The 55684-nt window shown below is 73.2% G+C and carries 53 protein-coding genes (2 of these 53 only partly in view); 27 read left to right on the forward strand and 26 right to left on the reverse strand.

Translation table 11 applies throughout. From position 1 onward, the window contains the following. Nucleotides 1-452 carry the end of an aminotransferase-like domain-containing protein gene (locus tag ACFVHK_RS00840; protein WP_376927153.1) on the forward strand. Its footprint begins 946 nt before the window's first position, so only the last 452 of its 1398 coding nucleotides appear in the window; the start codon falls outside the window, past its left edge; it ends in the stop codon at nucleotides 450-452. Between the two features lie 28 nt (nucleotides 453-480). Here the strand turns inward: ACFVHK_RS00840 and ACFVHK_RS00845 are convergent, their stop codons facing one another. From ACFVHK_RS00845 to ACFVHK_RS00855, 3 genes are all read right to left on the reverse strand, one after another. After that, nucleotides 481-2541, reverse strand: a complete 2061-nt coding sequence (locus tag ACFVHK_RS00845; protein WP_376927154.1) for an elongation factor G — start codon at nucleotides 2539-2541, stop codon at nucleotides 481-483. Nucleotides 2542-2651: 110 nt separating this feature from the next. Then, entirely contained in the window at nucleotides 2652-3521 is an 870-nt protein-coding gene (locus tag ACFVHK_RS00850; protein WP_376927155.1) for an LLM class flavin-dependent oxidoreductase, read from the reverse strand. 9 nt (nucleotides 3522-3530) lie between these two features. Continuing rightward, nucleotides 3531-4178 carry a phosphoribosyltransferase gene (locus ACFVHK_RS00855; protein ID WP_376927156.1) on the reverse strand — a complete coding sequence of 216 codons (648 nt, stop codon included), beginning with the start codon at nucleotides 4176-4178 and terminating at the stop codon, nucleotides 3531-3533. Between the two features lie 181 nt (nucleotides 4179-4359). On the opposite strand from ACFVHK_RS00855, the gene ACFVHK_RS00860 reads away from it, so the two are divergent. After that, nucleotides 4360-5349, forward strand: a complete 990-nt coding sequence (locus tag ACFVHK_RS00860; protein WP_376927157.1) for a zinc-dependent alcohol dehydrogenase family protein — start codon at nucleotides 4360-4362, stop codon at nucleotides 5347-5349. Between the two features lie 29 nt (nucleotides 5350-5378). Beyond that, nucleotides 5379-6443, forward strand: a complete 1065-nt coding sequence (gene cofD / locus ACFVHK_RS00865) for a 2-phospho-L-lactate transferase (RefSeq protein WP_376927158.1) — start codon at nucleotides 5379-5381, stop codon at nucleotides 6441-6443. Between the two features lies 1 nt (nucleotide 6444). Here the strand turns inward: cofD and ACFVHK_RS00870 are convergent, their stop codons facing one another. Beyond that, the gene (locus ACFVHK_RS00870; RefSeq protein ID WP_376927159.1) at nucleotides 6445-6918 is read right to left on the reverse strand and encodes a hypothetical protein; all 474 of its coding nucleotides are present in this window, start codon (nucleotides 6916-6918) and stop codon (nucleotides 6445-6447) included. A gap of 296 nt (nucleotides 6919-7214) precedes the next feature. On the opposite strand from ACFVHK_RS00870, the gene ACFVHK_RS00875 reads away from it, so the two are divergent. The 5 genes from ACFVHK_RS00875 to ACFVHK_RS00895 all read left to right on the forward strand — a co-directional run bounded on the left by ACFVHK_RS00875 (nucleotide 7215) and on the right by ACFVHK_RS00895 (nucleotide 11696). Next, on the forward strand, nucleotides 7215-8225 hold the full coding sequence (locus ACFVHK_RS00875; protein ID WP_376927160.1) for a putative F420-0 ABC transporter substrate-binding protein: 1011 nt from the start codon (nucleotides 7215-7217) through the stop codon (nucleotides 8223-8225). Nucleotides 8226-8230: 5 nt separating this feature from the next. Further along, nucleotides 8231-9340 carry a putative F420-0 ABC transporter permease subunit gene (locus ACFVHK_RS00880; RefSeq protein WP_376927643.1) on the forward strand — a complete coding sequence of 370 codons (1110 nt, stop codon included), beginning with the start codon at nucleotides 8231-8233 and terminating at the stop codon, nucleotides 9338-9340. Then, a complete protein-coding gene (locus ACFVHK_RS00885) occupies nucleotides 9337-10215 on the forward strand; it encodes an ATP-binding cassette domain-containing protein (RefSeq protein WP_376927161.1) in 879 nt (292 codons plus the stop codon). Before ACFVHK_RS00880 ends, ACFVHK_RS00885 begins: the two co-directional genes overlap by 4 nt. Nucleotides 10216-10549: 334 nt before the next feature. Continuing rightward, the gene (locus tag ACFVHK_RS00890; RefSeq protein ID WP_376927162.1) at nucleotides 10550-11035 is read left to right on the forward strand and encodes a hypothetical protein; all 486 of its coding nucleotides are present in this window, start codon (nucleotides 10550-10552) and stop codon (nucleotides 11033-11035) included. 34 nt (nucleotides 11036-11069) lie between these two features. Further along, complete coding sequence (locus ACFVHK_RS00895; protein ID WP_376927163.1) at nucleotides 11070-11696, forward strand: MSMEG_1061 family FMN-dependent PPOX-type flavoprotein; 627 nt, start codon at nucleotides 11070-11072, stop codon at nucleotides 11694-11696. Between the two features lie 34 nt (nucleotides 11697-11730). Here the strand turns inward: ACFVHK_RS00895 and ACFVHK_RS00900 are convergent, their stop codons facing one another. The 7 genes from ACFVHK_RS00900 to cofE form a co-directional block, all read right to left on the reverse strand. Then, a complete protein-coding gene (locus tag ACFVHK_RS00900; protein ID WP_376927164.1) occupies nucleotides 11731-12651 on the reverse strand; it encodes an ABC transporter permease in 921 nt (306 codons plus the stop codon). Next, a complete protein-coding gene (locus ACFVHK_RS00905; protein WP_376927165.1) occupies nucleotides 12638-13672 on the reverse strand; it encodes an ABC transporter ATP-binding protein in 1035 nt (344 codons plus the stop codon). The genes ACFVHK_RS00900 and ACFVHK_RS00905 overlap by 14 nt, the downstream gene beginning before the upstream one ends. A gap of 10 nt (nucleotides 13673-13682) precedes the next feature. Further along, nucleotides 13683-14984 carry a LolA family protein gene (locus ACFVHK_RS00910; RefSeq protein ID WP_376927166.1) on the reverse strand — a complete coding sequence of 434 codons (1302 nt, stop codon included), beginning with the start codon at nucleotides 14982-14984 and terminating at the stop codon, nucleotides 13683-13685. Nucleotides 14985-15193: 209 nt separating this feature from the next. Next, nucleotides 15194-16228, reverse strand: coding sequence for a glucose-6-phosphate dehydrogenase (coenzyme-F420) (fgd, locus tag ACFVHK_RS00915; protein ID WP_376927167.1), 1035 nt, complete (start codon nucleotides 16226-16228; stop codon nucleotides 15194-15196). Beyond that, nucleotides 16225-17073, reverse strand: coding sequence for a 2-phospho-L-lactate guanylyltransferase (cofC, locus tag ACFVHK_RS00920; protein ID WP_376927168.1), 849 nt, complete (start codon nucleotides 17071-17073; stop codon nucleotides 16225-16227). Before cofC ends, fgd begins: the two co-directional genes overlap by 4 nt. Further along, the gene (locus ACFVHK_RS00925; RefSeq protein WP_376927169.1) at nucleotides 17070-18068 is read right to left on the reverse strand and encodes a TIGR03557 family F420-dependent LLM class oxidoreductase; all 999 of its coding nucleotides are present in this window, start codon (nucleotides 18066-18068) and stop codon (nucleotides 17070-17072) included. Before ACFVHK_RS00925 ends, cofC begins: the two co-directional genes overlap by 4 nt. 53 nt (nucleotides 18069-18121) lie before the next feature. Continuing rightward, nucleotides 18122-18904, reverse strand: a complete 783-nt coding sequence (gene cofE, locus ACFVHK_RS00930) for a coenzyme F420-0:L-glutamate ligase (RefSeq protein ID WP_376927170.1) — start codon at nucleotides 18902-18904, stop codon at nucleotides 18122-18124. Between the two features lie 121 nt (nucleotides 18905-19025). On the opposite strand from cofE, the gene ACFVHK_RS00935 reads away from it, so the two are divergent. From ACFVHK_RS00935 to ACFVHK_RS00955, 5 genes are all read left to right on the forward strand, one after another. Next, complete coding sequence (locus ACFVHK_RS00935) at nucleotides 19026-19391, forward strand: hypothetical protein (RefSeq protein ID WP_376927171.1); 366 nt, start codon at nucleotides 19026-19028, stop codon at nucleotides 19389-19391. A gap of 9 nt (nucleotides 19392-19400) precedes the next feature. Further along, the gene (locus tag ACFVHK_RS00940; protein WP_376927172.1) at nucleotides 19401-19910 is read left to right on the forward strand and encodes a DUF6328 family protein; all 510 of its coding nucleotides are present in this window, start codon (nucleotides 19401-19403) and stop codon (nucleotides 19908-19910) included. Nucleotides 19911-19962: 52 nt separating this feature from the next. Beyond that, nucleotides 19963-20808, forward strand: a complete 846-nt coding sequence (locus tag ACFVHK_RS00945) for an exodeoxyribonuclease III (RefSeq protein WP_376927173.1) — start codon at nucleotides 19963-19965, stop codon at nucleotides 20806-20808. 64 nt (nucleotides 20809-20872) lie between these two features. Beyond that, the gene (locus ACFVHK_RS00950; protein WP_376927174.1) at nucleotides 20873-22132 is read left to right on the forward strand and encodes a serine/threonine-protein kinase; all 1260 of its coding nucleotides are present in this window, start codon (nucleotides 20873-20875) and stop codon (nucleotides 22130-22132) included. Further along, entirely contained in the window at nucleotides 22129-22614 is a 486-nt protein-coding gene (locus tag ACFVHK_RS00955) for a hypothetical protein (RefSeq protein ID WP_376927175.1), read from the forward strand. The genes ACFVHK_RS00950 and ACFVHK_RS00955 overlap by 4 nt, the downstream gene beginning before the upstream one ends. 6 nt (nucleotides 22615-22620) lie before the next feature. Here the strand turns inward: ACFVHK_RS00955 and ACFVHK_RS00960 are convergent, their stop codons facing one another. Beyond that, nucleotides 22621-23457 (reverse strand): SDR family NAD(P)-dependent oxidoreductase, encoded by an 837-nt coding sequence (locus ACFVHK_RS00960; RefSeq protein ID WP_376927176.1) that lies wholly within the window; start codon nucleotides 23455-23457, stop codon nucleotides 22621-22623. A 69-nt stretch (nucleotides 23458-23526) separates the two neighbouring features. Here ACFVHK_RS00960 and ACFVHK_RS00965 point away from each other — a divergent pair, with 69 nt between their 5' ends. From ACFVHK_RS00965 to ACFVHK_RS00980, 4 genes are all read left to right on the forward strand, one after another. After that, nucleotides 23527-23997 carry a GNAT family N-acetyltransferase gene (locus ACFVHK_RS00965; protein WP_376927177.1) on the forward strand — a complete coding sequence of 157 codons (471 nt, stop codon included), beginning with the start codon at nucleotides 23527-23529 and terminating at the stop codon, nucleotides 23995-23997. A 129-nt stretch (nucleotides 23998-24126) separates the two neighbouring features. Then, nucleotides 24127-25005: an ABC transporter ATP-binding protein gene (locus tag ACFVHK_RS00970; RefSeq protein WP_376927178.1), complete on the forward strand. Its 879-nt coding sequence runs from the start codon at nucleotides 24127-24129 to the stop codon at nucleotides 25003-25005. Between the two features lie 70 nt (nucleotides 25006-25075). After that, nucleotides 25076-26101, forward strand: a complete 1026-nt coding sequence (locus ACFVHK_RS00975; RefSeq protein ID WP_376927179.1) for an aliphatic sulfonate ABC transporter substrate-binding protein — start codon at nucleotides 25076-25078, stop codon at nucleotides 26099-26101. Nucleotides 26102-26127: 26 nt separating this feature from the next. Further along, nucleotides 26128-27141 (forward strand): ABC transporter permease, encoded by a 1014-nt coding sequence (locus tag ACFVHK_RS00980; RefSeq protein ID WP_376927180.1) that lies wholly within the window; start codon nucleotides 26128-26130, stop codon nucleotides 27139-27141. Nucleotides 27142-27170: 29 nt separating this feature from the next. Here ACFVHK_RS00980 and ACFVHK_RS00985 read toward each other — a convergent pair whose 3' ends face one another. The 4 genes from ACFVHK_RS00985 to ACFVHK_RS01000 form a co-directional block, all read right to left on the reverse strand. Beyond that, nucleotides 27171-28832 carry a DUF5671 domain-containing protein gene (locus ACFVHK_RS00985; protein ID WP_376927181.1) on the reverse strand — a complete coding sequence of 554 codons (1662 nt, stop codon included), beginning with the start codon at nucleotides 28830-28832 and terminating at the stop codon, nucleotides 27171-27173. Next, nucleotides 28829-29293 carry a hypothetical protein gene (locus ACFVHK_RS00990; protein ID WP_376927182.1) on the reverse strand — a complete coding sequence of 155 codons (465 nt, stop codon included), beginning with the start codon at nucleotides 29291-29293 and terminating at the stop codon, nucleotides 28829-28831. Before ACFVHK_RS00990 ends, ACFVHK_RS00985 begins: the two co-directional genes overlap by 4 nt. Nucleotides 29294-29453: 160 nt before the next feature. After that, nucleotides 29454-31022 (reverse strand): polysaccharide deacetylase family protein, encoded by a 1569-nt coding sequence (locus tag ACFVHK_RS00995; protein WP_376927183.1) that lies wholly within the window; start codon nucleotides 31020-31022, stop codon nucleotides 29454-29456. A 125-nt stretch (nucleotides 31023-31147) separates the two neighbouring features. Further along, nucleotides 31148-31660, reverse strand: a complete 513-nt coding sequence (locus ACFVHK_RS01000; protein ID WP_376927184.1) for a hypothetical protein — start codon at nucleotides 31658-31660, stop codon at nucleotides 31148-31150. A 346-nt stretch (nucleotides 31661-32006) separates the two neighbouring features. On the opposite strand from ACFVHK_RS01000, the gene ACFVHK_RS01005 reads away from it, so the two are divergent. Together ACFVHK_RS01005 and ACFVHK_RS01010 are read left to right on the forward strand one after the other, a co-directional pair. Then, the gene (locus ACFVHK_RS01005) at nucleotides 32007-33470 is read left to right on the forward strand and encodes a DUF6421 family protein (protein WP_376927185.1); all 1464 of its coding nucleotides are present in this window, start codon (nucleotides 32007-32009) and stop codon (nucleotides 33468-33470) included. A gap of 106 nt (nucleotides 33471-33576) precedes the next feature. Continuing rightward, nucleotides 33577-34236, forward strand: a complete 660-nt coding sequence (locus ACFVHK_RS01010; RefSeq protein WP_376927186.1) for an SDR family NAD(P)-dependent oxidoreductase — start codon at nucleotides 33577-33579, stop codon at nucleotides 34234-34236. On the opposite strand, the gene ACFVHK_RS01015 is transcribed toward ACFVHK_RS01010, so the two are convergent. Further along, a complete protein-coding gene (locus tag ACFVHK_RS01015; RefSeq protein ID WP_376927187.1) occupies nucleotides 34205-34672 on the reverse strand; it encodes a hypothetical protein in 468 nt (155 codons plus the stop codon). The genes ACFVHK_RS01010 and ACFVHK_RS01015 overlap by 32 nt on opposite strands. A 197-nt stretch (nucleotides 34673-34869) precedes the next feature. Between ACFVHK_RS01015 and ACFVHK_RS01020 the strand changes: the two genes are divergently transcribed. Next, on the forward strand, nucleotides 34870-35691 hold the full coding sequence (locus ACFVHK_RS01020; protein ID WP_376927188.1) for an alpha/beta fold hydrolase: 822 nt from the start codon (nucleotides 34870-34872) through the stop codon (nucleotides 35689-35691). 24 nt (nucleotides 35692-35715) lie between these two features. Here the strand turns inward: ACFVHK_RS01020 and ACFVHK_RS01025 are convergent, their stop codons facing one another. Together ACFVHK_RS01025 and ACFVHK_RS01030 are read right to left on the reverse strand one after the other, a co-directional pair. Beyond that, complete coding sequence (locus ACFVHK_RS01025; protein ID WP_376927189.1) at nucleotides 35716-37116, reverse strand: FAD-binding oxidoreductase; 1401 nt, start codon at nucleotides 37114-37116, stop codon at nucleotides 35716-35718. A 44-nt stretch (nucleotides 37117-37160) separates the two neighbouring features. Further along, nucleotides 37161-38471: an MFS transporter gene (locus tag ACFVHK_RS01030; RefSeq protein ID WP_376927644.1), complete on the reverse strand. Its 1311-nt coding sequence runs from the start codon at nucleotides 38469-38471 to the stop codon at nucleotides 37161-37163. Nucleotides 38472-38838: 367 nt separating this feature from the next. Here ACFVHK_RS01030 and ACFVHK_RS01035 point away from each other — a divergent pair, with 367 nt between their 5' ends. From ACFVHK_RS01035 to ACFVHK_RS01045, 3 genes are all read left to right on the forward strand, one after another. Then, nucleotides 38839-39981, forward strand: a complete 1143-nt coding sequence (locus ACFVHK_RS01035) for a sugar phosphate isomerase/epimerase family protein (protein ID WP_376927190.1) — start codon at nucleotides 38839-38841, stop codon at nucleotides 39979-39981. Nucleotides 39982-40143: 162 nt separating this feature from the next. Then, entirely contained in the window at nucleotides 40144-42906 is a 2763-nt protein-coding gene (locus ACFVHK_RS01040) for a PQQ-dependent sugar dehydrogenase (protein ID WP_376927191.1), read from the forward strand. A gap of 194 nt (nucleotides 42907-43100) precedes the next feature. Continuing rightward, nucleotides 43101-43493 (forward strand): phage holin family protein, encoded by a 393-nt coding sequence (locus tag ACFVHK_RS01045; protein WP_376927192.1) that lies wholly within the window; start codon nucleotides 43101-43103, stop codon nucleotides 43491-43493. 65 nt (nucleotides 43494-43558) lie between these two features. On the opposite strand, the gene ACFVHK_RS01050 is transcribed toward ACFVHK_RS01045, so the two are convergent. From ACFVHK_RS01050 to ACFVHK_RS01060, 3 genes are all read right to left on the reverse strand, one after another. Continuing rightward, nucleotides 43559-44698, reverse strand: coding sequence for an ABC transporter ATP-binding protein (locus tag ACFVHK_RS01050; protein WP_376927193.1), 1140 nt, complete (start codon nucleotides 44696-44698; stop codon nucleotides 43559-43561). After that, nucleotides 44695-46257 carry an ABC transporter permease gene (locus tag ACFVHK_RS01055; RefSeq protein WP_376927194.1) on the reverse strand — a complete coding sequence of 521 codons (1563 nt, stop codon included), beginning with the start codon at nucleotides 46255-46257 and terminating at the stop codon, nucleotides 44695-44697. The genes ACFVHK_RS01050 and ACFVHK_RS01055 overlap by 4 nt, the downstream gene beginning before the upstream one ends. Nucleotides 46258-46332: 75 nt before the next feature. Then, nucleotides 46333-47352 carry an extracellular solute-binding protein gene (locus ACFVHK_RS01060; protein WP_376927195.1) on the reverse strand — a complete coding sequence of 340 codons (1020 nt, stop codon included), beginning with the start codon at nucleotides 47350-47352 and terminating at the stop codon, nucleotides 46333-46335. Between the two features lie 181 nt (nucleotides 47353-47533). Here ACFVHK_RS01060 and ACFVHK_RS01065 point away from each other — a divergent pair, with 181 nt between their 5' ends. Then, nucleotides 47534-47872: an ArsR/SmtB family transcription factor gene (locus ACFVHK_RS01065; RefSeq protein ID WP_376927196.1), complete on the forward strand. Its 339-nt coding sequence runs from the start codon at nucleotides 47534-47536 to the stop codon at nucleotides 47870-47872. Beyond that, complete coding sequence (locus tag ACFVHK_RS01070; RefSeq protein ID WP_376927197.1) at nucleotides 47869-48330, forward strand: SRPBCC family protein; 462 nt, start codon at nucleotides 47869-47871, stop codon at nucleotides 48328-48330. The genes ACFVHK_RS01065 and ACFVHK_RS01070 overlap by 4 nt, the downstream gene beginning before the upstream one ends. 32 nt (nucleotides 48331-48362) lie before the next feature. Here the strand turns inward: ACFVHK_RS01070 and ACFVHK_RS01075 are convergent, their stop codons facing one another. Then, nucleotides 48363-49757 (reverse strand): MFS transporter, encoded by a 1395-nt coding sequence (locus ACFVHK_RS01075; RefSeq protein WP_376927645.1) that lies wholly within the window; start codon nucleotides 49755-49757, stop codon nucleotides 48363-48365. 181 nt (nucleotides 49758-49938) lie between these two features. Between ACFVHK_RS01075 and ACFVHK_RS01080 the strand changes: the two genes are divergently transcribed. Together ACFVHK_RS01080 and ACFVHK_RS01085 are read left to right on the forward strand one after the other, a co-directional pair. After that, nucleotides 49939-51030 carry a threonine aldolase family protein gene (locus ACFVHK_RS01080; protein WP_376927198.1) on the forward strand — a complete coding sequence of 364 codons (1092 nt, stop codon included), beginning with the start codon at nucleotides 49939-49941 and terminating at the stop codon, nucleotides 51028-51030. 135 nt (nucleotides 51031-51165) lie between these two features. After that, entirely contained in the window at nucleotides 51166-51753 is a 588-nt protein-coding gene (locus ACFVHK_RS01085) for a nitroreductase family protein (RefSeq protein ID WP_376927199.1), read from the forward strand. 206 nt (nucleotides 51754-51959) lie between these two features. Here the strand turns inward: ACFVHK_RS01085 and ACFVHK_RS01090 are convergent, their stop codons facing one another. The 3 genes in view from ACFVHK_RS01090 to ACFVHK_RS01100 are tightly spaced (at most 55 nt apart) and all read right to left on the reverse strand, a layout consistent with a single transcriptional unit that may run on beyond the window. Continuing rightward, on the reverse strand, nucleotides 51960-52208 hold the full coding sequence (locus ACFVHK_RS01090) for a hypothetical protein (protein ID WP_376927200.1): 249 nt from the start codon (nucleotides 52206-52208) through the stop codon (nucleotides 51960-51962). A 55-nt stretch (nucleotides 52209-52263) separates the two neighbouring features. Next, entirely contained in the window at nucleotides 52264-53820 is a 1557-nt protein-coding gene (locus ACFVHK_RS01095; protein WP_376927201.1) for a carboxylesterase/lipase family protein, read from the reverse strand. A gap of 55 nt (nucleotides 53821-53875) precedes the next feature. Beyond that, nucleotides 53876-55684, reverse strand: the 3' portion of a protein-coding gene (locus ACFVHK_RS01100; RefSeq protein WP_376927202.1) for an ATP-dependent Clp protease ATP-binding subunit. It continues 411 nt past the right edge of the window; the window shows 1809 of its 2220 coding nt (coding positions 412-2220); its start codon lies beyond the right edge, outside the window; the stop codon is at nucleotides 53876-53878.

Genomic DNA, 55684 nt, shown 5'->3' on the forward strand with positions numbered 1-55684 from the left:
GCGACCTCATCGGCCGGATCATGGCGCGCCGCATGCTCGGCCCGGGGTGGACGAGCCGGATGCTCCAGTCGATCCTGCTCGACCTGCTGACCGACGGCGCGGCGATCGACGCCGTCGCCGAGGCGCGCCGGGCCTACTACACGCGCCAGCGCGCACTCGGGGACGCCCTGCGGTCGCGCGGCATCCCCGTGATGCACGCCGACGGAATCAACCTGTGGATGCCCGTGCTCTCGGAGCGGTCGACGCTCGTGCAGCTCGCGGCCGCCGGCATCCGGGTCGCGGGCGGGACGCCGTTCCTCGCGGCGGCGAACGGATCGCCCGTCGCCGGCGCGCAGCGCGCCGACCGCCACGAGTTCGTGCGCGTCACCGTGGGCGCCGTGCGCGAGGACGCCGCGGCGGTCGCGGATGCGCTGGCCGTCGCGGGGCAGCACCTGGCGGCGGGCGGGTACTAGCCCGCGTCGGGTCCAGGCCCCGGCGGGTTCAGGCCCGAGCCGCGCTCGGCGCCTTCGCGTAGTGGTCGGGCGTGATGGTGAGCTCGGCCTGCCCCGCGGTGATCGAACGCAGGTCGAGCACGTACCGCGTCAGCTCGGCCTCGGGAACGTGCGCGACGACCCGAGCGCGACCGTCGCTCGCCGCCTCGGTGGCGCTCACCCGGCCGCGACGTCCCGAGAGGTCGGTGAGCACGGCGCCCTGCAGGTCGCTCGGCACCGTCACGGTCACGCTCGAGACCGGCTCGAGCAGCACCGTCCCGGCCTCGGCGAGCGCCGCCTTCACCCCGATCGACGCGGCCGTGCGGAACGCCATGTCCGACGAGTCGACCGAGTGCGACTTGCCGTCCGTGAGCTCGACCCTGACGTCGACGACCGGGTGCCCCTGCGGACCGCCCGAGGCGAGCGCGTCGCGGGCGCCCTTCTCCACCGCGCTGATGTACTGCCGCGGCACCGCACCGCCCGTGACCGAGTCGACGAACTCGAACCCCTCGCCAGGCGGAAGCGGCGAGACGTTCAACTGCACGACCGCGAACTGGCCGTGCCCGCCCGACTGCTTCTTGAGCTTGCCCTCGACCGAGGCCGACCCCGCGATCGTCTCCCGGAACGCCACCGGTGCCGGCGCGGTCTCGACGTGCACGCCGAACACGCGCGCGAGCCGCTCGACCGCGACCGCGACGTGCGTGTCGCCGAGCCCGCGCAGCACCGTGTACTCGCCCGCCCGGTCGACCACGAGCGTCGGATCCTCCGCGGTGAGCCGCGCGAGCGCGACGGGCAGCTTCTCGTCGTCCGACTGCGACGCCGGCTCGAGTGCGACGGCGTAGACGGGCGGGCGGGGCGGCGTCGCCGCCGGGCGGGCCGTGCCCGACGCCCGCGACCAGAGCAGCGAGCCCGACGGCGAGCCCGTGAGCTTCGCGACCGCGCCGACCTCGCCCGCGGCGAGCGTCCCGGCGGTCACGTGCTCCGCCCCCCGGAGCCGGAACAGGCCGTGGATCCGCTCATCGGCGCCCGTGGTCGCGTTCCGCAGCTTGTCGCCGGTCCGGAGCGTGCCGGAGAGCACCTTGAGCATCGACACCTGGCCGACGAACGGGTCGGCCACCGTCCGGAAGACGTGCACCAGCGTGTCCCCGGACTCGTTCGGCGCGACCTTCAGCTCCGACCCGCCCGACCCCTCCCCGACGAGGATGCGCCCGTCGCGTTCGGTCGCGGCGGGCGTCAGTTCGCTGACGAGGTCCGCGACCCGGTCGACGCCCGTCCCGGTCGCCCCCGAGCACACGAGCACGGGCACGGCCTCGCCGGCGGCGACCTCGCGCGCGAACGTCCGCTCGAGCTCCGCAGCCGATGGCTCGTCGCCCTCGAGGTAGGCCTCGAGCTGCGCGTCGTCGTGCGAGACGATGTCCTCGGTCACCTCGACGTGCATCGCGTGCTCCTCGGCCTCCGCCTCGGGCGGCAGCGGCTCGTCGTGGTGCGTCCCGTCGCCGTCGTAGACGTGGGCCTCCTCGCTCAGAACGTCCGCGATCGCCCGGAACGCCGCCTCCTCGCCGATCGGCAGCTCCAGCGCCCACAGGTGCTCGCCGAACTCCGACCGGAGCTGCGCGAGCACGCCGCGGAAGTCCGCCCGCGCCTTGTCCTCCTGGGTGACCACCACGACGCGCGGCACGCCGACGGCCTCGGCGGCGTCCCACGCGGCGCGCGTCCCGGCGACGACGCCGTCCACAGCGCTGACCGCGATGAGCGCGACGTCCGCCACCGACAGGGCCGCGTCGACTGCGCCCACGAAGTCCGGGTGCCCGGGGGTGTCGGCCACGGTCACCGCGTACGCGGTCCCGTCCGGCCCCGTCCAGTCGAAGTAGGCGAGCGAGAGCCCGAGGCTCGTGTGGCGGGCGATCTCCTCGGGCTCGTGGTCGCAGACGGTGTTCCCCTGTTCGACGGATCCCGTCCGTGGGATCGCGCCGGCGCGATGCAGGAGCGCCTCCGCGAGGGTGGTCTTCCCCGAGCCCGAAGCGCCCACGAGGGCGATGGTCCGGTGGGTCTGGGGCGATGCCGAGTTCATGGGGCCTCCCGCGCCGGTGCGGTTCCGTGCGTCCATCGTCGCGCGCCGAGGCCGCGAGGTCCAGAGGGCGGAGGTCCCGATCGTCGCGGATACCGGATTCCGCGCACGGTTCAGCCCGCCGCGGCCCGCCGTTCGGCGACGATCGCCCGCGTCTCCGGCGCGATCCGCGCGCCCAGCTCCTCGATCAGCGCCTCGTCGTCGCCGACCACGACGAAGGTGTCGACGCCGTGCCGGGTCGCCAGGTCGGCGAGCGTCTCCGGGTCGGTGCTGCGCGGCCCGACGTTGAGCAGGCGACGGATGCTCCGGGGCTCGCGCCCCGCTGCGCGCGCCGCCGCGTCGATGATCTCGTGCCCCGCGTCGAGGGAGTCCGGGCCGTCCTCGAGGCGTCCGAGCGACGGAAGCCATCCGTCGGCCGCGCTCCCGAGGAGCCGGAGCCCCTTGGGCCGGAGCACGCCGAGCCAGATCGGCATGGGCCGCTGCACGGGCGCTGGCCCGCGCTTGGCGCCGCGGATCGGGTAGTGCGCGTTGTGCAGGAACACGCCGCCCGGGGCTTCCGTGTCCTGCAGTTCGCGGATGACGGTGATCGCCTCGCCCAGCGCGCCGACCTGCTCGGCGGGCGTGCGGCTCGGCGCGCCCATCGCGACGGCGGCAGGTGCGAACCCGCCCGCGCCGAGGCCGAGCACGACGCGACCGCCCGTGAGCAGGTCGAGGGATGCCGCGGCGCGGGCGAGCACAGCCGGGGGCCTGAGCAGCAGGTTGTGCACGTTCGCGGAGATGCGGATGCGACTCGTCCGTGCGCCGACCCAGCTCATGAGCGTCCAGGTGTCGAGGAACCGCGGCTGGTACGGGTGGTCCTGGAAGGTGACGAACTCGAGCCCGGCCCGCTCGCTCGCGAGCGCGAGCTCGACCGTGCGTTCGGGCTCCAGTGCCGAGGGCGTGATGAACGTTCCGAACTCGATCGGGCGGCCGTAGTCGGGCATGCGGCCACGCTACGCGAGACCGGAGCGACGCGCCCGCGCGGCTTCGAGGAGCGCGAGGACCTCCTCGTCGGTCGTCTGGCGGAAGTCGGCGTACGCCTGTCCGACCGCCATGAACCAGTCCGGGACCTCGACCGCGACGAGCGCGTCCGCCGACGGCACGCGGGACGCGGCATCCTTCGGCGCCACCGGGACCGCGAGCACGACGCGACTGGCGCCGCGGGCGCGGGCCACCTCGCATGCGGCCTCCGCGGTCGCACCGGTGGCGAGGCCGTCGTCGACGACGAGCGCCGTGCGGCCGGCGAGCGGCTCGGGGTCGCGGCCGCCCCGCAACTGCGCGACCCGGCGGTCGAGGGTCTGCTGCTCCTGCCGCTCGACGTCGGCGAACCGCCGCTCCGAGACGCGCGCGCGCCGCACGATCCCGTCGTCGACGACCCGCACGCCGCCCTCGCCGATGGCCCCCATCGCCACCTCGGACTGCCCGGGGATGCCGAGCTTGCGGACGACGATGACGTCGAGCGGTGCGTCGAGACCCTCGGCGACCGCGGCGGCGACCGGCACGCCCCCGCGCGGGAGCCCGAGGACCACGACGTCCTCGTCGCGGAACGCCTCGAGCCGCTCCAGCAGGGCGGCCGCCGCGTCGGCGCGGTCACGGAACATGCCTCCAGCATGCGCGCGGGCCGCCGCGGGCGCGAGGCCGTTGGTCCCCACGGTCGGGCGGGAGAGCGGATGCCGCGGCATGACCTTCGTCCTCCGCGCACGGCGCTTCCCGGCGCACGCTGGCAGTCGAGGCGACCGGCGACGACCCGCCCGCCGCCCGAGCCGGGAGGGAGACCGGGATATGGACGCCTGGACGACGGTCGGCGACGGGCGACTGACGCCCTCGACGCCCCCCGAGCCCGACCCCGCCGCGGACGAGCTCGTCGTCGAGGTCGCCGCGTGCGGGGTGTGCCGCACCGACCTGCACGTGATCGACGGCGAGCTCGAACGGCACCGGAGCCCGGTCGTCCCGGGTCACCAGGTCGTCGGCCTCGTGGTCGCGACCGGACCCGGCGTGCGCCGCACCGCGGTCGGCGACCTCGTCGGGATCGCATGGCTGCGCGGGACCTGCGGTGCGTGCCGGTGGTGCCGGTCGGGTCGCGAGAACCTCTGCCCCGACGCGCAGTTCACGGGGTGGGACGCCGACGGCGGGTATGCGCGGTACGCCACGGTGCCCGAGGCGTTCGCGTACGCGCTGCCGTCCGACGCCGACCCCGTCGCCGTCGCCCCGCTGCTCTGCGCGGGCATCATCGGCTACCGCGCGCTCCGCCGCGCGAACCTGCCGCCGGGCGGTCGGCTCGGCCTCTACGGCTTCGGATCGAGCGCGCACCTGACCGCGCGGCTGGCCATGGCCGCGGGCGCCTCGGTGGTCGCGCTCACGCGCGGCGAAGCGAATCGACGGCTCGCGCGCGAGCTGGGCCTCGACTTCGTGGGCGACGAGCGGGATGCTCCGCCCGAACCGCTCGACGCGGCGATCGTGTTCGCGCCGGCGGGCGGCCTGGTCCCGGTCGCCCTCGAGGCGACGACGCGCGGCGGCACGGTGGTGCTCGCCGGCATCCACATGACCGACGTCCCGTCGATGACCTACGCCGACCACCTCTTCCTCGAGCGCGACCTGCGGACGGTCACCGCGAACACGCGGGCCGACGGCGACGAGTTCCTGCGGCTCGCGCTGCGCCTCGGCATCGGGCCCACGGCGACGCCGTACGGGTTCGAGCGGGCGGATGCCGCGGTCGACGACCTCCGTTCCGGGCGCGCGTCGGGCTCGCTGGTGCTCGTGCGCGACGCCTGAGCCGCGCCCGCCGGCGCTAGCGTGGAACGGTGAAGATCACGGTGCTCGCGGGCGGGGTCGGTGGAGCGCGGTTCGTCCGCGGGGTTCGCGAGGAGTGCGCACGACGGTGGCCGGCGGAGGCCGGCGCCGAACCCGCCGCCGCCGACGGCACCGCGGCGACCTCGGCCGACGTCACCGTCGTGGTGAACACCGGCGACGACCTGTGGCTCTCGGGCGTGCGCCTCATGCCCGACTTCGACTCGCTGCTCTACGCGCTCGCGGGCGTCAACGACGCCGAACGGGGCTGGGGTCGCGCGGGCGAGTCCGAGCGGGTCGCCGCGGAGCTGCGCGAATGGGGCGTCGGCTGGCCGTGGTTCACCCTCGGCGACCTCGACCTCGGCACGCACCTCGCGCGCACGTCGTGGCTGCGGGACGGGCTCACCCCATCGCAGGTCGCCGAACGCCTGCAGCGACGCTGGCGACTCGGCGTCCGGCTGGTCCCCGCGACCGACGCCGAGGTCGACACGCACGTGCGCATCGACCCCGGCCACCCCGATGCCGGCGGCCGCGCCGAACTCCACTTCCAGGAGTGGTGGACGCGCTACCGCGCCGCCATCCCGGCGCTCGGCTTCCGGCAGCGCGACCTCGTCGACGCCCGGCCCGCACCCGGCGTCGAGGCCGCGATCGCCGACGCCGACGTCGTGCTCCTCGCCCCGTCGAACCCGGTCGTCTCGATCGGCACGATCCTCGCGGTCCCGGGCGTCCGCGAGGCGCTCGCCGCGACGCGCGCGCCCGTCGTCGGCGTCTCCCCCATCATCGGCGGACGCGTCGTGCGCGGCATGGCCGACGCCTGCCTGTCGGCGATCGGCGTCGAGACGGATGCCGCGGCCGTCGCGCGGCACTACGGGACTCGCACGGCGGGCGGCGTGCTCGACGCGTGGCTCGTCGACGAGGCGGATGCCGCGGCGGTGCCGGGCCTCGTCGCCGACGGGTTCGCCGCGGCATCCGCCCCGCTCTGGATGCGCGACACGGACACCTCGGCCGCGCTCGCGGGTGCGGCGCTCGACCTGGCCGTGGAGGCCGCGGCCGGCGCCGCACCCGAGCGTCGCGGCTGACTCAGCCGCCGTTCCGCGGCAGCGGGATCACCGGGCACTCGAAGTACCGGAGCACCCCGCCCACGGCGAGGTCGCCCGCGCCGGCCGCCGCCCACAGCTCCTCGTCGGAGTCGAGCACGCCGTCGCCGTCGAGGTCGCCGGAGGCGAGCGCCGCCGGATAGCCGTTCGGCAGCAGCACCTCGGTGACGACCCAGCGTCCGCCGCGGTACCCGGGGTCGCCCGGCGCGGCCGTGGCGACGTTGGTCTGCGTCCCCTCCGGGAAGGCGTAGATCGGCTGGAACGATCCGGCGGGCGCGCCGGTTCCCGAGAAGTCGGTCGGCGTGCCGACCGTGCGGTACTGGGCGCCGTCGACCCAGAACGACGCCCCGCCCACGCCCGCGGCGTTCGCGGCCGGGGCCGCGGCCAGGACTCCTCCGACGGTGAGGGCGGCAGCGGCCGCCGCACCGAGCAGCTGGCGGATCCGAGTGGTGTGCATGAGGTTCCCCTTCCGTTCGACCGCCGGTTCCGACGGCCTTCCAGCAGTCAATGCCCGAGCGGTCGCGGCGGCGACGGGGGAGCGGTGACGGTGCGCTTACCGTCCGCTTACGCGGGGATTACGGCGATCGCCGGCGTTCGCCCACGGGGAACACCGTCGCGTGCGGGACGTCCCGACGGCTGCGTAGACTGGTCGATGACCGCCGGTTCGGATTGACCGGTCGGGCCGGCCCGGGATTGGGCCGCGAGTCGCCGACGTCTCGTCGGATCACGCACGCACACCGTCCCGGAGGCCCCATGCCCGTGTTCCCCCAGCTTCGTCCGCTTCGCGCCGGTGCGCTCGTCGCGTCCGCGGCATCCGTCGCCCTGCTCGCAGGCTGCGCGACGTCCGCAGCCGACGGCGCGTACGTCCCGCTCGACGAGGCGACGGAGGCGTCCGGCTTCCCCGTCACCGTCGACAACTGCGGCACCGAGGTCACCTTCGAGACCGCGCCCGAACGCGTGATCACGGTCAAGTCCTCGACGCTCGAGCTCCTCCTCGCGCTCGGCCTCGAGGACCGCGTCGTCGGCGCCGCGTTCACCGACGGCCCCGTCCCGGACGAGTACGCCGATGCGGCCGCGGGCATCGAGATCCTCTCCGACAAGGTGCCGTCGCAGGAGGCGACGCTCGCCGCCGAGCCCGACCTCGTCTTCGCCGGCTGGGAGTCGAACCTCACCGCCGAGGGTGCGGGCGACCGCGGCACGCTCGAGCAGCTCGGCGTGCACACCTACGTCGCGCCCGCCGCCTGCAAGGAGGAGGGCTACATGCCCGACCCGCTGACCTTCGACGGCGTGTTCGCCGACTTCGAGGAGGCCGGCGCGATCTTCGGTGCGACGGATGCCGCCGCCGACCTCGTCGCGGAGCAGCGCGCGGCGCTCGAGGCGATCGAGCCGAACGCAGAGGGCCTCACCGCGCTCTGGTACTCCTCCGGCGACGACCAGCCGTTCGTCGGCGCCGGCATCGGTGCGCCGCAGATGATCATGGATGCCGCGGGGCTGACGAACGTCGTCGCCGACGTGCACGACACCTGGACCTCCCTCTCCTGGGAGGCGGTCGTCGACGAGAACCCCGACGTGATCGTGCTCGTGGATGCCGCATGGAACACCGCCGAGTCGAAGATCGAGCGGCTCGAGGCCAACCCCGCGACGGCCGCGATGCCCGCGGTGCAGGCCGGTCGGTACGTGATCGTGGACTTCCCCTCCACCGAGGCGGGCGTCCGCAACGTCGACGCGGTCGCCGCGATCGTGGAGCAGCTCGGAGCGCGCTGATGGCGATGCAGGTGGGCAGGTCGACGGATGCCGCGGTGCGGCCGTCCGGCGACCCCGCCCGCCGGTCGCCGGCTCCTTCGGGCCGGTCGTCGGCCCCGCGGCGCGCCGGGACGGCGACCGCGTTCGGCGTCGGGGTCGCCCTGGTCGCGCTGCTCGCGGCATCCGTCGTGCTCGCCGTGACCATCGGGCCGGCCGGCCTGGCCCCCGCCGACGTGCTCGCCTCGATCGCCGCGCATCTCGGGCTCGGCGAACCGACGCTGACGCCGCTCCGCGACGCGATCGTGTGGGAACTGCGCATGCCGCGCGTGCTCACCGCTGCGGCCGTCGGCGCCGGGCTCGCGATCTGCGGCGTCGTCATGCAGGCGCTCACGCGCAATCCGCTCGCCGACCCGTACCTGCTCGGCCTCTCCTCGGGTGCGTCCGTCGGCGCGGTCGTCGTCCTCGTGCTCGGCATGGCCGTCGCCCTGCCCGTCGCCGCCTTCGCCGGCGCCCTGGCGGCCCTCGCGGCGACGCTCGGCCTCGCCCGCGCCGCAGGCGGGCTCAGCCCGACCACGACCGTGCTCGCCGGGCTCGCGGTCTCGGCGGTCTTCGGAGCCGTGACGAGCCTCGTCATCTTCTGGAGCGCCACGACCGACAGCTACCGCGAGATCCTCAACTGGCTGCTCGGATCCCTCTCCGGAGCGGACTGGCCCGCCGCAGTACTCGCAGGCGCCGCGATCGCCGTCGTCGGACTGCCGCTGCTCACGACCGGGCGCACGCTCGACGCGTTCGCGTTCGGCGACACCGCGGCATCCGCCCTCGGGGTGCACGTGACGCGCACGCGCGCGCTGCTGCTCGTCGCGACCGCGCTGCTCACGGGCGCGCTCGTCGCCGTGAGCGGGGCGATCGGGTTCGTCGGGCTGATCCTGCCGCACGCCGTGCGGCTCGTCGTCGGCTCCCGTCATCGGGCGCTGCTTCCCCTCTCGGCGCTCGCGGGTGCGGTCTTCCTGGTCTGGGTGGACACGGGCGCACGGACGCTGTTCGACCCGCGCGAGCTGCCGGTCGGGATCCTCACGGCGCTCGTGGGCGGCCCGGTGTTCGCCGCGCTGCTGCTGCGCGCCCGGAGGGCATCGTGAACGCCGGGCGGGGGCCCGGTGCGGGCCGGGCGGGCGACGGGCTCGAGGGCTCGCGCGTCTCGTTCGCGCGCGGATCACGGCTCGTGGTCGACGGCGTCGACATCACCGTTCCGCGCGGCGCCGTCGGCGCACTCCTCGGACCCAACGGTGCCGGCAAGTCGACCCTCCTGCAGCTCGTCGCGGGCGTCGAGCAGCCCGAGGTCGCGGCGCTCACCCTCGACGGCGACGACCTCGTCTCGCTGCGGCGGCGCGAACGGGCGCGGCGCATGGCCCTCGTCGAACAGGACGCGCAGGCGCCCGACGGCCTCGACGTCGAGCACGTCGTCGGCCTCGGCCGCATCCCGCACCAGTCGGCGTGGGGCGGCGACTCGGACCGCGACCGCGAAGTCGTGGCACGTGCGCTCGCCGCCGCCGACGCGGCCGCGTTCGTCGGCCGGCGGTACGACGAGCTGTCGGGCGGCGAGCGCCAGCGCGTGAACCTGGCGCGGGCGCTCGCGCAGGAGCCCGAACTGCTGCTGCTCGACGAGCCCACGAACCACCTCGACATCCGGTCCCAGCTCGCGACGCTCGGGCTGCTCCGCCGGCTGGCCGACGACGGGCTCAGCGTGCTCGCCGCCCTGCACGACCTCTCGCTCGCGGCATCCTACGCCGACCACGTCGTCGTGCTCGCGAACGGCGTCGTCGTCGCGGCCGGCGAACCGTCCGACGTGCTCACCCCGCCCCTCATCCGCGCGGTCTGGGGCGTCGAGGCGAGCGTGCTGCGCCATCCGTCGACCGGGCGGCCCCTGCTCGCGTTCGCGCCGGCCGGCGCGGATGCGCCCCCAGGGGCGAGCGAGCCGGCCCGACCCCTCGGTTCGGCCCCCGCTCCCGCCTGATCGAGCCCTCCGCCCGGGCTACCCGACCACCCCGGTGCCTTCACCCGCCCCCCGACCGCCCCGGCTACCCCGGACTCACCCGCCCGTTCACGCTCCGGCCCGCCCGGCTCCCGCCCGCCCGCCCGCCCGCCCGCCACCTCACCTCTGGTTCGGGAGGAACTTCTTCACCGTGCCCGGCGTGTCGCGGTCGGACACGCCGCCGAGTGTTCGGAAGTTCCTCCCGAAGCGAAGGTGGAACCGATCGGCCACGAGGCGAGGCGGCGCGGCCGAGGGTTGGCCGGCCGGCGGGCGCGACGGATGCCACGGGCGCGCGCATCGGCGTAGCGTGTCCGCCATGGCACAGGTGACGGAGGACCGCCGGGCGCTGCTCGAGTCGGTCGCGGAGGAGTTCCTGCACAACTCGTGGCGCGGGAGGCGCCTCGTGGCGGTCGAGGGCGCCTCGGAGGCGCAGGCCGCTCGATTCGCCGACGACCTCGCCGCGACCCTCGTCGAGCGCGGGCAGCCCGCCGCGCGGGTCTCGGTCGGCGACATCGACGAGGCGACGCTCCGCTCCGCGACCGTCGAGCCGTTCCGGGCCGGCACGCTCGCGGGCGCCGAGGACGACGACGCCGTCCTCGTCATCGACGGCCGGCGACTCCTCAACGACGCCGTCCGCGGCATCTGGCACTTCACGGTGTGGACCCTCGCGGGCGACGAACTCCCCCATGCCGCGACGAACGTCATCATCGACCTCACCGACGAGGCGGCGCCCACCCGGTACTTCTACGACCTCTGCAGGCTCCCGCCGAGCATCGGCGAGCGCCGGGCCGAGGCCCGCTGAGGGGCCCGGCAGCGCCGGGTGCAGGATGGGACCCATGAGCGAACGCGGCATCCCCGTGACCAGCGCCGACGAGCTCGAGGAGATCCTCGGCGCCCCGACGACGGCAGCGGTCGGGAAGACCCGCGACCGGCTGGACGAGATCGATCGCGAGTGGCTCGCCGCGGCATCCCTCGCCTTCGTCGCGACGAGCGACGAGCACGGAGACCTCGACGTCTCGCCGAAGGGCGACCCGGCCGGGTTCGTGCACGTGCTCGACGACACGAGCATCGCGATCCCCGAGCGGCCGGGCAACCGGCGCGCCGACGGGTTCCGTAACGTGCTGCGGAACCCGCACGTCGGGCTCGTCCTCATCGTGCCGGGACGCGGCGACACGCTCCGGATCAACGGGCGCGCCACGATCGTGCGCGACGCGCCGTTCCTCGACGGCATGGTCGTGAAGGGCCACCGCCCCGCGCTCGCGCTCGTCGTCGACATCGACGAGGTGTTCTTCCACTGCTCGAAGGCCTTCCTGCGGTCGCAGGCCTGGAAGCCCGAGACCTGGACGCCCGACGCCGTCCGTCGGCGCGCGCTCATCGCCAAGGCCCTCGAACGACCCGAGGCGGATGTCGCCGAGCTCGACGAGTACTACGGTCCGTCGTACGCCGCGCGCATCTACGGGTAGCGCGCGGGCGCGCCATCCGTCGCCCCGACCAGCGCTACGACAGGATGTCGCGGGTCGCGAACCGCCAGGCGGCGAGCCCGCCGAACACCGCGATCCATCCGGCCTGCAGCAGCGCGTTGTCGGCGAAGGACTCCCACGACGGGGGCGATCGCAGCAGGTCGGCGAAGTCGAACCAGCGGTCGGAGAACAGGAAGGGATGCACCGACTCCAGTTGGGGGATCGCGCCCACGATCTGGGCGACGACCGCGAGGATCGCCGTCGCGGCCATCGCGCCGACCGGCACGACGGTGAGCGTCGACGCGAGCAGTCCGATCGCCGAGAGGCCGAGCATCGAGACCGCGACGTACGCGCCGATCGCGAGCAGACGGAGGAGCCCCTCGCCGACCGGGATCTGTCCGCCGGAGAGGAGCGTCACGGGACCGACCGGGAACAGCGCCCAGCCGATCAGGGTGCCGACGACGATCACGGTGAGCGCCGCGGCGACGCAGAACACGGCGGCGACCGCGTACTTGACCGCGAGCAGTCGCAGTCGGCCCGCCGGGGCGATGAGCAGGTAGCGCAGCGTCCCGTGGCTCGCCTCGCCGGCGATGGCGTCGCCCGAGACGACCGCGATCGTGAGCGGGAGGAACAGCGGGGTGGCGACCACCAGCGCGGTCATCCCCACGAACAGGCCGTTGCCGGCGACCTGGTCGAGGAACGCCGGACCGCGGCCGGGGCCGGACGGGCCGGCGATGCGGATCGCGATCGCGATGAGGATCGGGATCAGCCCCAGCGCCGCCAGCATCGCCCACGTCCGCCAGCGGCGGAAGAGCGTCGCCGTCTCCGACGCGAAGAGCGACGCCAGGCCGCCTCGTCGCTGCCGCCGAGCCGCTCGCAGGGGCGCGGGCGCGGGCGCTGCGGCGTCGCCGGCATCCGAGGACGTGCCGACGGTCGCGGATGCCTCAGCCGACGACATCGAAGCCCTCCCCCGTGAGCTCGACGAAGCGCTGCTCGAGGCTCGTGCGCCGGATCGCGAAGCCGCGCACCCGCACGCCGTCGCGTACGAGCGCAGCGACGAGGGCCTCGGCAGCGGGCTCGTCCGGAGCGCGGTCGTCGGCGGCTCGGCCACCGGGTTCCCGGCCACCGGGTTCCCGGCCGTCGGGCAGGGCGGCGGTCACGAACGCGTCCCCGGACCCGCCGGGCGACGACGCCTCCGGTGGAGCCGCCGCCGCGGCATCCGGCACCAGGCCGAGCCGGGCCAGCACCGCGCTCGCCGCCTCGGGATCGGGCGTCAGCACCTCGATGCGCGACGCGCCCGAGCGTCGGAACTCGTCGAGCGTGCCCTGGGCGACGAGCCGACCCGCGCTCATCACGCCGACGTGCGTGCAGAGCTGCTCGACCTCCGCGAGCAGGTGGCTCGAGACGAACACCGTGGTGCCGTCGGCCGCGAACGAGCGGATCAGCGAGCGCACCTCGCGCGTGCCCTGCGGGTCGAGGCCGTTCGTCGGCTCGTCGAGCACCAGCAGGTCGCGCGGCATGAGCAGCGCGTTGGCGAGCCCGAGGCGCTGCTTCATGCCGAGCGAGTAGGCGCCGGACTTCTTGCGGGCGGCGTGCGAGAGGCCGACCCGGTCGAGGGCCTCCGCGACCCGGCGGCCGCGGGTGGACGGCGACGCGTGCCGGTCGGCGGCGTCGAACCGCGCGAGGTTCGCCGCACCCGAGAGGAACGGCGCGAACGCGGGCCCCTCGACGAGCGCCCCGACGCGGGGCAGCACGTCGTCGAGCCCCTTCGGCATGTCCGTCCCGAGCACGCGGGCGGTCCCGGATGTCGCGCCCACGAGCCCGAGCAGCATGCGGATGGTCGTGGTCTTCCCCGAGCCGTTCGGCCCGAGGAACCCGAACACGGACCCGCGCGGGACCGCGAGGTCGATGCCGTCCACCGCGACCTGCGCGCGGAAGCGCTTGGTGAGCCCGTCGGTCTGGATCGCGAGGTCGCTCACCGGCGGCCCGTCAACGACCCGACTCGGCGACCTCGACGAGGGCGTCGACCGGGACCGATCCGGCGAGCACCCGACCGTCGTCGGTGAACAGCACCGACAGCAGCGAGGTCTGGAGCGCGCGACCGCCGTCGACGGGCACGGTCAGCGCGTCGAGCAGGTCGAGCGCCTCGCCCTCGGTGAACGGCGGCTCGGTGGCGGGCGCGACCGAATCCGCGCCATCGGCGTCCGCGGAGTCGCCGCCCCCGGCTCGGTGCCCGGCGGTCATCTCCGCGACCGTCGCGGCATCGAGCTCGACCACCGTCGCCCAGCCCTCGCCGTGCACGATCGGTCGCGGCAGGTCGGCCGTGGCATCAGCCTCGGGCTCGGCCCGCGCCTGCGCGTCGGCGAGCCACTGCTGGAGCTCGTCGACCGTCGGCAGCGGCAGCGCCTCCTCCTCGACCGTGAACGCGTCGCTCGGCTCGAACGCGAACACCGCCGGGTCGGGCGCCGCGAACGAGACGTCCGTGAACCCGGTCTCGAACGCCGGCGCGTCGGCACCGCGCGCGGTGACGGATGCCGCGAGCGCCGCCCCGTTCTCCCCGTCGATCGCGACGCGGATCTCGCCGACGAGCGTCTCGTCGGTTCGCGGCTCGAGCACGAGCTCGTACGCGTCGCGGCCCGCGACGCGCCCGTCGGTCCCGACGGAGACCGCCGTGGTCTCGTCGAGCCGATCGAGCGCGCGGTCGAGCAGTTGCTGGGGGGTGGGCAACTGCTCGCCGTCGGGCAGTCCGGCCTCGGCCTCGGCCCTCGCCTCGTCGGCGAGGCGATCGAGCTCGGCCTCCAGCCCCTCGACGTCGGCGTCGTCCGCGACGCCCAGCCGGGTGGCGGTCTGCGTCTCGGAGTCGACGAACCATGCTTCGCCGGGGCTCAGGTACACGTTGCGCTCGGCCATCCGGTCGAGCACCTGCAGGCGTGCGTGGTCGCCGTCGAGGTAGACGTTCGCGTCGAAGCTCCCGGTCGCGAGGGACACCAGCTCTCCGAGCGTGTCGGATGCCGCGGCATCCGCCTCGGAGTCGCTCGCGCCGCCGCCCATGAGCGTGCCGAGGTCGGGCAGGCCGAGCTCGGAGCGCTGCTCGATCGTGCCGGACAGCGCGTCGACGTCGGCGGCCTTCGCGAAGGCGACGAGCTCCTCGGGAGTCTTGTCGGGCAGGTCGACCGACGCGTTCGCCTGCATCGGCACCAGGATGGCGAGCGCGATCGCGACCGGCACCCCGATGGCGGGAACGACGGTGCGGGCTCGGAAGCGGGACGGCCCGGTGCGGCGTGGGCTCATGCCCTCAGGCTACGCCCGCGCCGCCCGGCTCCGCCCGGTGCGGAGCGAACTGACAGGATGCCGACGAGCGTTCGGGAGGAACTTCCTGCCGGGGCCCGGCGTGGCGCGACCCGACACGCCGGGCACCGGGCAGAACTTCCTCCCGAGGCCGCGCCCGCCCGGTCGAAAGGGGCCGAGCGGAACCGGCGCGGCCGGGCGCGCGGCGCGGCTCAGGCGCCCGGGAGGGCCCGCAGCCGCGGCGCGAGGTCGCGCTCGAACAGCTGCAGGAAGCGACGCTGGTCATGGCCGGGCGCGTGGAACACCAGGTGATCGAAGCCCCAGTCGACGTACTGCCCGACCTGCGCGACCACCGCATCGGGGTCGGTGCCGACGATCCAGCGCTTCGCGATCTGCTCGATCGGCAGCGCGTCGGCGGCCCGCTCCATCTCGACGGGGTCGGTGATGTCGTGCTTCTGCTCCTTCGAGAGCGACAGCGGCGACCAGAACCGGGTGTTCTCGAGCGCGGCGTCCTCGGTCTCCTCGTACGAGAGCTTGATCTCGATCATCCGGTCGTACTGCTCGAAGGTGCGGCCGTCGGATCGGGCCGAGAGCCCCTCCTTCACGGCGGGCATGAGCTGGTCGGCGTAGAGCTCGGCCCCCTTGCCCGACGTGCAGATGAATCCGTCGCCGGCCCGGCCTGCGTACTTCGCGACCTGCGGCCCTCCGGCGGCGATGTAGATGGGCACGCCGCCGTCCGGGCGGTCGTAGATCGACGCATCGTGCGTCGAGTAGTACTCGCCCTCGAAGCTGACCTGGTCCTCGCCGCTCCAGAGGGCTCGCATGAGTCGCACCGCCTCGCGGAGGCGTGCGTAGCGCTCGCGGAACTCCGGCCACTCCTGCTCACCGGCGCCCTGGAAGCCCGTCGCGATCTCGTTCAGCGCCTCGCCGGTGCCGAAGCCGGCGATGACGCGGCCGGGGTACAGCACGCCGAGCGAGGCGAACGCCTGCGCGAGCACCGCGGGGTTGTACCTGAAGGTCGGCGTCATCACGCTCGTGCCGATCTTCACGCTCGAGGTGCGCTCGCCGACGGCCGCCATCCACGTGAGCGAGAACGGGGCGTGCCCGCCCGTGTGCCGCCACGGCTGGAAGTGGTCGCTCGTCCACACCGACTCCATGCCGTGCGCCTCCGCGGCGACCGCGATCTCGACGAGCTCGCGCGGCTCGAACTGCTCGGCGCTGGCCTTGTATCCGAGGGTCAGGGTCACGATGCTGCCTTCCTGTCTGCGCCGTCGGGCGCGGTTGCGGCGCCCGTGGGCGCGGTCGGTGGGTCGAGCGGATGCCGCGGCGCGACGCCGTCGGCGAGGTCGGATCGGTCGCCTGGTACGAGTCCGAGCCCGAGCCCGACGACCACGTCTGCGGTCCGGGCGCGGACGCCGAGCCCGATGGCCTCGCGCAGTTCGTCCCCGGTGTCGACGTCGCGTCGGAGCCCCGGTGCGACCGCATCGGGATGCAGCGCGACGAGGTCGGCGAAGCCGGCCGTCCGATGGCGGGCCGCGGAACCCGGGCCGAAGTACGCCGCCAACGGCACGCCGGCGAGCGCGGTCGCGAGCGTGGTGCCCGTCCCCTCGGCGTCCGCCACGAAGGCGAGCGGATGCCGCGCGGCCGCCTCGAGCGCCGCATCGAGGTCCCCGGGGCCAACGGCCGGCAGGTCCCCGAGCAGCACGGCGACGGCTCGCGCCGACCCACCGGCGCCGGCGCCACGACGGCCCTCGGCGACGGCCTCGGCTGCGGGTCGCGACCGCTCGGCGCGGGCGACGGCGACGCCGTGCGAGATCGCGGCGGCGAGACCGCGCGGACCGAACTCGGGCACGACGTCGACGCCCGGGACGCCGCGCAGCTCGCGCTCGACGACCGGCTCGTCGGACACGACCACCACGCGCTCCACGGCGCGCGCCGCGCGTGCCGCGTCGATCGTGTCGAGCGCGAACGCGCGAGCGAGCGCCGCCCGCTCCGCGGGCCCGAGCTCCGGTGCGAGCCGCGTCTTCGCGGCCGTGAGCGACTTGACCGGCACGACGACCGTCCAGCCGTCGGCATCCGTCGTCGCGGTCATGCGCGCAGCCCGGGCAGCACGTCGCGGCCGAAGACCTCGAGGAATCGCGCCTGGTCGCGACCCGCGTTGTGCAGGTAGATGCGGTCGAAGCCGAGGTCGAGATGACGCTGGATGCTCGCGCGGTGCACGTCGGGGTCGGCCGACACGACCATCCGGCCGGCGAAGTCCTCGGGGCGCACGCTGCGCGCGAGCTGCTCCACCTCGAAGGGCGAACGGATGTCGCCCCGAGGGAACCGCAGGGCCCCGATCGGCCACTCGGCGAGCGCGTCGGCCATCGCCTCCTCGTCGGTCGGCGCCCACGCGAGGTTCAGCTGGAGCACGCGCGGCATGCGCGACGCATCGCGCCCCGCCTCGCGAGCGCCGGCGGCGAAGCGTGCGAGCAGCTCGGCGAGCCGATCGGCCGGAGCGTTCGTGGTGATGAGCCCGTCCACCGTGCGCCCGGCGCGTCGCGCCGTGACCGGCCCCTGGGTCGCGACGAGGATGTCCGGCGCCCGCTCGGGCATCGTCCAGAGCCGCGTCGACTCGAGTTTGAAGAACTCGCCCGAGTGCCGCACGTCGCGGCCCGCGGCCGAGGCCGCGAACAGCTTGCGGATCACCTCGATCGCCTCGAACATCCGCGCGATGCGCTCCGCCGGCTCGGGCCAGTAGGTGCCCGTGACATGCTCGTTGATCGCCTCGCCCGACCCGATCCCGAGCCAGTGCCGACCCGGGTGCATGGCCGCCAGCGTCGCCGACGCCTGTGCGACGACGGCCGGATGCATCCGGAAGGACGGCGTCGTCACGCCCGGGCCGAAGTCACCGCCGGTCGCCGCGCCGATCCCGGCGAGCACGCTCCACACGAAGCCGGACTGGCCGTGGCCGGGCAGCCACGGCTGGAAGTGGTCGCTCGCCATCGTGCCGCGGAACCCGCTCCGCTCGGCGAGCGCGGCGAGCGCCACGGCCTCGGCGGGCGGGAACCGCTCGAGCATGACGGCATAACCGATGTGGGGGCTCACCCCTCCATCCTGCCGCGCATCGCGGGCACCGCGGCCAGGCGGAGGTGAACCGGTCACTCCGGACGCAACGGCCCCTCGGCCTGCGCCTCGTCGAAGCCGGCGCGATATCCCTCGTGGTACGCCTCCTCGGCCCCCTGGCGGAACATGTCGCGATCCGAGGGCCGGACGATCGACCGCGCACCGGGCAGGTCGAGGTCGCCGACGAGGCGCCCGAGGCCGCGGACGACCGCCACGGGCACCCCGTCGGACTTGCCCTTCACGAGTTCGGCCGCGCCGGCGAGCTCGTCGGCCACGCAGGGCATCGTCACGGCGAGCGGCTTGCCCGAGGCATCCGCCTGCCCCCGCAGATCGTCGAAGACGTGCACGCCCGCGGCGCCGATCGCGATGTCGGTCTGCCCCTCGCGCCACGGCCGGCCGAGCGTGTCCGAGAGCAGCACGCCGACCAGGGCGCCGGTGAGCGAGCGGATGCCGGTGGCCAGCGCGCGCGCGGACGCGTCGGGGTCGACGGGCAGGAGCAGCACGGTGCCCTCGGGCGCGTTCGACGCGTCGACGCCCGCGGCGGCGCCGATGATGCCGAGCCGGTTCTCGACGATCCGGGTCGTGGACTCCCCGGTCTGGCGCGTCGCGACGACGCGAACGGTCTCGTCGGTGATGGCCTGCTCGCGATCGTGGGCCTGCACGATCCGCCCCTCGGCCTTCGACACGATCTTCGACGTGACGACGAGGATGTCGCCGTCGGCGAGCGGCTCGTCGATCGCGCTCACGATGAGTGCCGCCAGGTCGACGCCGACGCCGATCTCCGGCAGGCCCTCGACCCCCTCGATGCTGTACCTCACGTCCGCACCCTCCGCTCGGTCCTCCTCATATCTTCGCAGCAAGCCGGGCGCACCTTGGCAGCGTGCCCGGCCCGCTGCCAGACTTCGCATGGGCGCGCGGGGTGCGCCGGGGGAGGGTCGCATGTCCGAGGTCGTCGCCGCACCCGCCAGGCGGCCCGTGATCGTGTGGGACCTGGTGCTCTCCATCGTGCTGCTCGTGCTCATGGCCGGCCTGGCGTTCATGCTGCTGTTCTTCTCGTTCTTCCTCGCGTTCGCGGGCGACTCGTGCGGGGCGTCCTCGACCTGCGACGTCGACCGCATCGGCACGGGGATGCTCCTGGCGATGATCCTGCCGATCGTCGTCGCGGTGCTCGCGCTCGTCGCCACGGTCGTCGTGCTGGTCCTCAAGCGCATCGCCTTCTGGATCCCGCTCGTCGGGATGGTGCTCATGGTCGGCGCGTTCGCGCTCGGCGCGGCCGTCACCGTGTCGGGCGTGCAACCGGCGTAGCATCCGGGCATGTCATCCCACGCGATGGACGGCGCGGCCCGGACGGCCGCCGCCGAGGAGCGGCACGAGACCGAGGCGGAGCGCCAGGACCGGAAGTTCAACGACATCCTCCAGGAGCTCCGCGTCGTCATGACGGGCACGCAGCTGATCACGGGCTTCCTGCTGGCCGTGGCGTTCCAACCGAAGTTCGCCGAGCTCGAGGTGCAGGAGGTGACGCTCTACCTCGTCCTCGTCGTGTTCGCGACGACGGCGACGATGCTGGGGCTCGCTCCCGTGATCCTGCACCGGGAGCTCAGCGGCAAGAAGCAGAAGGACCGGGTCGTCCGCATCGCGAACACGCTGCTGCTCATCCTGCTCGTCGTCGTGTCGCTCGTCGCGGCCGGGGTCGCGATGCTGATCTTCGACGTGACCGTGAACCGCCAGGCCGGGTACATCGCGGGCGGCGTGGCCCTGGTGCTCCTGCTGGCGTTCTGGACGGTCGTACCGCGCATCGGCGCGCGCGAGCCGCGCCGGCGCTGACCCGTGCCCGCGTCGTCGGCGAGGGTCGGCGCGCGACCATAGGCTGGAATCCATGCGCATCGCCACCTGGAACGTCAACTCGATCCGCACCCGATACGGCCGCGTCGTCGACTGGATGGTGCGCGAGGACGTCGACGTGCTCGCGATGCAGGAGATCAAGTGCAAGCCCGACCAGTTCCCGCACGAGGCGTTCGAACAGGCCGGCTACGACCTGGCCCTCCACGGCCTGAACCAGTGGAACGGCGTCGCGATCGCGAGCCGCCTGCCGATCGCCGACGTCGAGACCGAGTTCCCCGGCATGCCCGGCTTCCTCAAGGGCCACGAGGGCCCCGACCTGCCGAAGGAGGCGCGCGCGATCGGCGCGACCGTCGACGGCATCCGCCTCTGGAGCCTGTACGTGCCGAACGGCCGCTCGCTCGGCGACCCGCACTACACGTACAAGCTCGACTGGCTCGCGGCGCTCACCGACCTCGCTCGCGCCGAGACGTCAGCGCACCCCGATCGCCCGTTCGCGCTCATGGGCGACTTCAACATCGCCCCGCTCGACGAGGACAACGGCGACCCGACCGTCATCGAGGGCGTCACCACGCACGTCTCGCCGCCGGAGCGGGCGGCGTTCCGCGCGCTCGAGGACGCGGGGATGACCGACGTCGTCCGGCCCATCGTCCCGACGGGCTACACGTACTGGGACTACAAGCAGCTCCGCTTCCCCCGCAACGAGGGCCTGCGGATCGACTTCGTGCTCGGCTCGACGGCGTTCGCCGACCGGGTGACGGATGCCTCGATCCACCGCAACGAGCGCAAGGGCGACGCGCCGAGCGACCACGTGCCCGTGCTCGTGGAGCTCGCTCGCGAGCAGTCGGGCGACGACGACGACCTGCCGATGATCTTCGGCTGAACGACTCGTCCGCCGGAGCGCAACCCCGGACGGACATCCAGCGCGAGGGGTTACCCTTCGTCAGATGGACTCCCCCACGGAACAGGTCGCGAACTCGGCGACCGACCCGGTCCTCGGCTCGACGCTCGCCGACCGGTACCGCGTCGACGGCCTCATCGGGCGCGGCGGCATGGCCGCCGTGTACCGGGCCGACGACCTCGCACTCGGCCGGCGCGTCGCCGTCAAGGTCTTCACGGCCTCGACCGAGGGCATCGACGACGCCGACCGCCGCCGTTCCGAGACGGCCCTCCTCGCGAGCCTCACCCACCCCGCCCTCGTCACCCTCTACGACGCGGCGAAGGACCCGGCGAGCCGGCGCGAGTTCCTCGTCATGGAGCTCGTCGAGGGCGAGGACCTCCGCAAGGTGCTCGAGCGCGGCCCGGTCTCCCGGCGCGACGCGGCACGGATGCTCGCCGACCTCGCCGAGGGGCTCCACGTGATCCACTCCCGGGGCATCGTGCACCGCGACGTGAAGCCCGCGAACGTGCTGCTCTCCTCCGCGCACCTGCCGACCCGGCGCTGGAACGCGAAGCTCGCGGACTTCGGCATCGCTCGGCTGCTCGACGAGTCGCGACTGACCGCGACGGGACGCATCATCGGCACGCCCGGCTACCTCAGTCCGGAGCAGGTCCGAGGCGAGCCGGTCGGCAGCAGTGCCGACGTGTACGCGCTCGGGCTCCTCATGCTCGAGTCGCTCACCGGCGCCCAGCCGTTCCCCGGGCCGGCGCTGGAGTCGGCGAGCGCACGACTCGTTCGCGATCCGGCCATCCCGAGCGACCTCCCGGCGGACTGGCGCGACCTCCTGGCCGCGATGACGGCGCGGGATCCCGCCGAGCGGCCGACCGCACTCGACGTGGCGCTGGCCACGGAGTCGCTCGGGGTCGACGACGCACCGACCCGCGGCGACGACGCGACCGTCGCCCTCACGCGGCCCGCGGCGACGGAGGACGACACGCGCGTGCTCCCGGCGACCCGGGTCGTCCCCGCGGAGTCCGACGACGCCACGGCGGCCACGCGCATCATGACCGGCGTCGCCGCGCCGGCTCCCGCCGCCGACCGGGCCGAGGAGCCCGCCGGCCGCAGGCGGCTGCCGCGGCGGATGATCCTCGGGCTCTCCGCAGCGGCGGTGCTCATCGGTGCGCTCGTGGTCGTGCCGATCACCGTCGGCGCGCTGGCGGGCGGCGGCGCGACCGGGGAGCCGACGCCGTCCGAGGCACCGCTGCCGAGCGTCGAGGGCGACCTCGGGACCAGTCTCGACCAGCTGGAGGAGGCGGTGTCGCCATGACGATCCGACTGCGCCGCGCCCTGTCCGCGGCATCCGTCACCGTCGCGCTCGCCGTCGGCCTCGCCGGCTGCGCGGCCGGGCCCGCGATCTCCGAAGGCGATGCGACCGCCTTCCGTTCGCAGGTCGTCTCGATCGCCGAGTCGTCCTCGGCGGGCGACTTCGCCGACGCCCTCGCGCGCCTCGATGTGCTGCAGGCCGAGGTCGACGCCGCTGCGGCGGACGGAAGCCTCGACGCGGACCGCGCGGCGAGCATCACCGAGGCGATCGCACTCGTGCGTGCCGACCTCGAGGCGGCCATCGCCGCGGCGACGCCGAGCCCCGAACCGACGCCGACGGAGTCGGAGTCGTCGGACGAGGCCGACGCTTCCGAGGACGGCGGTCCGGGCAACTCGGGCGACGACGGGGGCGAGGGCAACAGCGGCGAGGGCAACAGCGACGACAAGCCCGGCAAGGGCAAGGGTCGCGACAAGGGCGGCGACTGAGCCGGCTCAGTCGCGCCCGGTGAACCGCTCCATCGAGCGGTAGACGCCGAATCCGTCGCCGACGACGCGATCGAACACGCGGGTCGGCAGGATGGCCCGCAGCGCGCGTGAGAGCCTGACGCTCGCGGGCAGCTCGAGCAGCGGACGGCCGGCGAGCATCGCCCGCCAGACGCGCTCGACGACGTATTCGGGTTCGAGGACCGGCGCGAGGATCGGACCGCGCGCGCCCTGGAACATCCCCGTCGCGATGTACGACGGCGTGACCGTGGTCACGGTCACGTGCCGGTGGCCCGCCTGCGCGAGTTCGAGTCGCAGCGAGTCGCTCCACCCGTTCAGCGCGGCCTTCGACGCCGCGTAGACGGCCATGCGCGGGTTCGCGAGGGTCCCAGCGGCGCTGCCGATGTTCACGATGCGCGCCGGCCGGCCCCGCGCGATCATCGCGGGCAGGAACTCGCGCGCGACGTACATCGGAGCCAACGCGTTCACGAGCATGGTCGGCCTGACGTCGTCGCCGCTGTCGGTCTCCCAGAAGTAGGCGTTGCCGCGGACGATGCCCGCGTTGTTGATGAGCACGTCGGGCGTGCCGTGGTCGCGCCGGACCTTGTGCGCGGCCTTGGCGATCGCACCCGGCTCGGCGACGTCGACCACGTACGAGCGCACGCGCGTGCGGCCCTTCGCCTGCTGCCCGAGCTCGTCGGCGGTGCGCGCGAGGGCCGCGGCGGCACGATCCCAGAGCATGACGGATGCAGCGCCCTCCGCGACGGCCCGCTCGGCGTACATGCGCCCCATGCCGCCCGCCGCGCCGGTGATCAGGAGGTTCGCGCCCCGAACGGTTCTCGCCATGGGGATCATTCTGGCAAGTCGGCGGGGCGACTCGCGTCGCGAGGGAGTCGGCGCGGCAGAATCCTCCGTATGGACGACCCCGAGGTGCGACTCGTGCGGATGACCGACACGGAGGTCGCCGCGTGGCTGCCCGCAGCGATGGCGCAGTACGAGCAGGCGCGACGCGATGCCGGCGACACTCCCGAGCAGGCTGCGGCGGGTCGGCGCGCGTCCGAGGAGCGGTTCTTCCCCGAGGGCCGGTTGGTCGAGGGGCAGCTGCTGCACTCGATCCGGCTCGGCGACGAGGACGCCGGCTGGCTCTGGATCGGCCCATGGGACGAGCACGGCGAGCTCTGGTGGGTCTGGGACCTCGAGGTGCATCCTGCGTTCCGTCGGCGCGGGGTCGCCCGGCGCGCGATGCTCGCGGGTGAGGAGATCGCGCGGGAGCACGGCGCGTCGCGGCTCATGTTGAACGTCTTCGGCGGCAACGACGGCGCGATCGCGTTGTACCGCGACCTCGGCTACGAGGTCGCGTCGCTGCACATGGCGAAGCCGCTCTGAATCACGACGCGAGCATCGTGGTGTGACGCCGCGTGTCGTCCGGTGTTACGTCGTGCTTCACGCCCACGACGGCGGAGAGCGCGTTCCGGTTAGCGTCGAGCATCCGCCCGCCGCGACCAGGAGCATGAGATGACGACCGCACCAGCCGCACCCGCCGGACCCGCGTCCGCCGGAGCAGCGACCGCCGCACCCGCGGCGCCCGTCGCGCTGCGCGGTGTCGGCCGTGCGTTCGGCGCACCCGACGGCGGCACGCGCGACGTCCTCCGCGACGTCGACCTCGACGTCGTCGCGGGTGAGATCGTCGCGATCCTCGGTCCGAGCGGATGCGGCAAGTCGACGCTGCTGCGGATCGTCGCGGGCCTCGACCACCCGACGGCGGGCGAGGTCGCGATCGACGACGCCCCGGTCCGCCCCTACGACGTGCGCTGCGCGGTCGGCTTCCAGGAGCCTCGCCTGCTGCCGTGGCGGAGCATCGAGCGGAACGTCGCGTTGGGCCTGCCGCGCGGCACCGGTCGCCGCGACGGCCGCGCGCAGGTGGCGCGCCTGCTCGAGCTCGTCGGCCTCGCCGAGTTCGCCGGGCACCGCCCGCACGAGGTGTCCGGCGGGATGGCGCAGCGTGCGTCCCTCGCCCGCGCCCTGGCGCGCAATCCCGAGGTGCTGCTGCTCGACGAGCCCTTCGGCGCGCTCGACGCCCTCACCCGCCTGAAGATGCAGGACCTGCTGCTCGACGTGCACTCGGCCGAGCCGACCACCGTGCTGCTCGTCACGCACGACGTCGACGAGGCCCTCCAGCTGGCCGACCGGATCGTGCTGCTCGGCACCGACGGTGACGCGACGGGGGCCGGCATCCGCCAGACCGTCGTCGTGCCGGGCCACCGGCCCCGCGACCGCGGCTCCGCCGAGCTCGCCGAGCTCCGCGGCCGCCTGCTCGACGGACTCGGCATCGACCGGCACGGCGCCGCGCGCGGCATCCAGGCCACCACGACCATCCCGCACTACCCGTACTGACCGACGACGACGGCCCGACCACAGCACCGCCGTCGACGTCGCACCCCCACCCACCGAGAAGGAGCCACCCGTGTCCCGCACCACCGTCTTCCGCACCGCGCTCGTCGCAGGCGCCGCAGCGACCGCGCTGCTGCTGTCCGGCTGCGTCGCCGGCGAGAACCAGTCCGCCGAGGCCGTCGCCGAGGGCGACTCGCTCGAGGGCCAGGCGCTGAACATCGACTTCGCGACGTACAACCCGCTGAGCCTCATCATCAAGGACCAGGGATGGCTCGAGGACGAGGGCCTCGAGGTCACCTGGGTCCAGTCGGCCGGCTCGAACAAGGCCAACGAGGCGCTGCGCGCCGGTGCGATCGACGTGGGCTCGACTGCCGGCTCGGCGGCGCTCCTCGCACGCGCCAACGGCTCGCCGATCAAGACCATCGACATCTACTCGCAGCCAGAGTGGTCGGCGATCGTGGCCGGCCCCGACAGCGAGATCGACGAGGTCGCCGACCTGAAGGGCAGGACGGTCGCCGCGACCAAGGGCACCGACCCGTACTTCTTCCTGCTGCAGACGCTCGAGGCCGAGGGTCTCGAGCCCGACGACATCACCGTCGAGAACCTCCAGCACGCCGACGGCTGGGCCGCACTGCAGAACGGCGCGGTCGACGCGTGGGCGGGCCTCGACCCGATCATGGCCGGCGCCGAGGAGGCGGGCGCGACGCTGATCTACCGCAACGTCGACTTCAACAGCTACGGCTTCCTCAACGCGACCGAGTCGTTCCTCGAGGAGAGGCCCGCGCTCGCGCAGCTCGTGATCGACGCGTACGAGCGGGCGCGCGTCTGGGCGGCCGAGAACCCCGAGGAGACCGCCGCGATCCTCGCCGAGGTCGCCGGCCTCGACGAGTCCATCGCCTCGAAGGTGATCCTCGAGCGTTCGAACCTCGACGTCGACCCGGTCCCCGGCGACGCCCAGGTCGCGCTGCTCGAGAAGATCGGCCCGGTCTTCGTCGAGCTCGGCGACGTCGCCTCGCAGGACCAGGTCGACGACGCGCTCGCGACCCTCATCGACGACTCGTTCGTCACGCAGGCGGACCCCGAGCGGTTCGCGAAGTAGCCGTCACCCAGCCGAGGGAGCAGACCATGACGACGGATGCCGCGAAGACGACGGACACAAAACGCTCGGGCCTGCCCGACGGCTCGGTCGGCTCGGCCTTCGCGGCACCCGTCGCGGTCGGCGGCCGGGCGGTCGCCGCGGCGGATGCCACGGGGCCGGTGGGCGTCGACGCACGCCCGTCGGGCGGCGAGGACCGGCGCATCGCGGCATCCGCCCGGCGCCCTGGCCGCCCGACGCGCCCGGGCCGTTCCGGCCGGGGCGACGGCGGCGACCGGCGACCGCTCACCTCGCGACGCTGGTTCCGGATCGTCGGCGGGGCGCTGATCCCGCTCGCGCTGCTCGCCGCATGGCAGGTCGTCTCGACCACGGGCGCGGTTCCCGTGTCGCAGCTGCCGAGCCCCGAGATGGTGTGGCTGGCCGCGATCGACCTCGCCGAGCGCGGCCTGCTCGGCCTCTACGTCGCGATCTCGACCCAGCGCGTGTTCATCGGCTTCGCGTTCGGTGCGCTGTTCGGCCTGCTCGCGGGCGCCGTCGTCGGGCTCTCGCGCCTCGGCGACGTGCTGTTCTCGCCGACGCTCGGTGCGGTGCGCGCGGTTCCGTCGCTCGCCTGGGTGCCGCTGCTCATCCTCTGGTTCGGCATCGGCGAGGACTCGAAGGTCATCCTCATCTCGATCGGGGCGTTCTTCCCCGTCTACACGATCGTCGCCGCATCCCTCCGGCACGTCGACCGGCGCCTCCTCGAGGCGGGCCGTGCGTTCGGGCTCCGCGGCGCGACCCTGTTCGCGACCGTGCAACTGCCCGCGGTCGTGCCGTCGGTGATCGCGGCGCTCCGCCTCGCGCTCGCGCAGGCCTGGCTCTTCCTCGTCGCCGCGGAGCTCATCGCCTCGTCGATGGGCCTCGGGTTCCTCCTCAGCGACTCGGGCAACACGGGCCGCATCGACCGGATCTTCCTCGCGATCATCCTGCTCGCGGTGCTCGGCAAGCTGAGCGACGCGCTCGTCGGGCTGCTGGAGCGGTGGGCGGTGCGCCGCTGGGCGTGAGCCCGGCACGCCGGAGCGCGCCGTCGCGCTCAGTCCGCGAGCGGGACCGCCTCGATCCGGTCGCCGGGCCCGACGAGCACCAGCACCCGCTCCGCGGTCATGCCCTCGAGTGCGGCGACCACGACCGCGGCATCCGGCCCCGGCGCCTCGAGATCGACGCCGTCCGCGTGGTCGCCGTCGCCGTCGGCGCGGCGACGGCGCCACACGACCACGCGGGCACCCGTCGCCGCCGCGATCGCACGCTCCGCGGCCTCCGTGTCGCCTGAGGCGACGAGCACGATGCGCCCGATGCGGCGCGCGGGCGAGACTTCGGTCTCCGAGATCATCGCGCGGTCCCGACGCCAGACGGCGAAGTGGTAGGCGAACACCAGTGCGGTGGCCACGAGCAGGCCGAGCGGCGCACGGATCCGGTCGACGAGCGCGAAGCCGGTCCCGGGGTCGAGCACGAAGTCGAACACGCGGTAGCCGACGACGAGCAGCGTGATGATCGCCACCACGGCGCTCGCGCCGAACACGGCGACCAGGTAGACCCGCCGCCCCACGTCGACGGCCTCGGCCGGTTCGGGCCGGCGCGTCGGGCGCCAGTTCAGCCACCAGATCGGTCCTCCGACCACGATCGCGCTGAGGCCGCCGAGCAGCAGCGCCCGGTTGCCCGACGAGGCGAGCGGAGACGAGAGCTCGGCGAGCAGCGCGTTGACGACGACGCCGATGCCCGATGCCGCGGCCACGAGGCCGAGGCCCGACATCACGAGCACCGCCGCGCGGCGCGTGCCGTCGGAGTGCACGGCGGCGATCCGCGCGTGCAGGAGCCACACGAGCGCGCCCACCCCGGCGGCGGCGATCGCCGTGCCGAGCGGGATGAGCACGGCGCTCGCGGTCTCGCTCGGGTCGAAGGCGAGCCGGAGTCCGACGAAGACGATCATGCCGACGCCGCCGAGCATCGCCGCCCCGCCGCCGAGGACGCCGACCACGACGAGCGACACCGCGGCGAACCCGGTCGGGATGCGCCGGACGCCGTCGCGGACCCAGTGCCACCACCACACGGCGAACCCGATCACGGCCCAGACGAGCGCGTCCACGGCCGCCAGGGCCCACGAGTCCCGGCCGACCAGCACCGTCTCGGAGGCACCGCGGATCGCGGCGTCGAACACCGCGGCGAGCGCGGACGCCGCCCCGGTGGCGCCGACCACGAGGCCGTAGGCCGCCCCGATCACGAGCGGCACCGTCGCCATTCGCGTCGGCCCCTTCGCCGGGTGCCGCAGCATCCATCGGTGCCACAGCCAGACGAGCGCCCAGACCAGGCCGATCGCGAGGCCGCCGGGGGCCCAACGGCCGTCGACGAGGTTCGTGATGCCGCCCGCGATCGACGTGGTCGCCACGACCAGCGAGACCGTCGTCATGGCCGCGAGGTAGAGCGGCCACGCGATCGAGCCGCGCTCGCCGGGCTCGTCGAGACGTCGCCAGGCGCCCCACCAGAGGAGGGCCGCCAGCGGACCGGCGATGAGCGCGAACGCGAGCTGGAGCGCGAGTTCGTCGGTGCCGCTGCCGGCGAGGGTGCGGTCGACGTCGAACGCGCGATCGAGCAGGCCGCTGACTCCGACCGCGGCGATGGTGACCAGCACGAACAGCAGGATGAAGACGATCAGCCTGCGCACCGCGCCCTGCGCCGACCCGACCGACGCCGTGCTCATCCCCTGACCACCGTCGGGTCGCAGATCGTCAGCGGCCAGGGCGCCGACTCGATGCGCCACTCGCCGCCGACGCGGACGAGGTCGAACACCCCGCGCTCCTCGTACTCCGACGCTCCGAAGGGTCCGTCGCCGTAGGTGGTGACGATGAGCACGTCGACGTCGGCGGTGTCGTCGCGCACGGTCGTGTCGACCAGGGTGACCCGGATCCCCGCGGGTTCGGCGGACGGCATCCTGGTGCAGTCCTCGGCGAGCTCGGGGACGAGGTGGTCCATCGCAGCCGCCTCGTCGCCGTCGATGACGGCGGCGGAGTACTGCTGGACCACCCCTTCCGGGGTGTCGGCGTCGAGCTGCTCGGGTTCTCCGCGCGTGAGCACGGCGACGAGCGCCACGATGACGAGCACCCCCAGCACCGCGAGGATGACGACGAGCGTGCGGTCGGGTCTCGAGCGTTGGGCCTCCATGCTCGTATCCTCGTGCGGCGCGACCGTCGATGTCGGACCGAAGGTCACCCGCCGTGAGCCGTGGTTCGAGCGGTCGACCCCCGGCGGACACAGGGCCGAGGTGGGCGCGCCGCATCGGGAGGCGACCCTCGGATCAGGGGCGTGCACCCTCGGGTCACCGTCAGCGCGGGCCGTGGCTCACGAGGGCGCCGCGCCCCGGCAGGGCGCCGGCGAACTGGCCCTCGACGCTCGCCAGCGCGAAGCCCCTCGCCCGCAGCCGGTCGATGATCGACGGGACCGCCTCGATCGTCTCCTCGTGGGTGTCGTGCATGAGCACGATGCTGCCGGGCGCCGCCCCGCCCGCCGCCCGTTCGACCACGACGTCGACACCGGGATCCTGCCAGTCGCGCGTGTCGAGGTCCCACACCACGAAGGGCAGCGGGACGAGCTCGCGCACCTCGGCGTTCGACGCGCCGTACGGCGGACGCAGGCTCGTGGGCCTCACGCCTGTGGCGGACGCGATCGCGTCCTGGGTGCGGCGCACCTCGTCGCGCACCTGCTCGTCCGTCAGCTTGGTCAGGTTCGGATGCGCCCACGTGTGGTTCGCGATCTCGTGCCCTGCGGCCACGATGCGGGCCGCCGTCCCGGGGTTCCGCGCCACCGACGAGCCCTGGACGTAGAACGTCGCCGCGGCGCGCTCGCGATCCAGCACGTCGAGCAACGACGGGGTGAGCGACGTCGGTCCGTCGTCGAACGTGAGCGAGACGCACGCCAGGAGCGTGCAGTCGACCGGGTCGCCGCCGCCCGGCGCCGAGGGCGGCTCGTACGGGTCGCCGGAGACGGCGGCGGACCGGACGATCGATCCCGACTCGGAGAGGAACGGATGGAGCAGTCGCCACGGCACGTGCACCGAGGTCGGGCTCGTGCGATCGACGCCCGGCACCGCGAGCGTGATCACGACGCCCGCCGCCCCGGCCGCCGAGTCGACCAGCAAGGTCTTGGAATCCTCCCCCGCCACCCCCGCGAACGGGTCCTCGCCCGGCCCGACCCGGGACGCCGCCCGGAGCGCCTCGGACACGAGCGCGAGGACCCGGGCCGCGGAGCCGTCGGCGTACAGCCCGGCGCCGTCGTGCGGCGCGGCGTCGGGGCCAGCCGCGTACCAGACCTCGCGGGCGACCTGGGTCGGCGCGTCGGCCTGCACCCTGGCGATCACCAGTCGCTCGCCGACCACGGCGCCGGATGCCACGACGATCGAGCAGTCGACGGACAGCCTCGTGCGACTCACGGCGTAGGCGCTGCCCCCGGAGCACGGGGCGCTCGCTCCCCCGGCGACGAGGTCCACGCCGGGCGTCCAGGCGGCGCCGTGCGCGGCGGCGAAGTCGCGGAGCGCGCCCGCGACCCGCGAGGTCAACGCGTCGCCCAGCGCGGTCGAGCCCGGCGGCACCGCCCATCGCGCGTTCGCGGCGAAGCCGTCGGTGCGCATCGCGGCAAGGCGCGGGACGAGTGCGGCGATGCGTTCCCCGCCGAGCGCGACGGGGCCGGCGACCACGCGAGGGCCGGGCTGCGCCTCGGGCCGCACCGTCTCCGGAGGGGGCGAATCGGACGGCTCCGCGGTCGCCGTCGCCGGATCGCCCGGGAGCGGTGACGTCACCGCCGGATCGCACGCGCTGAGTCCGATGCCGAGCGCGATCGCGACGGCGATCGCGAACGCGGTCCGCGTCCGTCGGCGTCGCATCCTCGCCGCCCCCATGCGTTCAGGCTACGCGCGCGACGGCGCGCCGAGGCGGTGCCCGGCCGACCGCGCCGCCGACGAGGACGGGCGCGGCGGTCGATCCGACCTGCCGCGCCCGTCAGTGGTGCGCGTGCGATGCGACCTCATCGGCCGCTCCCGAGCGGTGAGAGGTCGTCGTCGGTCCCGACGCCCCCGGAGCCGAATTCCCGCATCGCCTCGGCCTGGGCTGCGAGTCGCTGGCCCTGCATGTCCGCGCTGGTGGTCGAGGACGATCGCATGGCCTCCGCGTACTCCGAGAGCCGGGTGCCCTGCATCTCCGCGCTGCCGGTGGCCGTCGCCCGCGAGTGCAACTCCCGACGCGCCTCGGCCGTGAACGGGGCGACCGCGCTCGGCGCGACGACCGAGTGCAACTCGCGACGCGCATCGGCGCCGAACTCCTGCACCTGCCCGAGGCCCTCGAAGACCGAGGAGATCGATCCGCTCGCCGCCGGCGAGAGGTCGTCGCGGACGATGACGTGTCCACGGGCGAGGCCCACGGCCGACGGGACGCGGTCCTCGCGGACCGGACCGCCCCACGCGGCGGTCGCGGTCGCGCCGCCGATCAGCATCACGAGCGACCCGGTGAGGAACACCTTCGTCGCGGTCCGTGTGTTCATTGCTCCATTCCTTCCATCGGTCGGGATACGGCCGAAGCTACGACGCACCCGGATGGCCCGGATCCGTGCGCCCCCGCGGAACGGGCACCGGTTTTCCCGAGTTTTCCTCAGTGTTTGCGCACGGTCTCCTCAGTGCCCGCACATCGCGCACCGGCTCCGTATGGAGTCGCGGACGATCGATCGGCTCGCAGGAACCGCGCGCAGATCCCGCCATCCACGCAACATTCCCGCGCCCGACCGCAATCAATCGCGGAGGCCGCGAACGTAGCCTTGGACTGGGCGCGGATTCGCCGCGCCGCAGGATGCCGCGTCGAGCGGCCCGACCCATGAGGAACGGAGGTTTCCGATGTCACAGAGCACCATTGAGACGATCGTTGGCGAACCCGAGGTCCTCGAGGACGCGGCCCGCATCGACATCACGCCCGAGCTCATCGCGCTCGCCGACGGCGTCGAGTCCGACCCCGCCTGGGTGCGCCTGAAGGCGTCGGCCACGCGGCTGCAGGCGCTCCAGGTCAAGGACGGCTCGGTCGCCGAGGAGTCCGACCGGCCGGAGGCATCCGCCCTCGTCGACGCCATCGTCGAGTCGGTCGCCGCCCTCGCGCCCCGCTTCCCCCACGAGGCGAGCTACCTCGAGGCGCTCCAGGCCGACTTCCGCACCTGGCAGTCGCAGGGGCTCGGCGTGCCCGACTTCCTCGACTCGCTCGTGGAGTTCCAGCCGCAGCTGCACCGCGTCGACGGCATCCGCCACCTCGTCGTGTTCCCGATGTACACGCAGAACGGCTCGTCCGACCGGCACGTCGAGGCGCTCGTCGTCGAGACGATCTGGCCCGAGTTCATCGCGCACCTCGAGGCCGGCGACTACGGCAACAAGCTCTTCGTGAGCCTCCGCCTCGTCGACTTCACCCCCGGCTACGACACCAACTCGGCCGTGCTGTTCCCCGAGACGGTCGCGATGCGCGAGATCCCGCCGTTCACGTGGGGTGCGATCTTCCAGGACCGCGAAGCCGCCCGCTACCGCCGGGTCGTGCGCGCGGCGTCCGAGATCACCAAGCTCGAACTGCCGGATGACGCGGCGAGCCTGCTCGACGACCAGGACCTCGCCGAGCGCACGTTCGTGATGTGGGACATCATCCACGACCGCACGCACATGCGCGGCGACCTGCCGTTCGACCCGTTCATGATCAAGCAGCGCATGCCGTTCTTCCTCTACTCGCTGGAGGAACTCCGCTGCGACCTGACCGCGTTCCGCGAGTCGGTGAAGATCGAGCGGGGGCTGCGTGCGCGCGTGGCGGAGGGCGGTGAGCTCGACGCCGTCGACACCCGGCTGCTCGAGCACGCGAAGCTCGTGCAGTACGCGGTGATCTTCGACCGGATCTTCCGGTTCGCGATCACGGGGTCGCGCGTGCGCAACTACGACGGGCTCGGCGGCCAGCTGCTGTTCGCGTGGCTGCACCAGAAGCACGTGCTCGACTGGACCGACGTGAAGCTCACGTTCGACTGGGACGCGGTGCCCGACGCGGTCGTCGAGCTCGGCGACGCGATCGACGAGCTGTACTGGAAGTCGATCGACCGTCCGAAGACCGCGCACTGGCTCGCCGCGTACGAACTCGTCCGCGGGGTCCTCACCCCGAATCCGGCATCGGTCTGGGCCGAGGGCCTGCCCCGCGAGGTGCTCGCCGGCCCGCCGAAGGGCTACACGGACCTCGTGATGGACGACGAGTTCCCCCTGTCGATGTTCTTCGAGGCCCTCGACAAGAAGATGAAGCCCGTCATCGAGTCGACGGTCGGCATCACCGCCGCCGACGCCTGAGACGCGACCGCCTCGCCCCCGGAGGCACGCCGAGCCACCCCGGACGACCGGCCTGGAGATCAGCCGGTTCTCCGGGGTGGCTCTCGGCATGAGAGGATCCCCTACCGTGAACACCCTGCAGGACAAGGTCGTCGTCATCGCCGGCGCGACGAGCGCCTCCGGTCGCGCCGTCGCGCGCACCCTCGTCGAGAACGGCGCGAAGGTCGTCGCCGTCGGATCCCACCAGGGCCGACTCGACGAGCTCGAGGTCGAGATCCCCGGGGTCCTCGGCGAGCGCGCGGACCTCACCGACGGCGACGACGTGCTCGAGCTCGCGATGCGCGTCCACGCGAGGCTCGGCGACGTCGACGGCGTCGTCCACCTCGTCGGCGGATGGCGCGGCGGAGGCGGCATCCCCGGTCAGACCGAGGAGGACTACCGCCTGCTGGAGCGCTCGCTCACCGCGCTGCGGTACGCCAGCCGCGTCTTCTGGGACGACCTCGTGGGCTCCGACGCCGGGCGCGTCGCGATCGTCTCGTCGACGACGGTCGAGAAGCCGACCGCGGGCGGCGCGAACTACACGGCGATCAAGGCCGCGAGCGAGTCGTGGATGCGCTCGCTCGCCGACGGCTTCGCGAAGGCGGGCTCGCCCGGCGCTGCCGTCACCTTCCGGGTGAAGGCGCTCGCCGGCCTCGAGCAGCGGCTCGCCGACGAGGTCGTGGCGCTGTGGTCGACGGATGCCTCCGCCTCCGACCTCAACGGGCGGGTGACGACGCTCCAGGCGTGACGTCCCGGCCGTCCTCGACGGGCTCGGCGACCGACTCGTCGTGCGCGGCATCCGCCTCGTCGTCGACGCCTCGCATCTCGTCGAGGTCGTCCAGGTCGCCGAAGTCGTCGACGTCGTCCGCGTCGGTCGTGACCGACGCAGCCGTCTCGAACCGCGGTGCGAACGCACGGATGCTGCCCGTGATCGCGATCGTCGCGAGCGAGACGACGACGGCGAGGATCCCGGCAGTGAGGACCGCTGCAGCGACCACGACGCGCGACTGCCCGCCGTAGACGGCCGCGGCCGTGCCCTCCGGGCTGTTCAGCGCGGCGACGAGCGCGTCGTTCTCCGCGATCGTCATCGCTATGCCGATCACGAGGACGACGACCGACGCGACGAGCATGCCCGGCGGGATGACGAGTGCGGCGAGGGAGATGGAGCGGCGGGGTGCGGGCATGGAGACCTCGGATTCTTCGGGCGACGCGACACGTCGGTTCGGACCCGACCGACCATAGGGCCGGCGGTTATGCGCAGGCTGTGGATCGTCGACGAGCGCGCGGAGGCGGGCCCGTCGCGCGCGAGACCGCCCCCGCTCGCCGGATCCGTCGCGCCCCGATAGGGTGTGCATCCACACGACCCGGAAGAGGGTGGAGCGTGGTCGACCTCATCGCCTCCGACGGCACCCGGCTGAACTACCTCGAGTACGGCGATCCGGGCGGGCGGCCGGTGGTGCTGATCGCCGGCTTCACGGCACCGGCGACGAGCTGGCGGTACCAGGTGAAGCCCCTGGCCCGCGCCGGGTACCGCGTCCTCGCGCTCGACCGTCGCGGGCACGGCAGGTCGGAGCCCGGCGACGGCGAACCCGGCATGGAGCGGCACGGCGGCGACATCCGCGACCTGCTCGACGCGCTCGACCTCACGGACGTCACCCTGGTCGGCCAGTCGATGGGCGGCGACGCGATCTGGGCGTTCGTCGCCGAGCACGGCACCGCGCGCCTCCGCGACGTCGTGATCGTCGACCAGACGCCGTGCATGCTGAACACCGACGACTGGCCCCACGGGTTCTACGACTACGACGCGGGCAACCGCGACACCCTCTTCGCGACCGGCATCCCCGACCCCGGGCGCTTCCCGGCGAAGTCGAAGGGCCTCGTGCGCATCGCTCGCCTGCTGACCTCGCTCGAGGTGCCCCGCGGCGGCGCGCCCGCGTTCTCGGACGCCCAGCTCGCGCTCCTGAACGACCACGCGAAGCGCGACTGGCGGCCGGTCGTGGCCGAGTGCGACGTCCCGGTCCTCTTCGTGGCCGGCGCGGAGAGCGAGTTCTGGCCGGCCGAGCACGCCGCGGCCGCGGCCGCGCTCAACCCGCTCGCGGACTCGATCGTGATCCCGCGCGACGGGCACGCTGCGAACATCGAGCAGCCGCTCCTGTTCAATCGGATCCTGCTCGACCGGTTGCAGCGCGAGGTCGCCGGCTAGGACGCCGGCTCACGCCGGGCCGGCTCACGCCGGGAACGCCTTGCCCGGGTTCAGCACCCCGTCCGGGTCGAGCGCCAGCTTGATCGCACGGTGGAGCTCCACCACCCGCGGGCTGAGCTCGCGGGCGGCACCCGGCAGCTTCAGCAGTCCGACGCCGTGCTCGCCCGTGACGGTGCCGCCGAGGGCACGGCAGTCGTCGACGATGCGGTCGAACGCGAGCTTCGCCCGCGCCTTCGCGGCGTCGTCGCCCTCGGGCGCGATGATCAGCGGGTGCAGGTTCCCGTCGCCCGCGTGGGCGATGTTCGCGATGACGACGTCGTGGTCGCGTGCGCTCGCCTGGATCCGCGCGAGCATCTCGGGCACACGCGCGCGCGGCACGCAGATGTCCTCGGTGAGCACCGGGCCGAGCCGTTCCAGCGAGGGGTACGCGAGCCGCCGCGCCAGGAAGAGCCGGTCCGCCTCCTCGGTCGATGCGCCCTGCTCGACCGTCAGCGCGCCGGACCGCGACATCCGCTCGGCCATCGCACCGGCGAGGGCCTCGCCGGCCGCGCCGACCTCGTCGACCCGGGCGAGCAGCATGGCCTCGACGCCGTGCGGCAGGCCGAGGGACCGCCAGGCGTCGACCGCCTCGATGCAGGTGCGGTCGATGAGCTCGAGCGCCGACGGCACGATGCCCGCGGCGGAGATGGCCGCGACCGCCGCGCCGGCCGCCTCGAGCGAGTCGAAGGAGCCGACGATCGCACGGTCCTCGCGTCCGCCGAGCGGCAGGAGCTTCAGCGTGAGCTCCACGATGATCCCGAGCGTGCCCTCCGATCCGACCATGAGCGCCGTGAGGTCGTAGCCGGTCACCCCCTTCGCCGTCCGGCGGCCGAGGCGCACGACCTCGCCGTCGGCCAGGACGACCGTCATGCCGAGCACGTAGTCGCGCGTCACGCCGTACTTCACGCAGCAGATGCCGCCCGCGTTCGTGGCGGCGTTGCCGCCGATCGTCGAGATCCGGTAGCTCGCCGGGTCGGGCGGATACCAGAGCCCGTGCTCGGCGACGGCCTGCCGCAGGTCGTCGTTGAGGACCCCTGCCTCGGCGACCACGAGCCGCTCGTCCGCGTCGACCTCGAGGATGCGGGTCATCCGCTCGAGGGACACGACGATCGAGCCCGCCATCGCGTTCGCTCCGCCCGAGAGCCCCGTGCCGGCACCCCTCGCGACGACGTGCAGGCCGGATGCCGCGGCCGCACGCACCGCGGCGGCGACGTCGTCGACGGACTCCGCGAGCACCACGGCGAGCGGGTCGGTGAAGTCGGCCCACTCGGCGTCGTCGTGCGCGTAGCGCGCGAGGTCGGACGGCTCGGTCAGGACGCGGTCGGCCGCGAGGTCCCGTCGGAGGCGGGCGACGGCGTCGGCGGGCGACGCGTTCGAGTGGGACATCGAGCAGGGCTCCTCGGGACGACGACGGGTCGGATCGGGTCGGGTCAGGTCGTTGGCGGCAATGTGGCATCCGTCGCCGGACCATCGCCGGTGTCGCCCTCGCCGCGCGCCGGATCGGCGCCGTCGCCGCCGCCGGCGACCTGTCGCGCGGTGTCGGCCGGATCGTGCTCGGCGCGGCTGAGCAGCACGAACGGGGCGGCGAGCAGCTGCACCGCACCGCTGCAGAGCAGCGAGAAGCCGTAGCCGCCGAGGTCGGCAGCGCGACCGAGCGCGGGCTGGATCACCGCGCCGCCCGCGCTCCCGAGGAGCGAGTCGAAGGAGAGCACCGTGGCGCGCTGCTTCGACGGGATCATGTCGTTGAGGTAGGCCCGGTGCACCGGGTCGTCGATCGACGATGCGATGCCCCAGAGCGCGATGAGCCCGACCGCGAGCCAGAAGTTCGCGACGAGCCCGAGCGCGAGGAGGACCAGCGTGCTGAGGACGGTGGCGAGGAGGATCACCGACGTCCGCTTGCGGAAGCGCCGGCGGACGATCGGTGCGAGCAGCCCGCCGACGATCCCCGCCCCTGAGAGCAGGGCTGCGGCCAGGCCCGCGATCGAGTACGCGCCCTCGTCGCCCCACAGTTCGAGCAGGTACGGCTGCAGCGCGTAGAACGCGTAGAAGCCGACGCCCGTCGTGAAGGGCGTCGTGAGCATGAGCCACCGCACCGGCCTGCGGCCCAAGCCGTACTTCACCGAGGCGCGGAAGACCTCGCCGGTCGCCTTGATCGGTCCGACCCCGCGTTCCGGCGTGAATCCGAGGTCGCGCATGAGCATCGCGGCGACCGCGAACATCACGATGAGGATGCCGGCGCGGATCAGGAAGGGCACGCCGAGGTTCGTCAACTGGGCGATCACGCCGCCGAGGACGGAGCCGCCGAGCATCGCGACGTTGCCGACGACCACGGCACGGCCGAACACCGCCTCGAGGCTGCCGCGGTAGCCGGTCGCCTGCAGCGCGTCGACGAGCCAGGCGTCGACGGCCCCTGAGAAGAACGTGAAGCCGAGACCGAGCAGGACCGAGACGATCGCCCAGGCCCAGAACGGGGACTGCCAGACCCAGAGCATCCAGTACATGGCGGTCGTGACCGCGAGGGTCACGGTGCCGAGCAGGTACGACGCGCGTCGGCCGACCGTGTCGGCGACCACGCCGGTCGGGATCTCGAAGACGAACATGCCGACGCTGAAGAACGCGTTCGCGGCGAACGCCTCGAGGTTGGTCAGTCCGGCGTCGAGCAGGAACAGGGTGTTGATGCCCCAGATGAACGACGCGGCGAGGGTGTTGCCGAGCGTGAGCGTGTAGTAGGTGCCCTGCACCCGGCGCGCCGCGCGGTCGCCGTCATCGCCCGAATCGGCGGCGGCCTCGGCCGAACGCGTCGGGCTCCCCACGCGCTCCATCATGCCCGCAGGACCCCCGGCGCGCCAGCATTCGGCGTTCACCCGGCGGGCACCCCCCGTTCGTGGTTCTTTTGCCGTGGAACGTGAAAAGCCGCGCGCCAGGCGAATTCTTTTGCTTGACCGCGGAGAGACAAATGCCGTAGTGTCCGAAAAAGTTCGTGGACGCCAACTCACGAGCAACGGTGCGAAGAGTGGCTACGGTCGACCTCCGCATCCGGCGCGGTCCCGCCGCGTTGACGGGCGTTCCAGCCCGATCTCAGGAAACGGTTCAGTGCAAGGGAGCATCATGGATGAACTGACGGAACAGGCAGAGCACGACGCGCGCCTCCTCGGGACCAGGCTCGGTCTCACGCGCCGGCAGCTGCTCGCCGCCACGACGGGCATGGCCGCCGCTGCTGCGGTCGGCCTGGCCGGCGGTCACACGCACGCCCACGCCGCCCCCGCGGCGGCCGGCGGCAACGGGGTGCTCGTGCCGCCCGGCAAGCGGGGCATCATCCTCTACACGGTCCGCGACGCGATCGGCCGCAACCCGCTGACGAACCCGGGGCTTCCCTCGGGCTTCAAGCAGGTGCTCGAGGAACTCGCGCGACAGGGCTACAAGCAGATCGAGTTCGCCGGATACAACCAGAACTCGAACTCCGAGGGCGGCAACGTCAACAACGTCGCCGGCGCGCAGCTGCTGCGGACCTGGCTCGACGACAACGGGCTCGAGGCCGAGGGCAACCACGGCTCGATCCCGAACGTCGTCACCGACGCCACGCTGGCGCAGTTCGACCAGCAGTGCGAGGTCGCGAACATCCTGGGCTTCGGCCACATCGGCACGGGCAACGACCCGACGCGGAGTTCGTACCTCGCCGACTGGCAGACGGCCGCCGAGGTCTGGAACACCTTCGGCGAGCGCGCCGCCTCGCACGGGCTGAAGCTGTACACGCACAACCACGACCAGGCGTACAGCTTCCTGCTCGACAGCGGCCCGCTCGACGCGTCCGGCAACCCCACCCGCTCGAGCGGCCTGCGTCGCCTCGAGTGGTTCCTGCAGAACACCGACCCGAACTACGTCTACCTGGAGATGGACGTCTACTGGGCGCACGTCGCGCAGCACCGCTACCAGAGCTACACGGCTCCCGACGGCAGCGTCGTCGACGACTGGTTCGACCCCGCCGGCCTCGTCTCCGAGCAGACCACCCGGTTCCCGCTCTTCCACGCCAAGGACGGCGCGAAGAACGACAGCGCGTCCGGTTACTCGATCGTGCCGTTCGGCGCGGGAGACATCGACTACACGACGTTCTTCCAGCGGATCGGCGCGAAGGGCTACCACAACGCGATGTACGAGCAGGACAACGCCTCGTCGGTGCCCATGTCCTCGCCGACGATGTCGCTCGAGAACGCCGCGTCGTCGTACCAGAACCTGGCCGCACTCCGCGGCTGACCGCACCACCCCGGCCGCGCTGAGCGGCCGGCGCACGACCCCGGCCGCGCTCAGCGACCGGCGCACGACCCCGGGCCGCGCGGGTGACCAGAACCCCCCGCGCGGCCCGGAAACACATGGATCCCGCCGAACCTCCTTCCATTCGTTGACTGGAGCACATCCATGCATCTCACACGTTCACGCCTCGCGGCGCTCGTGGTCGGAGCCGCCGTCGCGGCATCCGTCCTCGTCGCGGGGCCCGCTGTCGCCCATGACGGCGAAGATCACGGCGACGAGGTCTCGGCCACGACCTGGGCCAACTACGAGCGCATCAGGCTCGCGGGAACCCAGGGCGTCGGCGAACCGATCGACCTCGCCGTCCTCCCGGACCTCCGGGTCCTGCACACGACCCGCAACGGGCAGGTCCGCCTCACGGACCCGGCGCAGGGCACGACCACCGTCGTCAACCAGCTCGACGTCTACTCCAACTCGGAGGACGGGCTGCAGACGATCACCCTCGACCCGGACTTCGAGGAGAACGGCTGGGTCTACCTCTACTACGCACCCCGCATCATGGAGGCGCCGTACCCCGAGACGACCCCGGTCGGCTCGGCGCCGCGCGAGCTCCCCGCAGGCGAAGACGCCTCGTACTGGGACATCTGGAAGGGCTACAACCAGCTCAGCCGGTTCCAATGGGATGCCGAGTCGAACTCGCTCGACCTCGCGTCGGAGCAGGTCATCATCAAGGTCGAGGTCCAGCGCGGGCAGTGCTGCCACGTCGCCGGCGACGTCGCCTTCGACAACGACGGCAACGTGCTGCTCTCGACGGGCGACAACACGCCGGCGAGCACGCCCGGCGCCAGCGGCTACGCCCCGAACAACGACCGTCCCGGATGGAACCCCGGGTTCGACGCCCGCCGCGGGGCCGGCAACACCAACGACCTCCGCGGTGCGATCCTCCGGATCTCCGTCCAGGAGGACGGCAGCTACACGATCCCCGAGGGCAACCTGTTCGCGCCGGGCACGGCCGACACACGTCCCGAGATCTTCGTGATGGGCCTCCGCAACCCGTTCCGCATGGACTACGACACCGAGACCGGCGCCGTCACGTGGGGCGAGTACGGTCCCGACGCCGGAACGGCGAACGAGCTCCGCGGGCCGATGGGCTACGTCGAGTGGCAGTCGACCACCGTGCCGATGAACGGCGGATGGCCGTACTGCCACGGCCCGAACGCGAACTACAACGACTGGGACTTCGAGACGGCGACCCAGGGCGAGTGGTTCGACTGCGAGGGCACGCTCCTCAACACGAGCGCGTACAACACCGGGCTCGACCAGCTCCCGACGGCCACCGCACCGCAGCTCTGGTACGGCGACCGCCCCGAGCACCAGCCGTGGCCCGAGTTCGGTTCGGGCGGCCAGGCGCCGATGGGCGGCCCGACCTACCGGTACGACGAGGAGAACCCGTCGGAGACGAAGTTCCCGGAGTACTGGGACGGCAAGACCTTCATGGCCGAGTTCTCGCGCGACCGTGTCTTCGCCTTCTCGCAGGACGACCCCGACGGGCCGGTCACGAAGATCGAGGACTTCCTGCCCAACGCGGCACTGAACGCGGCCGGCATGCCTCCGTGGGACAACGTGATCGACTTCGAGTTCGGTCCCGACGGCTCGCTCTACGTGCTGGACTACGGCGACGGCTTCTTCCGCCCGAACCCCGACGCCGGCCTGTACCGCGTCGACTACGTCGAGGGCACCAAGGGCCCGCGCGTCATCCTCGACGCCTCGCCCACGTCCGGTGAGGGACCGCTCGAGGTCGACTTCGACGCATCCGAGTCGACCCACCCCGATGGGCTCGCACTGAGCTACGCGTGGGACTTCGAGGGCACCGGCACGTTCGAGGACGGTGAGGCGACCGCGTCGCACACCTTCACCGAGGACGGCCAGTACCAGGCCCGAGTGCGAGTCACCGATGAGGGCGGCCGCGTCAGCCTCGCGTCCGTCACGGTCACGGTCGGCAACACCGCGCCCGTCGTGGAGATCGTCACCCCGGCGAACGGCTCGTTCGCCGACTGGGGCGACGAGATCGAGTTCGAGGTCCGGGTGACCGACCCCGATGAGGAGATCGACTGCGAGCGCGTGCTGTGGAGCTACGGCCTCGGCCACGACAACACGCACACGCACCCGCTGTTCACGGGCAACGGCTGCACGGCGACCGTCGAGATGGCGCTCGAGGCCGGGCACGGCGAGACCGAGAACATCTACGCGCAGATCGGCGCCTCGTACACCGACCTGGGCACCGACACGGCGCCGGCGCTGACCGGTGACGACGTCACGCTGCTCAACCCGCGTGCGCTGCAGGCCGAGCACAACGACGCCCGCAGCGGCGACGTGACCGTCGTCGACGACGAGTCGGCCGAGGGCCTCCGCCACCTGGCGGGCCTGGACGCCGACGAGTGGATCGCCTACACGCCGGTCGAGTTCGGCGGCATCACGGGTGCCACCGTCCGCGCCTCGGGTGAGGGCGAGGTGTCGCTGCACTGGGGTGACGCGGACGCCGACGCCTTCGCGACCTTCGCGGTCGACTCCGAGGGCTGGGCGGATGTCTCGGTGCCGCTCGTGACCGTGCCGGAGGGCACCGGCCGCGTGGTCGTGACCTCGACGGGCGGGGTCGTGCTCGACCAGTTCGTGTTCACGACGTCGGTCGACGACATCCGGTCGCTCCTCGCGGCGCTGAATGCCGACGGGAGCATCACGCGCGGCGTCGAGGCCTCGTTCGGCGATGTCCTCGCCGAGGTGGACGCCGCCCTCGCGGCGGACGACACGGCGACGGCCATCTCCCGCCTCGAGTTCATCGCGGCGCAGGTCCCGAACCGGATCCGCACCGACGCCGACGCGGCCGCACTCGTGATCCGTGCGGTCGAGGCGGTGATCGCCGAACTCGAGTAGCACGCCCGCGGCGGCGGGGACCGTCCCCGCCGCCGCGCACCAGACCGGTGCGGTCGGAGAACGACCTTGGCGGGATCCGCCGGCCGCACCAAGAACGGATCGGGCCGTGTCCTTCGGGGCACGGCCCGTTCCCATGCCCGCGGCAGGCCGTTCGGCTCTGCCCTGTGAACGCCGCGCGGCGCTAGCCTTCGCTCATGATCCGCTTCCTGATCAACATCGCGATCTCGCTCGTCACGGCGGCCATCGGCCTGCTGGTCACGTCCTGGATCCTCCCGGACTTCCACCTCGACGCGGCCGGCTTCATCGTGGCGGTGCTCGTGTTCACCATCGCTCAGGCGATCCTCGCGCCGTTCATCTTCAACATGGCCCGGCAGTACGCCTCGGCGATCCTCGGCGGCATCGGACTCGTCTCGACCTTCGTGGCGCTCCTCATCGCGTCGCTGTTCCCGAACGGCATCCGCGTCGACGGCATCGTGACCTGGATCCTCGCGACCCTCATCATGTGGATCATCACGGCCCTCGGCACCTGGCTCCTCGGCCTCTGGTGGCTGAAGGGCCGCGTCGAGGAGCGGCGCGCGAACTCCTGAGCCCAGGGCCCAGGGCCCAGGGCTCAGGGCTCAGGGCTCAGGGCTCAGGGCTCAGGGCTCAGGGCTCAGGGCTCAGGACGGTACGCGAGCACCGGGCCGACGACGGAGACCCGGACCTCGGTGCCGCGCGGCACGAACTCCGAGGCGGTGACCCGCGCGCGCAGCCGCACGCCGTCGGCGAGCGCGAGGGCGAGCATCGCATCGTGCCCGGTGTACTCGACGTCGGTCACGATCCCGTCCAGGCCCTCGGCACCGCCGTCGACCGCGTCCGCGGCGCGGACGCGCGCCGTGCCGGTGGCGGATGCCGCGTCCGCGCGCACCACGCGCAGTTCCTCCGGGCGCACCAGCACGGTCGTGTCGGCGCCGTCCTCGGGCACGAGCCCCGCGGCATCCGCCACCGGCACGGCGCGCAGCCGGCCGATCGACGTCGCGACCTCGTCACCGTGGAGCACGCCGGGAAGGAACACCGCATCGCCGACGAAGCCGGCCACCCACGGCGTCGCGGGAGCCCGGTAGACCTCCTCGGGCGTGCCGAGCTGCAGCACCTCGCCGCCCCGCATGACCGCCACGCGGTCGGCGACCGAGAGCGCCTCCGCCTGGTCGTGCGTGACGAGGATGCCCGTGACGCCCTCGGCGCGCAGCAGCTCGCGCACCGCCGTGCGGAGGTCGGCGCGCAGCATCGGGTCGAGCGCGCCGAACGGCTCGTCGAGCAGCACGAGCTCGGGGCCTGCGGCGAGCGCGCGGGCGAGCGCCACCCGCTGCGCCTGGCCACCGGAGAGCTGGCCCGGCGCGCGCGACGCGAGCGGTGCGAGGTCGACGAGGTCGAGGAGGCGTCGCACCTCGTCGGACTTCGCCGCTCGCCGTGCCGCGCGCGACGAGCCGCGGCCCGCGAGCATGCCGAACGCGATGTTCTCGGCGACGGTGAGGTGCGGGAAGAGGGCCGCGTCCTGGGGCACCCAGCCGATGCGCCGCTTCTCGGGGGCGAGGTGGATGCCGTGCGTGGTCACCATGCGTTGGCCGATCCGGATCTCGCCGGACCGGGCGCGGAGCAGGCCCGCGATGGTGCGCAGCAGCGTCGTCTTCCCGCATCCGCTCGGCCCGACGATCGCGAGCAGCTCCCCGTGGGGGACCTCGACGTCGACGGCGTGCAGCACGGGCGCGCCCTCGTAGCCGACCGTCAGGTCGCGCACCTCCAACCGGCTCACGCGATCGCCTCCCGGGTCGCCTCACGTCCGGCGCGCGCGTCGGACAGCAGGAACGCGGGCACCGCGGCGACCAGCAGCAGTGCGACCGCGTAGGGCGCGGCGGCGCCGTAGGCGGAGATGTCGGTGCGCTGCCAGAGCTCGACAGCGAGCGTGTCGGTGCCCGTCGGGCGCAGCATGAGGGTCGCGGGGAGCTCCTTCATCGCCGAGACGGCGGCGAGGAGCGCGGCCGCGAAGATGCCGGGGCGCGCGAGGCGCGCGGTGACCGACCACCACGTTCGGGCGCGCGAGGCGCCGAGCGTGCGCGAGACGTCCTCGAGCGAGATCGGCACCTGGCCCGTCGCGGCGCGGATCGACCCGATGGCCTTCGGCATGAACAGGATGCCGTAGCCGAAGGCGAGCACGAGAGCCGTCTGGTACAGGGCCGGGACGACGCTCAGCGAGAAGAACACCAGGGAGAGCCCCACGACGATGCCGGGCAGTCCGAGCGCGAGGTAGCCGGCGGACTCGATGCCCCGGACCATCCGCCCCCGGTGACGGGCCGCGAGCACGCCGATCGGCAGGGCGAGGGCGACGGCGACGACCGCCCCGCCGGCGGAGAGCAGCACGGTGTTCCCGATCGCCCGTCCAAGGTTCGCCCCGTCGAACGCCTGCAGCGTCTCGGCCGTGAGCACGCGGCCGAGGAGCACCGAGACCGGCACGACGACCGCCACGGCGGGAACGAGGGCGAGCAGGGCCATGCCCGGAGCGGTCCACGACCCGAGTCGCGTCATCCGTCGCCGCCCCGCCGCGGGCGCGGCCTGGATTCGGCGCGCCGCACGCCCGCGCGCGACCTGCTCGCCGATCACCACGATCAGCGCGAGCCCCACGAGGAGCACCGCGAGCACCGCGGCCTCGTCTCGGCTGAAGCTCGCCGAGTACGCCTGCTGGATCGCGGTCGTGAGCACGGGGAACCGGAACAGCGCGACGCCGCCGAAGTCGCTCAGCGTGTACAGGCACACGAGCAGCGCGCCCGCCAGCACGGCGGGCCGGATCTGCGGCCAGGTGCCGAGCATGAACGAGCCGAACGGGCCGCGACCGAGCGTGCGGGCGACGTCGTCCAGTCCGGTGCTGCCGATCCGCATGGCCGCCGCGACCGGGAGCGTGACGTAGGGAACCGACACGAAGCTGAGCACGAGCCACGCGGCCCAGAAGCCCTTCATCGACGGCTGCCAGGCGAGCCATCCGTACGCTGCGAGGTACGACGGCATCGCGAGCGGCAGCGCCGCCAGGACGGCCCACGCGCCACGCCAGCGCAACCGGGCGCGCGCGAGCAGGAACGCGCTCGGCACGCCGAGCGCGACCGCGGTCAGGGTGACGGATGCCGCGAGCAGCACCGAGTTGCCGACGAGCAGGGGGATCCGCGGCCGCTCGAAGACCGCTGCGAGCTCGCCCGGGTCGGCCGAGGCCACGCGCACCACGAGGTGGACGACCGGGATCGCGGCGAGGGCGACCGCGGCGAGGGATGCCGCGATGAGCCCCCACGGGCGGCGGGGGCTCGGCGTCGCGACTCGATCGGTCATGTCAGGTCCAGCGTAGGCGTGCGGGGCTGGGCTCCCGCCGGGTCTCCGGCCGCGTCATCCGCTCGCCCCGCGGGCTCAGATGAGGCCGTTGTCGGCGAGGAGCTGCTGCGACTCGCCGACCGAGTCGAGGTCGCTGAGGTCGAGGCCCGGGTTCAGGAGCGTGTCGATCGCCGGCAGGCCCTCGGGCGCGTCGACGCCGGGCAGCAGCGGGTACTCGAAGGTCTCCTCGACGAAGTACTGCTGCGCCTCCTCGGAGACGAGGAACTCGACGAAGGCGCGGGCGGCGGCGTCGTCGGCGGCGTCGTCCAGGATGGCGGCGCCCGTGACGTTGACGATGCCGCCGGGGTCGCCGGGCAGGAACTTCAGCTGTGCGCGCATGTTCTCGGCGCCCACCTCGGCGGCCTGGCGGAACCAGTAGTAGTGGTTGATGAGGCCGAGCTGCGCCTGCCCGGTGTTCACGAGGTCGAGCGAGGCGAGGTTGTTCTCGGTGAGCTCGGGGTCGTTGGCGGCCATGCCCTCGACCCAGGCGGCAGCCGCCTCCTCGCCCTCCAGCACGCGCAGGGCGGTGACGAACGACTGGAAGCTCGCGTTGCCGGGTGCGAACGCCACCTCGCCGGACCATTCCTCGCCGGTGAGGTCGTCGACGGTGTCGGGCACCTCGTCCTCGGAGAGCTGCTCGCCGTCGTACGCGATGACTCGGGCGCGGCCGGTGACGCCGATCCACGAGTCGTCCTGCGAGGTGAAGCCGTCCGGGATCAGGTCGGCGAGCTCCGCCGGGATCTCGGCGACGAGGCCGGCGTCGGCGAGTGCGCCGAGCGCGCCGGCGTCCTGCGACAGGAACACCTCGGCGGGGGTGCGGTCGCCCTCCTCGAGGAGCAGCGCCGTGAGCTCGGGGGTCGCGGCGTAGCGCGCCTCGACGCGGATCCCGGTCTCCTCCTCGAACTGCTCGATGAGCGGCCCGACGAGGCCTTCGTCGCGACCGACGTAGACCGTGAGCGTCTCGGCGTCGTCGGCCGGTGCGGTGCAGCCGGTGAGGGCGAGTGCCGCGGCCGCGAGGCCGGCTCCGGCGAGGACGATTCGGCGTCGTGCGCGCATGGGCGTAGTGGCTCCAACGATCGATGGGAAGGTGAGGGCCCGTCGAGTGCGGGCGAACTTAGCTTAGCCTCACCTGCGTTCGGCCTCGACCTCGGACGTCATCGTGCGAGCCCGGCGGCGCTTGACGTGCACCGAGGTCGGAGCTATGGTTAAGCACTTCATTAATTAAGGAGTCGCTTACATGGCGGATGCCGACGACGAGCTCAGCCTCGTCTTCCGCGCCCTCGCCGACCCGACCAGGCGTGCGATGCTGTCTCGCCTGCACCGCGGGCCCGCGACCGTCGGCGAACTCGCCGAGCCGTTCCCGATCAGCCGACCGGCCGTTTCACAGCACCTCGCGGTGCTCGAGCGGGCCGGACTCATCGAACGCACCGTCAGTGCGCAGTGGCGCACCTGCACGCTGCGCACGGAACCGCTCGACGAGGCGTCCGAGTGGGTCGAACGGCACCGCGGCGAGTGGAACGAGCGATTCGACCTGCTCGACGAGCAACTCCGCAGGATGAGAAGGGGGACCCCATGACCGGTCAGACCGACGCGCAGTTCACCATCACCCGCATCTTCGATGCGCCCCGAGAGCTGGTCTGGCGCGCCTGGACCGAGTCCGCGGACGCGGCCGAGTGGTGGCACCCGCGCGGCATCGCCATCAAGGAGGGCAGCGTCTCCGTCGATGCCCGGCCCGGCGGCCGGTACGCCTACACGATGGTGAATCCCGCCGACGGCAGCGAGTACCCGACCACGGGCGTCTACCGCGAGGTCGACCCGCCTCGGCGGCTCGTCTTCACCTGGACGTCGCCCGGCGACCCGGATGAGACCGCCCCCGTCATCACGGTGGACCTGCGGGAGCTCGAAGGAGACCGCACCGAGATGCTGTTCCACCTTCGCGGGTTCCCCGGCGAACCCGGCGACGAGAACGTGTACGACGGCTGGGACTCGGCATTCGACCTCCTCGGCGAGCAGTTGACGGCGAGGATCCGCTGATCGGACCTGTCGGTGCGGCGGCCGTCGGCCCGTCAGACCCGGGGCTCCGATCCGGAGGGGTCGAGCGCGGCCGCCCCGGCAGCCTCGGTCGGTACCGCCGCAGGCTGCACGGCCTCGCCTGCGGGAACGGAGGTCTCGTTGCCGCGATACGTCTCCGAGAGCAGCCGGTAGGACCTCGTCGTGAACGCGAGCAGCGCGGCCGCGATGGTCGCGAGCCCGCCGAAGACGAACACGAGCGCGATGCCGCGCGCGTCGCCGTCGCCGAGCAACCAGCCCCACGTGGCCCGACCCGACGGATCCTCCATGTAGGGGATGATCCAGAACTCCGCGATCGGAGCGATGAGGAACGCCGTGATCGGCGCGGCCGCGGACTCGACGGCTGAGGCGAACCCGAAGACCCTGCCCTGTCGGCGGAACGGCACGACCTTCTGGATCACGGTCTGCTCGGCCGCCTCCACGACGGGGATCAGGCACATGTACAGCCAGATGCCGGCCGCATAGAGCCACCACTGCTCGCGGATGGTGAAGGCGGCGCCGAGCACGCCCATCGCGACCACGACGAGGAGCATCGTCCGGATCGGGTTCCTGCCGAGTCCGAACCTGGCGATCACCAGGCCGCCGATGATGAAGCCCGTCGCGGTGACGCCGAGCACGATGCCCCACACCTCGACCGAGAAGATCGTGAGCCCGTACGGGTCCATGAGCGCCAGGTAGAGGCCGCCGATGAGGTTGTTGAAGGTGGCGAAGACGATGAGGGCGGCCAGGCCGGGCACGACCCGGATGGCGCGGATGCTGCCGCGCAGGTCCACGATCGGCTCGCGGCCCGCCTCGCGCGCAGGCTGCTCCTCCGGGACGCGGAGGAACAGGAGGTGGACGAGCGCCACGAGCGTCAGGGCGACCGCGATCGCCAGCGTCCATCCCATGCCGAGGAACCCGATCGCGAGCCCGCTGAAGACGCTCGTCACGATGAAGGCCACGCCCTGCACCGTGCCCACCAGTCCGTTCGCGTTCGCGTGGCGCTCGACCGGAACGAGCAGCGTCACCGTCGTCGACAGCGCGATGTTGCGCATGTGCTCGATGACCGATCCGAAGAGGATGATCCCGGCGAACGCCCAGAACCACGGCCCGCCGAGGTCGACGAGCGCGGACTCGGGCTGCAGCAGGTAGATCCCGCCGGCGACGACGAACGAACCGAGCGTGACGAGGCTCGAGAACCGCATCACCTGGATCTTGCGGTGCCGATCGACGATGGTGCCGAAGAGCATCGCGAAGAAGGCGATGAGGAGCATGTAGACGCCGCCGATGATGCCCGTCGCGAGCACCGACCGGGTCTCGAGGTACACCCAGAACGTCAGCGCGAACCACAGGAAGCTCGTCGTGACGTTCGCGAGGGCCGTGTTGACGAGCACCTGCAGGAACGTGCGCATGCCGTTCGCGGGCGGCACCGCGTCGGCCGACGCATCGGAACCGTCAGCGGCGCGGTCGGTCGCTCTCACCTCTTCGGACATGGGGGTGAGCGTAGGCCGCACCGCCGACATCCGGAACCCCGCGCCATCGACGGACCGGACGGCGGAACGGGCCCGCCCGCTCGTCTGGGAGAATCGTCCGGTGACCCCTGAGTTCCAGCCCCTGCACGACACCGCCTTCCGCGGCTTCGCCTCCGACAACTACTCCGGCGTGCACCCCGAGGTGCTCGCCGCGATCGCCGGGGCGAACGGCGGGCACCAGGTCGCCTACGGCGACGACGACTACACCGGTCACCTCCACGAGGTGTTCGCCCGCCGCTTCGGCGACCCGGTCGAGGTGTACCCGGTGTTCAACGGCACGGGCGCGAACGTCACGGCGCTGCAGTCGATGCTCCCGCGCTGGGGCGCGGTGATCGCGGCATCCACCGCCCACATCAACGTCGACGAGGGCGGTGCGCCCGAGCGCGTCGGCGGCATCAAGCTCCTGACGGTGCCCACGGTCGACGGCAAGCTCACGCCCGAGCTCGTCGACCGCGAGGCGTGGGGCTGGGGCGACGAGCACCGCGCCCAGCCGCTCGTCGTCTCGATCACCCAGACGACCGAGCTCGGCACGGCGTACTCCGTCGACGAGATCCGGGCGCTCGCCGACCACGCGCACGAGCGCGGGATGACGCTGCACATGGACGGGGCGCGGATCTCGAACGCCGCGGCATCCCTCGGCCTGCCCCTCCGGGCGTTCACGCGCGACGCGGGCGTCGACGTGCTGAGCTTCGGCGGCACCAAGAACGGCGCGCTGCTCGGCGAGGCGATCGTGGTGCTGAACCCCGCGGCATCCGAGGGCCTGAAGTACCTGCGCAAGCTCAACATGCAGCTCTCGTCGAAGATGCGCTTCGTGTCGGCCCAGCTCATCGCGCTGCTCGACGGCGACCTGTACCTGCGGAACGCGTCGCACTCGAACGCCATGGCGCGCCGCCTCCGCGACGCGCTCGACGCCGGCATCGCCGCCGGCGAGCTGCCCGGCCTGTCGTTCACGCAGCAGACGCAGTCGAACGGCGTGTTCGCGGTGCTGCCCACCGGTGTCGCCGACCGCCTGCGCGAGCGCGGCTTCAAGTTCTACGACTGGGATGCCGCGAAGAACGAGGTGCGCTGGATGTGCTCGTTCGACACGACCGAGGACGACATCGACGCGTTCGTGGCGGGAATCCGCGACGAGCTCGCGCGCACGGCCGCCTGAGCCTGCCGGTCGGCGTCGCCGGTCGCCGGCGCGCCCGGTCGCGTCGGGAATATCCCGAGGATCCATGCGTTGTAATGGATTGGGACGACGGTGTCCCGGCACGACCATCGGAACCGCTCGGAAGGCACCGTCACCATGACCCTCGTCGACACCTCGCGCCACGTCCCCACGGACGCCCCGCTCATCGCCCCCCTCGTGGAGCGCTGGAGCCCCCGCGCCTACGACCCCACCGCCGAGCTCTCGGAGGAGAGCCTGCGGACCCTGCTCGAGGCCGCCCGCTGGGCGCCGTCGGCCAACAACGTCCAGCCGTGGCGCTTCATCGTCGCGCGGCGGGGCAGCGCGGCGTTCACCGCCGTGCACGACGCGCTCATGGGCTTCAACCAGGCGTGGGCCGACTCGGCCGCGGCGCTCGTCGTGAACGTCGCCGAGACCGTCGACGAGGCCGGCACCCCGCGCCCGTGGGCCAAGTACGACCTCGGCCAGGCCGTCGCCTACATGTCGCTCCAGGCCCAGCACGACGGCCTGCACACCCACCAGATGGGCGGCTTCGACGCAGCCCGCCTCGCCGAGGCGTTCGGCCTGCGCGCCGGCCTCGACGTCGTCTCGGTCACCGCGATCGGCAAGGTGGGCGACGCGTCGGCCCTTCCCGAGCCGCTCCGCGAGCGCGAGGTCGCCCCGCGCAGCCGCAAGCCGCTCGACGAGATCGTCATCGCCGCGGCCTGATCGGGCCGTGCCCCGAGGCGGGGCGGATGTCGCGGGCCGCGGCATCCGCCCCGTCTCGCGTCACCGCGTCACCGCGTCACCGCCTCACCGCGTCACCGCGTCACCGCGGGAGGAACTTCCGAGCGACACGCCGACGAGAGCGGGCCGACACGCCGCACGCCGCGGGAAAGTTCCTCCCGGGGCGACGCGGCGTCCTGCGTGGCCGCCTACGGACGCAGCAGCACCGTGATCGCGCGGCGGCCGGCCCGACGGCCTCGACGACGCCGACGAACTCGTGCGCGGCGCGGCGCGGTGCGGGCGTGCGTGGGCGTGACGCCGCGGCACGGCCACAGGTCGGACCCGCACACGCAGGCGGCGACGACGCGCACGACGGCGTCGCCACCGGTCGAGAGTTCGGGGTCGGGTACCTCTTCGAAGCGGATGCCCCGGGCTGCCTGGATCACGGTGGCGAGCATGCGTGCGAGCCTGCGCGGCCGCCCGGCGGCGCGAGTCCACGCGTACGCGGCGGGCTCACACGTGCGGCACGAACTCCTGCCACGCGCGGCGCTTCCTGCGCCGGGGATCGGCGACGACGCGATCGACGGCGTCGAACACGAGCGTGCGGCGGTGCCGCTCGTCGTAGCGGGGCCAGTCGTCTCCGGGTGCGGCGGATGCCGCGAACCCGGTCCAGTGCGCCTGCATCCGGCGCCCGACCGCGCGGAACATGCGCCGGCCCCCGAGCACGGTCAGCCCGGCGCCGACCGGGGTGTCGAACTTCTCGAACAGGGCGAACAGCTCGAGGCCGTGGGTCGCGTCGAGGCCGAGCCACCGCGCCGCGCGCGGCGCCGCGTCGAACCGGTAGCACCAGGTCGGGGCGTGCCGGGAGTGCCGCTCGGCCACCTTGACGCTCGGGAACCAGAACGTGAAGTCGCCCGCGAAGTCGGCCGCGGCACGGCGCTCGGGCAGGCCCGGGTAGCGCGCCTTGATCGCCTTGCGCGACCGCTTGGCGGTGTTGGCGAAGATGGCGCGGATGCGCGGCTTCGTCGTCGGCAGGATGTCGATGCGCCCCTCGAACAGCGAACCCTCGCGGTCGTTCGTGCCGATGATGAGCGGCACGCGGTGCGCGAGCCCGTCGCGGAACGCGTCGAGCGGTCGGTGCGGCAGGAACTCGCCGTCGATCACGGGGGCGAGCGCGATCGTGCCGGGGTGCTCGTCCGGCGTCCTGACGGTGAGCTCGGTCGTCGCATCGGCCAGCCGCATCGGATCGGTCGTGCGCAGCATCGCCGCGGCATCCTCCGGTGCCTCGCTGTCGAGGTCGTCGTCGTCGACCATGCGGGCGAGGATCCGCACGTACTCCGCCGCCCAGCGCTGCGCGATCTCGGGCGCGTAGACGGCGTTGGCAGGTGAGCTCTGCGCGATCGCCCGCGCGAAGAGCCCTTCGGCGGCGGGCACGGCGAGCAGGGTCGTGACCGAGTTGCCGCCCGACGACTCGCCGAAGAGCGTGACGCGATCGGGGTCGCCGCCGAAGGCGCGGATGTTCCGGCGCACCCACTCGAGCGCCGCGACCTGGTCGCGCAGGCCCAGGTTCACCTCGAGCGGATGCTCCGGCCGCGAGTAGGCGCGCAGGTCGAGCCAGCCGAGCGCACCGAGCCGGTAGTCGATCCCGACGTAGACGACGCCGTGCTCGCGCGCCATCCGCTCGCCCTGGCGGGGGTACTCGGCGGCGGAGCCGACGCTGTAGGCCCCGCCGTGCACGAACACCATGACCGGCCGGAGCGCGCCGTCGTGGTCGGCGTCGGGGGCGGTGACGTTGAGGCGCAGGCAGTCCTCGCTCCGCGCGAGGTGCTCGGCCGCGCCGAGGAACTGCCCGCGCCGGTGCTGCGGCGCGACGGGTCCGAAGCGTGTCGCGTCCCGGATGCCGTCCCAGGGGGCGGGCGGCACGGGCGCGCGGAACCGGCGGGCGCCCGCGGGGGCGGCGGCGTACGGGATCCCCCGCCACTGCCGCGTGCCGCGGCGGCGTCGCCCGCGGATCGCGCCCGTGTCGAGTTCCACGACCGATGACGCGTCCGACAGCACCCCCGGTGACATGCCCTCGACGGTACGTCCGCAGGGTGAACGGCGGGTTGCGGATGCGGCGGCCGCGCTACTCCTCCACGATCTCCGCGTCGATCACGTCGTGCTCTCCGCCCTCGGGCCCGACGCCCGCCTCGGGCGCGCGCGTCACCGTGAGGTGGTCGCCGTCCGGCGCGAGGCCCACCACGACCGTGTCGCCGTCGCGGATCTCGCCGGCGAGCAGCGCACGCGCGAGCCGGTCGGCGACCTCGGTCTGGATGAGCCGGCGCAGCGGCCGCGCCCCGTAGAGCGGATCGTAGCCCCGGTCGGAGAGCCAGGTCCGCGCGTCGGGCGTGACGCCGAGCTCGAGCCGGCGCTCGTGCAGGCGGGTCGTGAGCCGGTCGATCTGCAGGTTGACGATCTCGCCGAGCTCGTCGTGCGAGAGCGTGGAGAAGACCACGAGGTCGTCGAGCCGGTTCACGAACTCCGGCTTGAACGACTGGCGGACCGCCGCCATGACGGCGGCCTCCTTCTCCTCCCACGAGAGCGTCGGGTCGATGAGGAACTGCGAGCCGAGGTTGGACGTGAGCACGAGGATCACGTTCCGGAAGTCGACGGTGCGGCCCTGGCCGTCCGTCAGCCGACCGTCGTCGAGCACCTGGAGCAGCACGTCGAACACCTCGGGGTGCGCCTTCTCGACCTCGTCGAGCAGGATCACCGAGTACGGGCGGCGGCGCACGGCCTCGGTGAGCTGGCCGCCCTGCTCGTAGCCGATGTAGCCCGGAGGGGCGCCGACCAGGCGCGACACCGAGTGCTTCTCGCCGTACTCCGACATGTCGATGCGCACCATGGCGTGCTCGTCGTCGAAGAGCACGAAGGCGAGGGCCTTGGCGAGCTCGGTCTTGCCCACGCCGGTCGGGCCGAGGAACAGGAACGACCCGGTGGGCCGGTCGGGGTCGCTGACGCCGGCCCGTGCGCGGCGCACGGCGTCGGCGACGGCCGCGACCGCGGGTCGCTGGCCGATGACGCGGCGTCCGAGCTCGGATTCGAGGTGGAGCAGCTTCTCGGTCTCGCCCTGCATGAGCCGGCCGACGGGGATGCCGGTCCACTGCGCGATGACCGCGGCGATGTCCTCCTCGGTCACCTGCTCGTTGACCATGCGCGGCTCGTCGGGCGCCTGCTCTGCCTGCTCCGCCGCCTCGAGGTCGCGCTGCAGCTGCGCGATGGTCTCGTACTCGAGCTTCGACGCCTTCGCGTAGTCGGCCTCGCGCATCGCGCGATCGCGCTCGGTGACGGCCTCGTCGAGCCGCTTCTTGAGCTCGCCGACGCGGTTCAGCGACATCCGCTCGCGCGACCAGCGCTCCTCGAGCGCGGCCAGCTCGCGTTCGTTCTCGAGGAGCGTCTCGTGCAGGCGCTCGAGCCGCTCCTTCGACGCGTCGTCCTTCTCCTTCTTCAGCGCGAGCTCCTCGAGCCGCATCCGGTCGACCTGGCGCTTGAGCTGGTCGATCTCGACCGGGCTCGAGTCGATCTCCATCTTGAGGCGCGACATCGCCTCGTCGATGAGGTCGATCGCCTTGTCGGGCAGCTGCCGCGCGGAGATGTACCGGTTGGAGAGCGCGGCGGCGGCCACGAGGGCGGCGTCGGTGATGGTGACCCCGTGGTGGGCCTCGTACCGGCCCTTCAGTCCGCGCAGGATGGCGACGGTGTCCTCGACGCTGGGCTCGCCGACGAAGACCTGCTGGAAGCGGCGCTCGAGCGCGGCGTCCTTCTCGACGTACTCGCGGTACTCGTCGAGCGTGGTCGCGCCGATGAGCCGCAGCTCGCCGCGGGCGAGCATGGGCTTCAGCATGTTGGAGGCGGCGACGGACCCCTCGCCGCCGCCCGCGCCCATCAGCAGGTG

The organism is Agromyces binzhouensis, assembly GCF_042672355.1.
GTDB lineage: Bacteria > Actinomycetota > Actinomycetes > Actinomycetales > Microbacteriaceae > Agromyces > Agromyces binzhouensis.

What these genes read in the sequence shown, in the direction of transcription:
- ACFVHK_RS01075 (WP_376927645.1), bottom strand. Translation starts at nt 49,757, where the DNA reads ATGCGCACGTTCCTGCAGGTGCTCGTCAACACGGCCCTCGCGAACGTC.
- ACFVHK_RS00945 (WP_376927173.1), top strand. Translation starts at nt 19,963, where the DNA reads ATGCGCATCGCCACCTGGAACGTCAACTCGATCCGCACCCGATACGGC.
- ACFVHK_RS00940 (WP_376927172.1), top strand. Translation starts at nt 19,401, where the DNA reads ATGTCATCCCACGCGATGGACGGCGCGGCCCGGACGGCCGCCGCCGAG.
- ACFVHK_RS01045 (WP_376927192.1), top strand. Translation starts at nt 43,101, where the DNA reads ATGATCCGCTTCCTGATCAACATCGCGATCTCGCTCGTCACGGCGGCC.
- cofC (WP_376927168.1), bottom strand. Translation starts at nt 17,073, where the DNA reads ATGACCGCGACGACGGATGCCGACGGCTGGACGGTCGTCGTGCCGGTC.
- ACFVHK_RS01035 (WP_376927190.1), top strand. Translation starts at nt 38,839, where the DNA reads ATGGATGAACTGACGGAACAGGCAGAGCACGACGCGCGCCTCCTCGGG.
- ACFVHK_RS01025 (WP_376927189.1), bottom strand. Translation starts at nt 37,116, where the DNA reads ATGTCCCACTCGAACGCGTCGCCCGCCGACGCCGTCGCCCGCCTCCGA.
- ACFVHK_RS00985 (WP_376927181.1), bottom strand. Translation starts at nt 28,832, where the DNA reads ATGAGCACGGCGTCGGTCGGGTCGGCGCAGGGCGCGGTGCGCAGGCTG.
- ACFVHK_RS01040 (WP_376927191.1), top strand. Translation starts at nt 40,144, where the DNA reads ATGCATCTCACACGTTCACGCCTCGCGGCGCTCGTGGTCGGAGCCGCC.
- ACFVHK_RS00960 (WP_376927176.1), bottom strand. Translation starts at nt 23,457, where the DNA reads ATGGCGAGAACCGTTCGGGGCGCGAACCTCCTGATCACCGGCGCGGCG.
- ACFVHK_RS00900 (WP_376927164.1), bottom strand. Translation starts at nt 12,651, where the DNA reads ATGTCGTCGGCTGAGGCATCCGCGACCGTCGGCACGTCCTCGGATGCC.
- ACFVHK_RS00845 (WP_376927154.1), bottom strand. Translation starts at nt 2,541, where the DNA reads ATGAACTCGGCATCGCCCCAGACCCACCGGACCATCGCCCTCGTGGGC.
- ACFVHK_RS00995 (WP_376927183.1), bottom strand. Translation starts at nt 31,022, where the DNA reads ATGGGGGCGGCGAGGATGCGACGCCGACGGACGCGGACCGCGTTCGCG.
- ACFVHK_RS00950 (WP_376927174.1), top strand. Translation starts at nt 20,873, where the DNA reads ATGGACTCCCCCACGGAACAGGTCGCGAACTCGGCGACCGACCCGGTC.
- ACFVHK_RS00855 (WP_376927156.1), bottom strand. Translation starts at nt 4,178, where the DNA reads ATGTTCCGTGACCGCGCCGACGCGGCGGCCGCCCTGCTGGAGCGGCTC.
- ACFVHK_RS01060 (WP_376927195.1), bottom strand. Translation starts at nt 47,352, where the DNA reads ATGCGCGCACGACGCCGAATCGTCCTCGCCGGAGCCGGCCTCGCGGCC.
- ACFVHK_RS00860 (WP_376927157.1), top strand. Translation starts at nt 4,360, where the DNA reads ATGGACGCCTGGACGACGGTCGGCGACGGGCGACTGACGCCCTCGACG.
- ACFVHK_RS01015 (WP_376927187.1), bottom strand. Translation starts at nt 34,672, where the DNA reads ATGCCCGCACCCCGCCGCTCCATCTCCCTCGCCGCACTCGTCATCCCG.
- ACFVHK_RS00990 (WP_376927182.1), bottom strand. Translation starts at nt 29,293, where the DNA reads ATGGAGGCCCAACGCTCGAGACCCGACCGCACGCTCGTCGTCATCCTC.
- ACFVHK_RS00870 (WP_376927159.1), bottom strand. Translation starts at nt 6,918, where the DNA reads ATGCACACCACTCGGATCCGCCAGCTGCTCGGTGCGGCGGCCGCTGCC.
- ACFVHK_RS01085 (WP_376927199.1), top strand. Translation starts at nt 51,166, where the DNA reads ATGACCCTCGTCGACACCTCGCGCCACGTCCCCACGGACGCCCCGCTC.
- ACFVHK_RS00910 (WP_376927166.1), bottom strand. Translation starts at nt 14,984, where the DNA reads ATGAGCCCACGCCGCACCGGGCCGTCCCGCTTCCGAGCCCGCACCGTC.
- ACFVHK_RS00875 (WP_376927160.1), top strand. Translation starts at nt 7,215, where the DNA reads ATGCCCGTGTTCCCCCAGCTTCGTCCGCTTCGCGCCGGTGCGCTCGTC.
- ACFVHK_RS01000 (WP_376927184.1), bottom strand. Translation starts at nt 31,660, where the DNA reads ATGAACACACGGACCGCGACGAAGGTGTTCCTCACCGGGTCGCTCGTG.
- ACFVHK_RS00895 (WP_376927163.1), top strand. Translation starts at nt 11,070, where the DNA reads ATGAGCGAACGCGGCATCCCCGTGACCAGCGCCGACGAGCTCGAGGAG.
- ACFVHK_RS00935 (WP_376927171.1), top strand. Translation starts at nt 19,026, where the DNA reads ATGTCCGAGGTCGTCGCCGCACCCGCCAGGCGGCCCGTGATCGTGTGG.
- ACFVHK_RS00965 (WP_376927177.1), top strand. Translation starts at nt 23,527, where the DNA reads ATGGACGACCCCGAGGTGCGACTCGTGCGGATGACCGACACGGAGGTC.
- ACFVHK_RS00890 (WP_376927162.1), top strand. Translation starts at nt 10,550, where the DNA reads ATGGCACAGGTGACGGAGGACCGCCGGGCGCTGCTCGAGTCGGTCGCG.
- ACFVHK_RS01090 (WP_376927200.1), bottom strand. Translation starts at nt 52,208, where the DNA reads ATGCTCGCCACCGTGATCCAGGCAGCCCGGGGCATCCGCTTCGAAGAG.
- ACFVHK_RS01070 (WP_376927197.1), top strand. Translation starts at nt 47,869, where the DNA reads ATGACCGGTCAGACCGACGCGCAGTTCACCATCACCCGCATCTTCGAT.
- ACFVHK_RS01095 (WP_376927201.1), bottom strand. Translation starts at nt 53,820, where the DNA reads ATGTCACCGGGGGTGCTGTCGGACGCGTCATCGGTCGTGGAACTCGAC.
- ACFVHK_RS00970 (WP_376927178.1), top strand. Translation starts at nt 24,127, where the DNA reads ATGACGACCGCACCAGCCGCACCCGCCGGACCCGCGTCCGCCGGAGCA.
- ACFVHK_RS00880 (WP_376927643.1), top strand. Translation starts at nt 8,231, where the DNA reads ATGCAGGTGGGCAGGTCGACGGATGCCGCGGTGCGGCCGTCCGGCGAC.
- ACFVHK_RS01065 (WP_376927196.1), top strand. Translation starts at nt 47,534, where the DNA reads ATGGCGGATGCCGACGACGAGCTCAGCCTCGTCTTCCGCGCCCTCGCC.
- ACFVHK_RS01055 (WP_376927194.1), bottom strand. Translation starts at nt 46,257, where the DNA reads ATGACCGATCGAGTCGCGACGCCGAGCCCCCGCCGCCCGTGGGGGCTC.
- ACFVHK_RS00980 (WP_376927180.1), top strand. Translation starts at nt 26,128, where the DNA reads ATGACGACGGATGCCGCGAAGACGACGGACACAAAACGCTCGGGCCTG.
- ACFVHK_RS00955 (WP_376927175.1), top strand. Translation starts at nt 22,129, where the DNA reads ATGACGATCCGACTGCGCCGCGCCCTGTCCGCGGCATCCGTCACCGTC.
- ACFVHK_RS00850 (WP_376927155.1), bottom strand. Translation starts at nt 3,521, where the DNA reads ATGCCCGACTACGGCCGCCCGATCGAGTTCGGAACGTTCATCACGCCC.
- ACFVHK_RS01005 (WP_376927185.1), top strand. Translation starts at nt 32,007, where the DNA reads ATGTCACAGAGCACCATTGAGACGATCGTTGGCGAACCCGAGGTCCTC.